Below are 57237 nucleotides of genomic sequence, written 5' to 3' on the forward strand. Positions count from 1 at the left end.
GCCGTTCGAGGAATTCCAGCGCTACAAGACGCACCCGTCGATCCGCGCGTTCCTGGAAGGCGGCAAGCGCGTGTCGTACGGCGCGCGCGCGATCACGGCCGGCGGGCTGCTGTCGCTGCCGAAGACGGTGTTCCCGGGCGGCGCGCTGATCGGCGACGACGCGGGCTTCCTGAACGCCTCGCGGATCAAGGGCAGCCACGCGGCGATCAAGACCGGCATGCTGGCGGCCGACGCCGCGTTCGACGCGGTGCAGGCCGGCCGCCAGGGCGACGAGCTCAACGCGTATCCGGACGCCTTCAAGCAGTCGTGGCTGTACACGGAGTTGTACCGCGCGCGCAACTTCAAGCAGTGGATGGCGAAGGGCCTGTACCTCGGCACGCTGATGGTCGGGCTCGAGCAGAAGGTGATGGGCGGCAACGTGCCGTGGACGCTGCACCACAAGCACGCGGACCACGAGATGCTGAAGCCGGCGTCGCAATGCCAGCCGATCGAGTATCCGAAGCCGGACGGCAAGCTGACGTTCGACCGGCTGTCGTCGGTGTTCATCTCGAACACGAACCACGAGGAGAACCAGCCGGCACACCTGACGCTGAAGGATGCGAACGTGCCGGTGAACGTGAACCTGCGTACCTACGCGGGGCCGGAGGGGCGCTTCTGCCCGGCGGCCGTATACGAGTTCGTGAAGAACGACGACGGCAGCGATCGCCTGGTGATCAACGCGCAGAACTGCGTGCACTGCAAGACCTGCGACATCAAGGACCCGACGCAGAACATCGTGTGGGTCACGCCGGAAGGCGGCGGCGGGCCGAATTACCCGAACATGTAATTGCCGGAACGCGCCGCCACGAACGGCGCGTTGATCAGACGCCGCAAACGAAACGGGGCGCTGCTTGAAGCAGCGCCCCGTTTTGCATGCTCCGCGCAATGGCCGGGCGAGACGTGCAGCGCCCTGCCCGCTTGCGTCAGGTCGCGCTGCCTGCGATCTTCGGCGTCGGCGTCTCGACGTCCCCGCACTGCGCGCGATGGCGCAGTGCATGGTCGATCAGCACCAGCGCGAGCATCGACTCGGCGATCGGCGTCGCGCGGATGCCGACGCACGGATCGTGACGGCCGAACGTTTCCACCGTCGCCTCGTCGCCGGCCTTCGTGATCGAACGGCGCGGCGTGCGGATGCTCGACGTCGGCTTGATCGCGATCGACACGGTGATGTCCTGCCCCGTCGAAATCCCGCCGAGCACGCCGCCCGCATGGTTGCCGACGAAACCGCCCGGCGTCAGCTCGTCGCCATGCACCGAGCCGCGCTGCGCGACGCTTTCGAAGCCCGCGCCGATCTCGACGCCCTTCACCGCGTTGATGCTCATCATCGCCTTTGCGATGTCCGCATCGAGACGGTCGAACACCGGCTCGCCCCAGCCGACCGGCACGCCAGACGCGACGACGTCGATGCGCGCGCCGATCGAATCGCCGTCCTTGCGCAGCGCATCCATGTACGCCTCGAGCTCCGGCACGACCGCCGCATTCGGCGAGAAGAACGGATTTTCGTGCACGTGCGACCAGTCGACGAACGGCACGTCGATCTCGCCGAGGCCGCTCATGTAGCCACGCACTTCGACGCCGAAGCGCTCGCGCAGCCACTTCTTCGCAACCGCACCCGCGCCGACGATCGGCGCGGTCAGGCGCGCCGACGAGCGGCCGCCGCCGCGGTAGTCGCGGATGCCGTACTTCTGCCAATAGGTGTAGTCAGCGTGGCCGGGACGGAACGTCTCGACGATGTTGCCGTAATCCTTGCTGCGCTGGTCGGTGTTGCGGATCAGCAGCGCGATCGGCGTACCGGTCGTCACGCCTTCGAACACGCCCGACAGGATCTCGACCTCGTCGGCCTCCTGCCGTTGCGTGACGTGACGTGACGTGCCGGGCTTGCGGCGATCGAGCTCGACCTGGATGTCGGCTTCGGTCAGCCCCATTCCCGGCGGGCAACCATCGATCACGCAGCCGATCGCGGGACCGTGCGATTCGCCGAAGGTCGTGACAGTGAAAAGCGTGCCGAGGGTATTGCCGGACATGATGGAACCGCCCAAAGAGAAAAGGACAAGCCAGTACGGACCTGCCGAAATATAGACAGGCCTATATCTTGCGCGTCATGAAATATAGACAGACCTATATTATGCCAGTCGTCCCGCCGGCGCGGGACCTGCACGGCATGTCGCCGGCAGGACGCACCGTGGGACGGGCAAGCCAACCTTCGCGCGGACGAAAGCAGGCAAGCCTCAATTGAATCGGCGAGTGATCGGAGCCGTACCGCACCGCTCGGGGCCGCCTGACGCCACCTGCCCGCCGCCTACTTTCGCGCGCCGCGCAGTTCGGTCACCGCGGCCTGCAGCGACTCGGGTGTCGCGACCGACGCCGGGACCGGCTCACCGACCGCCAGCGTCAGCCGGCTCATGACGCCGCGCTTGATGGGCCGAGGCATCCGCGCATCGGTATGCCGCGAAAAATAGCTACCCCACAGCCCGCGCAGCGCCATCGGAATCACCGGCGCCGGCGTGCGGGTCAGGATCTCAGTGATGCCGTGGTGGAACGTGTTGATGTCACCCGTCTTCGTCAGCTTGCCTTCCGGGAAGATGCACACGAGTTCGCCTTCCTTCAGCGCAGCCTCGCATGCGTCGTACGCGCGCGCGAGCATCGCGGGATCCTCGTGGCGCGGCGCGATCGGGATCGCCTTCGCATGCCGGAACACCCAGCTCGCGAAGCGCGTCTTGAAGATCCGGTGATCCATCACGAAACGGATCGGACGCGGGCTCGCGGCGGCCAGCACGAGCGCGTCGACGTAGCTGACGTGGTTGCACACGAGCACGGCGGCCCCTTCTGCCGGAATCCGCTCCGCATGCACGAGGCGAATCCGGTAGAAGGTGTGTACGAGCACCCACGCAACGAAGCGCAGAAGGAACTCGGGCACGAGCAGATAGATATACGTGGCGACGATCACGTTAAGCAGCGCGGTGACGAGGAACAGCCCCGGGATGTCGACGCCGGCCTTGGTCAGCCCCATCGCCATCACGGCCGACAGGATCATGAACAGCGCGTTCAGGATGTTGTTCGCGGCGATGATCCGCGCGCGGTGCGTCGGCGCGCTGCGGCTCTGGATCAGCGCGTACAGCGGCACGCTGTAGAAGCCGCCGAACATCGCGAGCAGGAACAGGTCCGCCAGGATGCGCCAGTGGCGCGCGCCGGCCAGGAATTCTCCGACCGACAGCAGATGGCCGGGCGACGGCAGCGCATGGCTCGCGAAATACAGCTCGATCGCAAATACGCTGATGCCGATCGAGCCGAGCGGCACGAGGCCGATCTCGACGCGCCGCTGTGACAGCCGTTCGCACAGCAGCGAGCCGAGGCCGATGCCGACCGAGAACGTCGCGAGCAGGATCGTGACGACGTCGGGGCTCGCGGACAGCACATCCTTCGCGAAATTGAAGAACGACGTGAGGAACGTCGCACCGACGAACCACAGCCACGAGATGCCGAGCAGGCTCAGGAACACGGTGCGGTTCTGGCGTGCGAGCCCGAGGTTGCGCCAGGTCTCGCTGACCGGATTCCAGTTGATCACGAGATCGGGCTGAGGCGCCGGCGTGGACGGCACGCGCTGCGAGACAAGTCGCCCGGCGATCGCGATGACGACGACGCTCACCGCGAGCACGCGCTCGCCGCTGCCTTCGATGCCCGCAGCCGCGCCGCCGATGATCGTGCCGATCAGGATCGCGATGAACGTACCCATCTCGACGAGACCGTTGCCGCCAACCAGCTCGTGCTCGCCGAGATGCTGCGGCAGGTACGAATACTTGACGGGCCCGAACAGCGTCGAGTGCATCCCCATCATGAACGTGCACAGGTACAGCAAGGGCGCGCTGTGCGTGACGAAGCCCGCCGCGCCGACCAGCATCAGCACGATCTCGAAGGTCTTCACGAATCGCGTGAGGGTTGCCTTGTCGTACTTGTCGGCGATCTGGCCGGACGTCGCCGAGAACAGCACGAACGGCAAAATGAAGATTGCGGAAATCAGGAAGGCGGCCGTCTTCGCATCGACGCCGGAGAACCGCGCGGTGTGATAGGTGACCAGCGACGTGAAGCCGATCTTGAAGACGTTGTCGTTCAGCGCACCGAGGAACTGGGTCGTGAAGAACGGCGCGAAACGACGCTCGCGCAGCAGGTCGAACTGCGACGCGTGGGCGCGCCGTTCGTCGCGCTGCCCGGATGTGGCTTGCGTTTGATCGCTCATGCGGAATACGCGCGCGTCGTCTTGGCGAAGCTGCGCGGGCCTTGTCGTGTTGTCGTTGAAAAAACGGCGGCGCAGGACCAACCTGCGCCGCCGCGTGCCGGATGGCGACGCCCGCGCGTCAGGGCGCAGGGCGCGGCGTGGTTCACGGCTTGTGCGCTTCGGCTTCCGATTCCGGCCAGTCGCGGATGTACGCCTTCAGCATCCGGTTCTCGAAGCTCTGCGCCTCGACGACCGTCTTCGCGACGTCGTAGAACGAAATGACGCCCATCAGCACCTTCTTGTCGAGCACCGGCATGTAGCGCGCATGGCGCTCGAGCATCATCCGGCGCACTTCGTTGACGTCCGTTTCCGGCGTGCAGGTGAGCGGCTCGTCCATCACCTTGCGCACCTGCACGTCGCCGATCGCGCCGCCATTCACGTGCAGGCGCAGGATGATCTCGCGGAACGTCAGCATCCCGACGAGATCGCCATACTCCATCACGACGAGCGAACCGATGTCGTGCTCGGCCATCGTATCGACCGCTTCGCGCAGCGGCTTATCGGGCGTCACCGTAAACAGCGTGTTGCCCTTCACTTTCAGAATATCGCTGACGCGCATCGTAGTCCCCTCATGCTTGAATGCAAAACCTCTTTCGATCCTATCGGAAAGCCTGTCAAAAGGAAAGCTCGGGGCCGCGCGGCGGGCCGCGCCCCGCTTGCGGAAGCGGTCTGCCGGCAGCACAATGGCCCTATGAACAGCGGCCAGAGGAGACGTCCATGGCGCATACGCATTCGGAGCAATTCGCCAGCTTCGCCGATTTCTACCCGTATTACCTGAACGAACACCAGAACCTGGCGTCGCGCCGGCTGCACTTCATCGGCTCGCTCGGCGTGATCGGCTGCGTCGCGATGGCAATCGCGACCGGAAACTGGCCGTGGCTGCCGGCAGCCGTCGTCTGCGGCTACGGGTTCGCGTGGATCGGACACTTCTTCTTCGAGAAGAACCGCCCGGCCACGTTCCGGCACCCGATCTACAGCCTGATGGGCGACTGGGTGATGTTCAAGGATATCTGCACCGGCAAGATCCCGCTGTAGCGGCCGAGCGCCCCGCTCACGCCGGCCGCGGCGGCCGCGCATGCGGGTCGGACACGGTGCCCGGCGCCTGCCCCGGGATCGCCGCCGGCTGCGCGCCCGCGAGCCGGTGCGCGGCGATCAGCGATGCGAGCGACACGTCGAACCGGTCGCTCGACAGCACCGCGAGCAGCGCAGCGCCATCCACGTGGCTGCGGCGCCGCTGCAGCTGGTAGGTGAGCTCCGTGCGGTCGATCACCAGCACGTCGAACAGCTGCGCAAGCGTCAGCTGCTCGGGGTTCGCGAGCAGGATGTAGCGCGGCGTGGTCTCACCGCCGCCGTCGAGCCGCGCAATCCATTCGCGCTCCTCCATCGTCGTCAGCAAGCGCTGCGCGGTTTCCATGTCGCAGCGCAGCAGGGTCGCGAGCCGCATCGCCGTGTAGCCGCGCTTGCCGGCCGTGCGCGCGTCGGCCAGCCGCGCGAGCATTTCCAGCGCGTCAAGCAGATCGCTGCCCGGATAGTGGATACGGTGGAACTGGCCGACGCGGATCGCCGGCAGCGCAGAGGCCACCATCGCGCCGAGCAGCGCGATGAACCAGCTCAGGTACACCCATAACAGGAACACCGGCAACGCCGCGAACGCGCCATAGACGGCCGTATAGGTCGGAATGCGCCGCACGTAGTAGCCGAAGCCGCGCTTCGCGAGCTCGAACGCGACGGCCGCGAACAGCCCGCCGATCACCGCGTCGCGCCATGCAACCGTGCAGTTCGGCAGGTACACGTACAGCAGCGTGAACGCGAGCACCGTCAGCGGTAGCGACACGAGCGCGAGCAGCCATTCGACGATCGACGTCGACGGCGCCGCCCCCGTAAACGCCAGCGACTGCGTGAACAGGTACGACGAGATCGACAGGCTCACGCCGAACAGCAGCGGGCCGAGCGTAATCAGCGCCCAGTACGCGAGCACGCGCTGTGCGAACGGCCGCGGCTTGCGCACCCGCCAGATCAGGTTGAAGGCCGACTCGATCGTCATCATCGTCATCACCGACGTGACGACGAGCACGATCAGGCCGGCCGTCGTCAGCCCCTTCGCCTTCGACGCGAACTGGTTCAGGTACTTGAAGATCTGGATGTTGAACTGCGCAGGCATCAGGTGATCCGCGAGGAACCCCTGCAGCGAGATCTGGAACGACGCGAACATCGGGAAAGCGGTGAACAGCGCGAACGCGACCGTCACGAGCGGCACGAGCGCCAGCATCGTCGTAAACGTCAGACTGCCCGCCACTTGCGGGATGCGATCCTCGGCGCTGCGCCGGGCCGCGAACTGCGCCAGGCGCTTGATGGTGTCGAGATCGACGCTCAACTTCGGCAAACGGTTTCTCCTTCCTGATTCCGCGCGCCCGACGGCGCGCCGCCGCCGCGCTGCGCGACGGCTTCAGCCCCTATAATAGCCGCTCGATTCCAGCAGGGGCCGACTGCACCGGGCGCGCGCGCGGCCGCACGCGGCTCCGTCGCCCATGAAAGACATTCTCGTCCTCTATTACAGCCGTCACGGCGCCACGCGCGATCTCGCGCTCGCGATCGCGAACGGCATCGACAGCGTGCCGGGCATGCAGGCCCGCATCCGCACCGTGCCGCCCGTGTCGGCCGTCTGCGAAGCCACTGCCCCCGACATCCCCGCCGACGGCCCGCCATACGCGGAACTGCGGGATCTCGAGGAATGCGCGGGCCTCGCGCTCGGTTCGCCGACCCGTTTCGGCAACATGGCCGCCTCGCTCAAGTATTTCCTCGACGGCACCACACCGCAATGGCTGTCGGGCGCACTGTCCGGCAAGCCGGCCAGCGTGTTCACGTCGACGGGCAGCCTGCACGGCGGCCAGGAATCGACGTTGCTGTCGATGATGCTGCCGCTGCTCCATCACGGGATGATGATCGTCGGCATCCCGTACACGGAATCCGCGCTCACCACGACGCGCACCGGCGGCACGCCGTACGGCGCGTCGCATGTCGCGCAGCACGATCGCTCGGCAGCCGCCGGGCTGTCGGCGGACGAAAAGGCGCTCGCGGCCGCGCTCGGCGTGCGGCTCGCGCGCGCGGCGGCCGCCCTCTCCAGCGCCCAGGCCGCCGACGCCGCATGAATGCCCCCGCCCGCCCCGCCGTCGCGGCCCGGCCGCGCTACGCGCGGGTCGCCACCGCGTGCCTCGTCGCGCTGATCGCGCTGTCGCTCGCGTGGGAGCTGTGGCTCGCACCGCTGCGCCCGGGCGGCTCCGCGCTGATGCTCAAGGCCATCCCGCTCGCGCTCGCGCTGCCGGGCGTCTGGCGGCGTAACATCTATACGATGCAGTGGGCGAGCATGCTGATACTCGTCTATTTCGCCGAAGGCGTCGTGCGCGGCATGTCCGATCGCGGACTGTCCGCGACGCTCGGCTGGTGCGAGACCACGCTTGCCGTCGCCTTCTTCGCGGCGGCGCTGGCGTACGTCGCGCCGTTCAAGCGCGCGGCGAAAAAGTCGCGCGCTGCGTCCTGACCCTTACGCGACAAGGTGAAGATGTCCTCCGAAGCTTTCGTTTCCGCGTGCCGCGACGCGATCGGCGCCGATCATGTGCTGACCGACCCGCACGATACCGAACCGTTCCTGACCGACTGGCGCCGCCGCTACAAGGGTGCCGCATGCGCGGTGCTGAAGCCCGCGAACACCGCCGAAGTCGCCGCGCTCGTCAAGCTGGCCAATGCACACGGCATCGCACTCGTGCCGCAAGGCGGCAATACGGGCCTGGCCGGCGGCGCCACGCCCGACGCGAGCGGCAGCCAGGCCGTGCTGAGCATCGCGCGGCTGAACCGCGTGCGTGCGCTCGATCCGCACAACAACACGATCACCGTCGAAGCCGGCGTGATCCTCGCCGACGTGCAGGCGCGCGCCCGCGAAGGCGGCCGGCTGTTCGCGCTGAGCCTCGCGGCGGAAGGCAGCTGCACGATCGGCGGCAACCTGTCGACCAATGCGGGCGGCACCGCCGTGCTGCGCTACGGCAATGCGCGCGAGCTGTGTCTGGGGCTCGAGGTCGTGACGCCCCAGGGTGAAATCTGGGACGGCCTGCGCGGACTGCGCAAGGACAACACCGGCTACGACCTGCGCGACCTGTTCATCGGCGCGGAAGGCACGCTCGGGATCATCACGGCGGCCGTGATGAAGCTGCATCCGCTGCCGGCCGCGCAGGTCACGGCACTCGCCGCGCTCGAGTCGCCGCACGCGGCGCTCGATTTCCTCGCGCTCGCGCAGCGCGCGGCCGGGCCGCTGCTGACCGGCTTCGAGCTGATGTCGGACTTCTGCATGCAGCTCGTGGGCAAGCACTACCCGCAACTGCGCTACCCGTTTGCGCAGACGCATGCGCAGACCGTGCTGCTCGAACTGTCCGACAACGAAAGCGAAGCGCATGCGCGCGCGCTGTTCGAGAAACTGATGGAGGAGGCGTTCGAGGCCGGGCTCGTGGTCGACGCGGTGGTCGCGGAGAATCTCGCGCAGTCGCGTGCGTTCTGGGACCTGCGCGAACACATCCCGCTCGCGCAGGCCGACGAGGGGCTCAACATCAAGCACGACATCGCGGTGCCGATTTCGTCGATCGCGCGCTTCATCGACGAGACCGACGCGGCGATCCAGCAAGCCGCGCCGGGCGCGCGGATGGTCACGTTCGGCCACCTCGGCGACGGCAACCTCCACTACAACGTGCAGATGCCCGAAGGCGGCGATCCGAAAGCGTTCCTGGCCGCGTTCCAGGCGCCGATCAACCGGATCGTCTACGACAACGTGCACCGCCACCACGGCACGATCAGCGCGGAGCACGGCATCGGCCAGTTGAAGATCGACGACGCGCAGCGTTACAAGTCACCGGTCGAAACGACGCTGATGCGCACGCTGAAGACCGCGCTCGATCCGCGCGGCCTGATGAATCCCGGCAAGGTCCTGCGCTGAAGCCACCCACTCCGGAGCCACGTCCGTGAAAGTCCGCGTCCTGTCCGACCTGCATCTCGAAAGCAACCTGCCCGACGCGATCCCGCATGCCGATGCGGATCTCGTCGTGCTGGCCGGCGACATCCACAATCACGCGGAAGGCCTGCGCTGGGCCGCCGAAACGTTCGATCCCGCGGTGCCGGTGATCTACGTGCCGGGCAACCACGAGTACTACGACGGGGAATTCGGCGCGCTGGAGACGGCGATGCGCGATGCGGCGCAGGCGCTCGACAATGTGCATTACCTGAACAACGACGTCTACGTCGATCCCGGGCAGCGTTTTCGCGTGCTCGGCACGACGCTCTGGGCCGATTTTTCACTGTTCGGCGCCGACGAAGCCAGCGTTGCCGGGTCGATCGAGGCCGGGCTGCGCGTGATGCTCGATTTCAAGGGATTGATCCAGGTGACCTGGCCGCACGACGCGGCGCTGCATGCGGTACCGGGCACGCCGGAACGGGATTTCTCGCCGGCCGACGCCATCGCGCTGCATCGACGCAGCCGCGCGTGGCTCGAAGCGCAGCTCGCGACGCCGTTCGCGGGCCAAACGATCGTCGTGACCCACCACGCGCCGCACCGGCGCTCGCTGGCGGAGCGCTATGCGGAAGACCTTGCGTCGGCGGGATTCGTGACGGACATGGCGGCACTCGTGCGGCCGCCGGTCAATCTGTGGCTCCACGGCCACACGCATACGTCATTCGACTATGTGGCGGATGGCGGCACACGCGTGGTGTGCAACCCGCGCGGCTACATCCACCGGCGCACCGGCGAACTGGAAAACACCGCGTTCGCGTGGGACAAGGTCGTCGAGCTCGGCTGAACGCCGGCCCGCCCGGCCGCGTTGCGCGGCCTTGTTCGACCCGGAGCGTGACAGCGGGATCAGCGGCCGGGGCGGCGTTGCTCGCGCACCCGCACCGGCACCGGCTTCATCTGCGCCTTCGCCTTCATCGCGCGCAGCAGGTCGCGGGTCGCCGCGGCGGCCGCGGCCGCGCCCAGCAAGACTCCAAGGCCGATCATCAGGTGCGTATCCATTGCTGCTCCGGGGTTGCGTATCTCGTTAATTCCCACAGTATCAAACTGTCTGACACGCGTTCGTAAAAAAATGTTGCGTGAAGGACAAATCTCGTCAGATTGCAGTCAACCGCGCTGTCATGCCGCACGCGTGTACTGCTCGAGCGCGGCTTCGTCGGCTGCGAGCGTGGCCGGCAGTTCGTCGCGCAGGAAATCGACCCAGGTGCGAATTTTCGCGTCGAGGTACTGGCGCGACGGATACAGCGCATAGATGTTCATCACGTGCGACCGGTATTCGGGCATCACGCGCACGATGTGGCCGCTGCGCAACCAGCCGATCGCCGAATAGAGCGGCAGCCCGCCGATCCCCATCCCTTCCCGCACGGCCACCGCGAGCGCCTCGGCGACGTTGACGCGAAACGGCGGCGCCGTGATCGGGACGACCTCGTCGCCGTTCGGCCCCGCCAGCGCCCATTCGTCGAACTGGAAGCCCGGCGCGACCATCCCGAGGCATATGTGCTGCGCGAGATCCGCCGGCCGCTGCGGCACGCCATGGGCCTCGACATAGCCGCGCGACGCGCACACCACGCTGTAGCTCTCGCCGAGCCGCTGCGACACGAGCCCCGAATCCGGCAGGTCGCGGCCGACGACGATCGCGACGTCATAGCCCTCGTCGAGCAGGTCGGGCATCCGCTGCGCAAGTGTCAGCTCGACGTGCACGTCCGGGTAGCGCTCGCGATAGCGCGCGACGGCCGGCACCAGGTAGTGCTGGCCGAGGCTCGTGAAGCAATGAACCTTCAGCTTGCCCGACGGGCGCGCATGCGCGTCGCCCGCCTCGGCTTCGGCCTGGTCGACATACGCGAGGATCTGCTCGCAGCGCTGCAGGTAGCGCTCGCCGGCTTCGGTCAGCGCGATCCGGCGCGTCGTGCGGTTCAGCAGGCGCGTGCGCAGGTGCGCCTCGAGATCGGAAACCGCGCGCGACGCGTAGGCGGTGGTCGAATTCATCTGCTGGGCGGCCGCGGTAAAGCTTCCCGCGTCGACCACGCGGACGAATACCCGCATGTTTTGTAACGTATCCATCCCATTGCCCATTTGAATCCGGACGGATTGTTGCACAGAGGCGAACAAGTATTGTCTCAGGATTCGTAAAAATGACTTGCACCCTTGTCCATTTATTCAGGAATCACTGAAAAATATAATCGCATCCGACTCATCTATATCCGAAAGGGAGAAAATCGTGCAGTCTCCGGCGACAAAAGGGACGCTCGCACTGGCGGTTCTTGCAGTCTCATTAATAATGGCCGGATGCGCGAGCATGGGCGACAACAAGCCGCAGTCGGCCCGCATCGAGGCGAACGCACTCGACGCCGGCGCCGCGATCCGTGCGGCCGACCGTGACGCGGGCTGGCCCGCGGCCGACTGGTGGCGCGCCTACCGCGATCCGCAGCTCGACGCCTGGATTGCTGCCGCCCAGGCCGGCAACCCGACGCTCGCGGCCGCCGAGGCCCGAGTGCGCGAAGCGCAGGCGATGGCGCGCGTGGCCCGCTCGGCCGAATTGCCGCAGATCAACGGCAACCTCTCGCTGATGCGCGAGCACTGGCCGGACAACGTGTACTACGGCCCGGGGCCGCTCGCGAACGCCGATACCTGGAACAACACCGGCACGCTCGGCCTGTCGTACCACCTCGACCTGTGGGGCAAGGACAAGAACGCGACCGAGCGCGCGCTCGACACGGCGCATGCGACCGTCGCCGATGCGCGCGCGGCCAAGCTCGAGCTCGAGGTCAACGTCGTGCGCGCGTATGTCCAGATGTCGATGAACTATGCGTTGCTCGATCTCGCGCACCAGACGTTCGAACGCCAGCATTCGCTCGCCGATCTCGCGCGCAAGCGGCTGCAGGCGGGCCTCGGCACGCAGCTCGAGGTGAGCCAGGCGGAATCGACACTGCCCGACTATGAGCGCCAGATCGACAGCTACGAGGAAGCGATCCAGCTCGCGCGGCACCAGCTTGCCGCGCTGGCCGGCAAGGGTCCGGGCGCGGGCGACGCGATCAAGCGGCCGCAGCTGTCGCTCGACGCGCCTGCCGGCCTGCCGTCGGCGATGCCGGCCGACCTCCTCGGCCGCCGCCCCGACGTCGTCGCGGCGCGCTGGACGGTCGACGCGCAGGCGCGCGGCATCGATGTCGCAAAGGCGTCTTTCTACCCGAACATCGACCTGCTCGCGACGGTCGGCGGCTTCGGCGTGACCGCGCCCTTCACCGACTTCCTGCGCGCGATGAACGGCGGCTGGACGGCCGGCCCCGCGCTGTCGCTGCCGATCTTCGAAGGCGGCCGGCTGCGCGCGCAGCTCGGCGCGGCCAATGCCGGCTACGACCAGGCGGTCGAGCGCTACAACCAGACGATCGTCGGCGCGCTCAAGGACATCGCCGACCAGGTCGTGCGGATCCGTTCGCTCGATACGCAGAAGAAGGACGCCGCACGCTCGGTGGCCGCCAACGACCGCAGCTACCAGCTGTCGCGCGAAGGGTTCCGCCGCGGGCTGACCGACTACGTGAACGTGCTGGTCGCGCAGCAGCAGTTGCTGCGCGCGCAGGAGACGGCCGCCCGCATCGATGCGGAACGCCTCGCCGCACACGCTCAGTTGATGGCCGCGCTCGGCGGCGGCGTCGAGACGGGCACGGACCTGCAGGGCGATCACTCGCCGAGCAGCCATCCGTCGCACGACGAATCCGCCGCGGGCGCAGCCGCGCCTGCCGCCGCGCCGGGTGCCAAGCCCGTGGCGGCAGTCGCCCGGCCCGCGCAGGTGGCCGCCGCCGGTGCGTCCGGCGTGCCGGCCGCACGGTAACGCGGAGCGACGCCATGTCAGCCTTCCCCCCCGCTTCCACGCCCGCCGGCGGTCCGTTCTCTGCCTGGAGCGCCGCGTTCGGCGACTGGGCCCGCACCGACGGCGCCGCGTGGCTCTACCTGTTCAAGGCGCTGCTCGCGACCTTCATCGCGCTCGGCGTGTCGATGCGGCTCGACCTGCCGGCACCGAAGACGGCGATGACGACCGTCTTCATCGTGATGCAGCCGCAAAGCGGCGCCGTGCTCGCGAAAAGCTTCTACCGGGTCGCCGGCACGATCTTCGGGCTCGTCGCGACGCTCACGTTCGTCGGGCTGTTCCCGCAGCAGCCGCAGCTGTTCCTGCTGGCCATCGCGCTGTGGATCGCGCTGTGCACCGCCGGCGCCGCGCGCAACCGCAACTTCCGCAGCTACGGCTTCCTGCTCGCCGGCTATACGACCGCGTTGATCGGCCTGCCCGCGTCGCAACACCCTGACGGTGCATTCATGAGCGCGATGACGCGCGTCTCGGAAGTCATCATCGGGATCGTGTCGGCCGGCGTCGTCAGCGCGCTCGTGTTTCCGCAGTACACAGGCGAGCAGATGCGCACGACGGTGCGCAAGCGCTTCGGCAGCTTCGTCGACTACGTCGCGTCGGCGCTGTCGGGCCAGCTCGACCGCGCGCACATCGAGACCATCCACACGCGCTTCGTCGCCGACGTAGTCGGCTTCGAGGCCGCGCGCAGCATGGCCGTGTTCGAGAACCCGGACACGCGCATGCGCAGCGGCCGCCTCGCGCGACTGAACAGCGAGTTCATGAGCGCGTCGAGCCGCTTTCACGCGCTGCATCAGTTGATGAACCGGCTGCACGCAGCCGGTGCGCAGGCCGCGATCGATGCGATCGAACCGTATTTCCGCGAAATCGCGCCGCTGCTCACGCGCGATGGCGAACCCGTGCACACGTCGGTCGACGCCGCGCACTCGGCCGAGCAACTGCTCGCGTGGCGCGACGCGCTGCCGCGCCGCATCCGCGCGACGCGCGCGGAACTCGAAACGCAGCCCGACTTCCCGCTGCTCGACTTCGACACGGCCGCCGAACTGCTGTACCGCTTCATCACCGACCTGCAGGAATACGCGGCGACCTATGCGTCGCTCGCGACCGCGACGCACGAGCGCGAACGCTGGATCGAACGCTACGAGCCGCGTACGAACCGGACGGCCGCCACGATCGCGGGGATTCGCACCGCGACGGTGATTCTCGCGCTGGGCTGGTTCTGGATCGAGACCGCGTGGCCGAGCGGCGTGATGCTGGTGCTGAACGCCGCGGCGACCTGCGCGCTCGCGTCGTCGGCGCCGCGCCCGACCGCGATGGCCGCGCAGATGGGGATGGGCACGGCGCTGGCCGTTTGCACCGGCTTCCTGCTGATGTTCGGCATCTACCCGCGGATCGACGGCTTCGTCCTGCTGTGCGCGGCGCTCGCGCCGTTACTCGCGATCGGCATCTACATGACGCTGAAGCCGAAGCTCGCGGGCTACGGAATGGGCTACCTGATCTTCTTCTGCTTCCTGGCCGGCCCCGACAGCATCACGCACTACGATCCCACCAGCTTCATGAACGACGCGCTCGCGCTGCTGCTGTCGATGCTGGTATCGGCGATCGCGTTCGCCGTGCTGTTCCCGCCGACCGCGCCGTGGCTCAAGAAGCGGCTGTTCGCCGACCTGCGTCACCAGGCTGTCGCGGCCTGCCATGCGCGGCTCGCCGGATTGCGCACGCGCTTCGAGAGCGGCGCGCGCGACCTGATGTACCAGGCGCACACGCTGTCGGCCGACCAACCCGACGTGCAGCGCGACGCGCTGCGCTGGATGTTCGCGGTGCTCGAAACCGGCAATGCGGCCATCGACCTGCGCCACGAGCTGGCGACGCTGCCGCCGGACCCGCGCTACGCGCCGGCAACGCCGTGGCGACGCGCGATCGAGACGATGCGCGCCGCGCTGGCGTCGCTGTTCACCCGGCCGGACGCCGGACGCTTCGACGCCACGCTCGCCGCGGTCAACGATGCGATCGACGCGACCCGGCAGACGCTCGACGCGTTCACGCCGACGCGCGAGGAACGTCACCGGCTGCAGCGCATCCTGAGCCACCTGCATTTCGTGCGCACGGCACTGCTCGATCCCGAATCGCCGCTCGCCGCGCTCAACCGCAACCGCCCCGTGCGTCCCCAACCAGGAGCCTCGTCATGATGCCGCGTGAAATCGCCATTCTCGATGCCTACATGCCCACGGTGGTGCTGATGTTCGTCCTCGGCGCGCTCGCGACCTGGGCCGTCGACCGCCTGCTCGCCTATACGGGCCTCTACCGTCTCGTCTGGCACCCGTCGCTGTTCCGGGCCTGCCTTCTCGTCTGCATTTGCGGCGGACTGAGTCTTGCCGTTTACCGTTGATTCCGAACCATCATGATTCTCAGAAAACTCTTCGGCTTCGTCGCGACCGCCGTCATTCTTCTCGTCGCGATCCTGATCGGGCGCTCGCTGTGGGTGCACTACATGGACGATCCGTGGACGCGCGACGGGCGCGTGCGCGCCGAGATCGTCAACGTCGCGCCGGACGTGTCGGGCGCGATCGTCGAATTGCCCGTGCATGACAACCAGCTCGTGAAAAAGGGCGACCTGATCATGCAGATCGACCCGTCGCACTACCAGATCGCGGTCGAGCAGGCGCAAGCGGCCGTCGCCGCCCGTCGCGCGGAACTGCAGATGCGCCGTGACGACGCGGCCCGCCGCGCGGATCTCGACGCGCTCGTCGTGTCGAAGGAAAACCGCGAGAACGCCGCGCATAGCGCGTCGAGCGCCGACGCGCAGTACCAGCAGGCGATCGCCGCGCTCGACGCCGCGAAGCTCAACCTCGAGCGCACACGCGTCGTCGCACCGGTCGACGGCTACATCACGAACCTGCAGACGTTCAAGGGCAACTACGCGGTGGCCGGCCAGGCGAAGCTCGCGATCGTCGACAGCCATTCGTTCTGGGTCTACGGCTACTTCGAGGAAACCAAGCTGCCGCGCGTGAAGATCGGCGCGCCTGCCGAGATGCGGCTGATGAGCGGTGGCGTGATGAAGGGCCACGTCGAAAGCATCTCGCGCGGCATCTACGATCGCGACAACCCGCAGAGCCGCGACCTCGTCGCGGACGTGAACCCGACCTTCAACTGGGTGCGCCTCGCGCAGCGCGTGCCGGTGCGCATCAAGATCGACGACGTGCCGGCCGACGTGGTGTTGTCGGCAGGCACGACCTGCACGGTCATCATCGATCCCGACAAGCAGAAGAAGTCGTAAGCGCGGAACAGCCGGCAACCCGCCGGATGCGCGCGTCACAGCCAGCCGGCCCGCTGCCGGGCGCGCTCAGGCCGCGATGCGAAAGCGCCCGACCAGCGACTTCAACGCCTGCGCCTGCTCGTCGAGCGCGTTCGCCGCGGCGGCCGCCTGCTCGACGAGTGCCGCGTTCTGCTGGGTGCCGGCGTCCATCTGCGTGACCGCGCGGCCGATCTCGTCGATCCCGGCGCTCTGCTCGTCCGAAGCGGCAGAAATTTCACCGATGATGTCGGTCACGCGCTTGACCGCGCGCACGACGTCACCCATCGTGCGGCCCGCATCGTGCGCGAGCGCCGCACCGTTCGCGACACGCTCGACCGACGCGCCGATCAACGCGCGGATCTCCTTCGCCGCGGTGGCCGAGCGCTGCGCGAGCAGGCGAACCTCGCCCGCAACCACCGAGAAGCCGCGCCCCTGCTCACCAGCGCGGGCGGCCTCGACCGCCGCGTTCAACGCGAGAATATTGGTCTGGAACGCGATCCCCTCGATCGTGCCGATGATGTCGCGAATGTTCTTCGCGCTGTCGTCGATCTCGCTCATCGTCGCCACCACCCGCCCGACGACTTCCCCACCCGTCTCCGCGACGGCCGACGCGTTGGCCGCGAGCGCGCTCGCCTGCCGCGCGTTCTCCGCGTTCTGCCGTACGGTCGACGTGAGCTGCTCCATGCTGGCCGCGGTGCGTTCGAGCGCGACAGCCTGCTGCTCGGTGCGCTTCGACAGATCGAGATTGCCGGTGGAGATCTCGCCCGACGCGGCCGCGATCGCCTCGGCGCTGACGGCGATTTCGCCGACAGTCGCCGCGAGCCCCGTCTGCATCTCGGCCAGTGCACGCACCATGCTGTCGCGGTCGTGCCGGCCCAGCTCGATGGGTCGCGTCAGGTCGCCGCGCGCGATGTCCGCGGCGATCGCCTTCGCGTGCGCGGGCTCGCCGCCGAGCTGCGACGCGAGACGGCGCACGACGCGCTCGGCGATCACGACCGCAAGCACGATCAGCGCAACCGTCATCGCCGCGATCATCGCGAACGACGACGAGAAAATGGTGGCGGACGCATCGAGCGTCGCCTTCGACTTCGCACCGCGCGTCTTCACGAGTTCGGCGACGAGTTTCTCGAGCTTGCCGGTTTCGACCAGCAGCGACACGTCCTGCGTGCCGACCTGCCAGTTCATCTGCGACAGGTCGAGCGGCTGCGCGCGCACGAGTTCGACGAAATCGCGCAGGTGCGCGCGCCATGTGCCGACCGCCGTCGAGAATGCGCGCAGCCGCGCCGAATCGTCGGCATCGGCCGGATCCGCGTAGCGCTGCAGCGTGCCGAGCGCCTGGCCGATCGACGCGAGCCCCGCGCTCACGTCGGCGCCCAGTTCGTCGCGCTCCTTCGCGGTGGTCGCGGTCAGCAGCATCTTCTGGGCACGGCTCGCGCGCAGCATTTCGGCCCGGACCTCCTCGGCCGCGCGGCTCGCGACGTGCCCCTGCTCGTAGACCGACGCGATCGACGCATTCAGCCGGCTGATCTGCCACAGCGAAAACATGCCGATCACCAGCGTGCCGACGAGCAGGATTGCGAATGCGGCGCGCAACGTCGCCTTGACGGTCCACGGCCGGCGCTCGCGACGCGCCGCCCGCAGGCGCCGGGCGGCGCGACCGGCGGCAACGTCGGGGGCGGCGGGTGCCGCACCTGGCTGTGGATGCAAAGATGCTGCTTTCATCGAACTATCCCCGTATTGATCACGCAGCCGGAAAGGTCGGTCCCGGCATTCCCGCGATGGCTGGCCATGCCGCGCGTCCTGCGCCCGCACCGGCGGATAGCCGGCGCCGGGCGCGGCGCGCCTGTTGTCATTGGGTCGTTCTACGGCCGCCACCGCCGTTTCTTGAGTCCGGGAAACCACGCACCGGCCCCGGGCGCGGCTCCGCTGACGGGCAGGCGCGCCGCCAGCGTTATACCCGGCCAAAAAAGCGGGCACCGGCCGATCCGTCAGATGGATGTCCGATTCGCGATAAAACTTGTCCGGACATTCTCGATGCGCCACATTACACTTCTTTGACGCAGCAACGATTCAAGACGCGCCCATCCCCAGCAGAGCGCGCCCGCCACCTCAACTCGTTCAGCTCTCACATGGAAACCCGCTTCGACACCGGCTCCGCCGGCGCAGCCGCCACCCGGCCGTCCGCGCCCCCCGTCTCCCGCACCGTGTACCCGGTGCTCGGCGCGATCAGCTTCTCGCACATGCTCAACGACATGATCCAGTCGTTGATCCTCGCGATCTATCCGATGCTCAAGAGCCAGTTCGCGCTGTCGTTCGCGCAGATCGGCCTGATCACGCTCACCTACCAGATCACCGCATCGCTGCTGCAGCCGCTCATCGGCCTCTATACCGACAAGCGTCCGAAACCGTATTCGCTGCCGGTCGGCATGGGCTTTACGCTCGCGGGGCTGCTGCTGATGTCGGTCGCGCCGAATTTCCCGATGCTGCTGGTCGCCGCGGCGCTCGTCGGCTGCGGCTCGTCGGTGTTCCATCCCGAATCGTCGCGCGTCGCGCGGATGGCGTCGGGCGGCCAGCACGGGCTCGCGCAGTCGGTGTTCCAGGTCGGCGGCAATGCGGGTTCCGCGCTCGGGCCGCTGCTTGCCGCACTCGTGATCATCCCGCACGGCCAGCACAGCATCGCGTGGTTCTCGGCGGCCGCGCTCGTCGCGATGATCGTGCTTACGCAGATCGGCCACTGGTACAAAAAGCATCCGTCGATGAAGAAGAAGGCCGCGGCGGCCGGCCACCCGACGCTGTCACGCGGCCGCGTGATGGGCGCGATCGGCGTGCTGGTGCTGCTCGTGTTCTCGAAGTACTTCTACCTCGCGAGCATCAACAGCTATTTCACGTTCTACCTGATCGACAAGTTCCACCTGTCGGTGCAGGCCGCGCAGATCCACCTGTTCGTGTTCCTCGCGGCCGTGGCGGCCGGCACGCTGATCGGCGGGCCAGTGGGCGACCGGATCGGCCGCAAGTACGTGATCTGGGTATCGATCCTCGGCGTCGCGCCGTTCACGCTGCTGCTGCCGTACGCGAACCTGTTCTGGACGAGCGTGCTGACCGTGATCATCGGCATCGTGCTCGCATCGGCGTTCGCCGCGATCCTCGTCTACGCGACGGAACTGATGCCCGGCAAGGTCGGGATGGTCGCGGGCCTGTTCTTCGGCTTCGCGTTCGGCCTTGGCGGGGTCGGCGCGGCCGTGCTCGGCCAGCTCGCCGACGCGACGAGCATCGCGTTCGTCTACAAGGTGTGCTCGTTCCTGCCACTGATCGGCGTGCTGACGGTGTTCCTGCCGAACCTCGAAAGCAGCCGGCGCAAGAAGGCGTGACGAGGCGGCCGTGGCGTGCGCGCCGCGGCCGGTCGATTGGCTTGAAGGAAGAAGTGAAGCAAACGACGGCGGCCTCAGGCCGCCGTCGTCGCATGCAGCGTCAGGAAACGCTTGAGGATGCCGGACGAATAGCTGCTCGCGATCGCCGACAGGAAGTGCGAGAACGACTGCGTCGCATGATCGTCGGCCGTGTCGGAGATCGTACGTACGAGCGCGAACGGCACGTCGTGCTCCGCACACACCTGCGCGATCGCGGCCCCTTCCATTTCGACCGCAAGCGCATCCGGCAATGCGTCACGCAGCGCGACGACCTCGCGCTCGCTCGACACGAAGCGGTCGCCGCTGATGATGAGCCCCGTATGCTGCGTCGCACCGGCCAGGCCGAAGCGCGCGGCGAACTGCGCGCCCTCTTCCTCGACGAATTGCGCGCACGCGGCCCGCAGGCTCGCCGTCAGCGCCGCGTCGGTCGCGAAACGCGTGATGCCGAGCAGCGGCACCTCGTAGCGGGGAAAGAGCGGCGACGCATCGAGATCGTGCTGCAGCAGCGTATCGGCCACGACGACATCGCCGACGCGCACGGTGCGCGACACGCCACCCGCGACGCCGGTGAACACGACGCCCGCCACGCCGAACACGTGGATCAGCGCGCTGACCGTCGCGGCGGCCGCGACCTTGCCGACCCGTGCGAGCGTCACGACGCAGGTCGCGCCATGCACGGTGCCGACGTGATAATCGCGACGGCCGAGCGTGACCGTCTTCATCGCGCCGTCGGCGCGCATCGCGGCGATCAGGTCGCCGAGTTCCTCGGGCAGCGCGGCCAGAATGCCGAGCGGACGAGCCACCGGCGTCGCAAAGTTGTCGATGCCCATCATTCCACCGCCTGCAGTTTCGCGACCGCGAGCGCGAGCCACTTCTCGCCGTGCCGCTTGAATTTCACCTGCGCCTTCGCATCGGTGCCGTTGCCCTCGAGCGCGGTGACCGTGCCTTCGCCGAACTTGGTGTGGAACACCTGCTGGCCGACCCGGAAACCGGCATCGGCCGCGCGCTGCTTGTCCGCGAACGCGGGCAGCGGTGCGGACACGGCCGGGTCGACGATCTGCTCGCGACTGCCGCCGCCCGGCCGCGCGAACCAGTCGCGCCCGTACCCGGCGTTGTCCGATCGACCACCCCAGCGCGAACCGGCCTCGACCTTCGGCGTCAGCCACTTGAGCACGTGTTCGGGCAGCTCGTCGAAGAAGCGCGAGCGCACGTTGTAGCGCGTCTGGCCGTGCAGCATCCGGCTCTGTGCGAACGACAGGTAGAGCCGCTCCTTCGCGCGCGTGATCGCAACGTACATCAGCCGGCGCTCTTCCTCGAGGCCATCCGATTCGAGCACGCTGTTCTCGTGCGGGAACAGCCCTTCCTCGAGCCCCGTGATGAACACGGCCGAGAATTCGAGCCCCTTCGCCGCGTGCACCGTCATCAGCTGCACCGCGTCCTGCCCGGCCTGGGCCTGGTTGTCGCCAGCCTCCAGTGACGCATGCGACAGGAAGCCGGCGAGCGGCGTCATCGTGTCGGGGTTCTGTGCCGGGTCGGCGGGCGATACCGGATCGAGCACGTCGAGCGCCGGATCGTCCGTCGCGGTGCCGAGCGCCGGCGCCGCGATCGCACCTGCGCGCAGCGGGATCGAGCGGGCCGGCGTGTCGAGCCCGTAGCCTTCCTCGGCAATGAACGCGGTGGCCGCGTTCACCAGTTCCTGCAAGTTCTCGAGACGGTCCTGGCCTTCGCGCTCGCCCTGGTAGAAATCGGCAAGACCGCTGGCGCGCACGATGTGCTCGACGGTATCGGGCAGGTTCATGTGCTGCGTATCGGCGCGCATCTTCGCGACCAGGTTTGCGAACCCGCCGAGGCTCGTGCCGGCCTTGCCCGTCACGTACGGAATCGCGGCAGCCATCGAGCAGCCGTACAGGCGCGCGGCGTCGGCCAGTTGCTCGATCGAGCGCGCACCGATGCCGCGGGTCGGGAAATTCACGACGCGCACGAACGCGGTGTCGTCGTTCGGGTTGTCGATCAGGCGCAGGTACGCGAGCGCATGCTTCACTTCCTGGCGCTCGAAGAAGCGCAGGCCGCCGTACACGCGGTACGGGATGCCCGACGACATCAGCGTGTGCTCGATCGAACGCGATTGCGCGTTGCTGCGGTACAGGACGGCCACTTCGCTGCGCGCCATCCCGGTGTTGATCAGCGAGCGGATCTCCTCGACGATCCAGCCGGCTTCCTGCGAATCGGTGCTCGCCTCGTACACGCGCACGGGCTCGCCGTGGCCCGCATCGGTGCGCAGGTTCTTGCCGAGGCGGTGCGCGTTGTTCGAGATCAGCTGGTTCGCCGCGTCGAGGATGTTGCCGTGCGACCGGTAGTTCTGCTCGAGCTTGATCAGGTTGCGCACGCGGAATTCGTTTTCGAAGTCGCGCATGTTGCCGACGTTCGCGCCGCGGAATGCGTAGATCGACTGGTCGTCGTCGCCGACCGCGAAGATCGCGTTCTGGCCGCCCGCGAGCATCTTGAGCCACGCGTACTGCAGCTTGTTGGTGTCCTGGAACTCGTCGACGAGGATGTGCTTGAAGCGCGCCTGGTAGTGCGCGCGCAGCGGCGCGTTGTACGCGAGCAGTTCGTAGCAGCGCAGCAGCAGCTCGGGGAAATCGACGACGCCCTCGCGCTGGCACTGCTGGTCGTAAGCCTGGTACAGCTCGACGAACTTGCGGTTGAAGTTGTCGGACGCGTCGACCTTGTCGGGACGCAGCCCCTGCTCCTTCGCGTTGTTGATGAAGTACTGCACGTTCTTCGGCGGGTACTTCTCGTCGTCGACGTTCGCCGCCTTCATCAGCCGCTTGATCGCGGACAGCTGGTCGGCCGTATCGAGGATCTGGAAGGTCTGCGGCAGGCCGGCGTCGCGCCAGTGCGTGCGCAGCATCCGGTTGCACAGGCCGTGGAACGTGCCGATCCACATTCCGCGCGTGTCGATCGGCATCATCGCCGACAGGCGCGCCATCATCTCGCGCGCGGCCTTGTTCGTGAAGGTCACGGCGAGCACGGTGGGCGGCGATGCGTAGCCCTGCTGGATCAGCCACGCGATGCGGGTAATCAGCACGCGGGTCTTGCCGCTGCCCGCCCCTGCGAGGATCAGCGCCGGTTCGTTCGGCAACGTGACGGCGGCGAGTTGTTCGGGGTTCAGATTGGCGAGCAGATCGGGCATGGAGCGGCAGCGAACGGGCGAGAAAAATGCGGACCCGACATTATAAGTCGGCCGCGCGATGCTGTTCCCGATCCGTTCGACAGCAAGTTGCAAGCGCGTCGCAGGCACGCTGCGGCCGCGTCGCGACGGGCCCGCGCCGGCAACGCGATGGCTGGTGGATGTGCATCCATTTATAATCGTCGGATTCGGCATCCAATTCACGCATTTTTCGGCAGATTTCCAACATGAGCGACAACACGCTTGCGAAGAGCTTCGAGCCCCACACCATCGAGTCCCAATGGGGGCCGGAGTGGGAAAAGCGCGGCTATGCGGCCCCGGCCTTCGATCCGGCCCGCCCCGATTTCTCGATCCAGTTGCCGCCGCCGAACGTGACGGGCACGTTGCACATGGGCCACGCGTTCAACCAGACGATCATGGACGGCCTCACCCGCTACCACCGGATGCTCGGCGAGAACACCCTGTGGGTGCCCGGCACCGACCACGCGGGGATCGCAACCCAGATCGTCGTCGAGCGCCAGCTCGACGCACAGGGCGTGTCGCGCCACGACCTCGGCCGCGAGAAGTTCGTCGAGCGCGTGTGGGAATGGAAGGAAAAATCCGGTTCGACGATCACCGGCCAGGTGCGCCGCCTCGGCGCGTCGCCCGACTGGTCGCGCGAATACTTCACGATGGACGACAAGATGTCGGCCGCCGTGCGCGACGTGTTCGTCACGCTCTATGAACAGGGCCTGATCTATCGCGGCAAGCGCCTCGTCAACTGGGATCCGGTGCTGCTGACCGCCGTGTCGGACCTCGAAGTCGTGAGCGAAGAGGAAAACGGCCACCTGTGGCACATCCGCTACCCGCTCGTCGATGGCTCGGGTTCGCTGACCGTTGCAACGACGCGCCCGGAAACGATGCTCGGCGACGTCGCGCTGATGGTCCACCCGGAAGACGAGCGCTACGCACACCTGATCGGCAAGCTCGTCACGCTGCCGCTGACGGGCCGCGAGATCCCGGTGATCGCGGACGACTACGTCGACCGCGAGTTCGGCACGGGCGTCGTGAAGGTCACGCCGGCGCACGACTTCAACGACTACCAGGTCGGCCAGCGCCACAAGCTCGCACCGATCGAGATCCTGACGCTCGACGCGAAGATCAACGACAACGGCCCCGAGCAGTATCGCGGCCTCGACCGCTTCGACGCGCGCAAGGCGATCGTCGCCGACCTCGATGCGCAGGGCTTCCTCGACTCGGTGAAGCCGCACAAGCTGATGGTGCCGCGCGGCGACCGCACGGGCGTCGTGATCGAGCCGATGCTGACCGACCAGTGGTTCGTGGCGATGACGAAGCCGGCGCCGGAAGGCACGTTCAATCCCGGCAAGTCGATCACGGAAACGTCGCTCGACGTCGTGCGCAGCGGCCAGATCAAGTTCGTCCCGGAAAACTGGACGACCACCTATTACCAATGGCTCGAGAACATCCAGGACTGGTGCATCTCGCGCCAGCTGTGGTGGGGCCACCAGATTCCCGCATGGTACGGCGAGAACGGCGAGGTGTTCGTCGCGCGCCACGAGGAAGAAGCGCGCGCGCAGGCTGCCGCGAAGGGTTACACGGGTGCGCTGAAGCGCGACGAAGACGTGCTCGACACGTGGTTCTCGTCGGCGCTCGTGCCGTTCTCGTCGCTCGGCTGGCCGAACGAAACGCCTGAGCTGAAGCACTTCCTGCCGTCGTCGGTGCTCGTCACGGGCTTCGACATCATCTTCTTCTGGGTCGCCCGGATGGTGATGATGACCACGCACTTCACGGGCAAGGTGCCGTTCCACACCGTCTACGTGCACGGCCTCGTGCGCGACGCGGAAGGCCAGAAGATGTCGAAGAGCAAGGGCAACACGCTCGACCCGATCGACATCGTCGACGGCATCGACCTCGACACGCTGGTCGCGAAGCGCACGACGGGCCTGATGAATCCGAAGCAGGCCGCGACGATCGAGAAGAAGACGCGCAAGGAATTCCCGGACGGCATCGCCGCGTTCGGCACCGACGCGCTGCGCTTCACGATGGCGTCGATGGCGACGCTCGGTCGCAACGTGAACTTCGACCTCGCGCGCTGCGAAGGCTATCGTAACTTCTGCAACAAGCTGTGGAACGCCACGCGCTTCGTGCTGATGAACTGCGAAGGTCACGACTGCGGCAGCGACAAGCCGGAAGTCTGCGGCGCGGGCGATTGCGGCCCGGGCGGCTACCTCGACTTCTCGGCGGCCGACCGCTGGATCGTGTCGCTGCTGCAGCGCACGGAGGCCGACATCGCGAAGGGCTTCGCCGATTACCGCTTCGACAACATCGCAAGCAGCATCTACAAGTTCGTGTGGGACGAGTACTGCGACTGGTATCTCGAACTCGCGAAGGTGCAGATCCAGAACGGCACGCCGGAACAACAGCGCGCGACGCGCCGCACGCTGCTGCGCGTGCTCGAAACGGTGCTGCGCCTCGCGCACCCGGTCATCCCGTTCATCACCGAAGCACTCTGGCAGAAGGTCGCGCCGCTCGCGGGCCGCTATCCGCAGGGCAAGGCCGACGGCGAAGCGTCGCTGATGACGCAGGCGTACCCGATCGCGAACCTGCAGAAGATCGACGAAGCGTCGGAGCAATGGGTGGCCGACCTGAAGGCGATCGTCGACGCGTGCCGCAACCTGCGCGGCGAGATGAACCTGTCGCCGGCCACCAAGGTGCCGCTGCTCGCAGCCGGCGATGCCGAGCGCCTGCGCTCTTTCGCACCGTACGTTCAGGCCCTCGCGCGCCTGTCGGAAGTGCAGATCCTCGCGGACGAAGCGACGCTCGACAAGGAAGCGCACGGTGCGCCGATTGCGATCGTCGGGCCGAACAAGCTGGTGCTGAAGGTCGAGATCGACGTCGCGGCCGAACGCGAGCGCCTGTCGAAGGAGATCACGCGCCTGACGGGCGAGATCGCGAAGTGCAATGCGAAGCTCGGCAACGAGGCATTCGTCGCGAAAGCGCCGCCAGCCGTGGTCGAACAGGAACAAAGGCGCGTGGCGGAATTCCAGAGCACGCTCGAGAAACTGCGCGCGCAGCTCGATCGGTTGCCTGCGTAACAAACCGTAAGGTCGTTTGCGTTCACTATAATGCAGACGTGAACATAGACCGTCTGACAAGTCGATTACAGGAATAAAGGTTCGATCATGCTGAAAGTTACCAAGGCGGTGTTCCCCGTTGCTGGTCTTGGCACGCGGTTCCTGCCGGCAACGAAAGCGAGCCCGAAGGAAATGCTGCCGGTCGTCGACAAGCCGCTGATCCAGTACGCCGTAGAGGAAGCGATCGCCGCCGGCATCACCGAGATGATCTTCGTCACCGGGCGCAGCAAGCGCGCGATCGAGGACCACTTCGACAAGTCGTACGAGATCGAGGCCGAACTCGAGGCCCGCGGCAAGGCAAAGCTGCTCGAGCTCGTGCGCAGCATCAAGCCGAGCCATGTCGACTGCTTCTACGTGCGCCAGCCGGAAGCGCTCGGCCTCGGTCATGCGGTGCTGTGCGCGGAAAAGCTCGTGGCCGACAACCCGTTCGCGGTGATCCTCGCCGACGACCTGCTCGACGGCAACCCGCCCGTGATGAAGCAGATGGTCGACGTGTTCGACCACTATCACAGCTCGGTGATCGGCGTCGAAGAGATCCCGCCGTCGGAGACGAAGTCGTACGGGATCGTCGACGGCAAGGAGTGGGAAGAGTCGATCGTCAAGATGTCGGCGATCGTCGAGAAGCCGGCACCGGAAGTCGCGCCGTCGAACCTCGGCGTGGTCGGCCGCTACATCCTGAAGCCGCGGATCTTCGAGCACCTGCGCGCGCTGAAGCCCGGCGCGGGCGGCGAGCTGCAGCTCACCGACGCGATCCAGGCGCTGCTCGCCGATGAGCAAGTGCTGGCCTACAAGTACCAGGGCACGCGCTACGACTGCGGCAGCAAGCTCGGCTACCTGAAGGCGACGGTCGAATTCGCGCTGCGGCACGCGGAAGTCGGTGTGGAGTTCGACGCGTACCTGCGCGCACGCGGCGGCGCACACCCGGCCGACTGACCGCGGCAAGGGTACGAGGGCTCACTCCGGCGAGCCCGCCCTCACCTCATCGGCCGCCGACGCTCAGCGCGCGTCGGCCGGCTTCACCGAGACGACGCCCGGCATCGCGCCCGCGTCGTCTTTTTTCGTCTTGACGAGCCAGCCGCCGCCGCCGAACGGCACCTTCGCGAGCGCGCTCTTCACGAGCGCCGGCGCGGCCTGCTGCGTGCCGGGATCGCGATCGCGCAGCGCGGCCGATACGCGGTAGACGTCGACACCCGATTTCGCGTCGACGAAGCGCAGCGTCAGCACATGGCGATACACGCGGCCCATGAACGGCAGCGCAAATGGCGCCGGCCCGTCGACCGTCACGCATGCGCTGCTCGCGGCACCGCACCCGTCGGCGCTCGCCGCGACCGAGGCCGGCTGCGTCGCATACGCGATCGACAACCGGTAGCGCGCGGCCGCGAGCGGCCTCGCATCGAAGCCGCGGTGCGCGAGTTCGTCGCGCACAAGCGTCTCGATCTGCCGGTATTCGGCATCATTGGCCTGCGCGGCCGTTCGCACGAAATCGTAGCTGTGCGCATCGGATGCGAACGCGTTCGGCTGCCCGAGCGCGCTCACGCCGCTCGTCACGCCGGCGCAACCCGTCAACAGCGACGCCGCCAGCGCGGTCGCTGCCCATTCCTTTCTCATGGCTTTCCCCAAATGCCTGCCGTCGCGCCCGGCCCTGTCAGGCGGACGGCTCGTCGATCGCGGGCAGCGACACCGTCACCGCGGTGCCGACACCCACCACGCTGTCGACCGACACGCTGCCCCCATGGCGCGTGACGACCGTCTTCACGAATGCCATGCCGAGCCCGGAACCCGGGATTTCGGGCCGCTCGCCGGCATGGAATCGCTTGAAACGCTCGAACAGATGCCGCTGATCTTCCGGCGCAATGCCGTATCCCTGATCGCGAATCGTACAGAACATCCGTTTCGACGCGTGCTCGACCGCTAGCGTACACGTGATCACGGTAGCAGACGGGCTGTATTTGACTGCGTTGTTCAGCAGGTTCACGAACGCGCGCGTGATCAGCGAGCGGTCCGCGCGCACCCAGCACATGTCGGTGCCAACCTCGGTGTCGATGCGGATGTGCTTCGCTTGCGCCTGCGGCCACACCTCGTCGCTCGCATCGATCAGCACGTCGACGAGGCTCGTCACCTCGAGCTGGTACGCCTGCGACTCCGCGCGCGCCAACTGCACGAACTCGTCGGCGAGCGACAGTGCACGGTGCGCGTAGCGCTCGATCCGCGCAAGCAGCTCGCGCATCGCGTCGGTCTCGCAGCGATCGCGCTCGATCTCGACGAGCGCGAGGATCGACGACTGCGGCGAGCGCATGTCGTGCGACAGCAGGTGCAGCGCTTCCTCGCGATGCCGCTCGGCCGCGTGCAGCTCGGTGACGTCGACGAGGCCGGCAATCCAGCCCGTCACGCGGCCCTGTGCGTTCGTGCATGCGGCGTAGCGTAACAGATGGTCGAGCCCGTCTCGGTCGCGCACCTCGATGCCGCGCGCCATCGCGTCGTGCTCGGCCTCGAGCGTCGGGTCGAGCACGGCCGGCCAGTGCTCGCGGATCGCCGCATCGTGTTCGGCGTTGCCGTCGACGGTCTTCATGAACGTCAGCTCGCCGAGCGCGGTGCGCAGCGGCCGCCCTTCCGGCAGCGGCAGCGCGAGCCGCGACCCGTAGCGCTTCGCCGCATGGTTCGCGATCAGCACGGTACCGGCCAGGTCGGTCACGAAGATCGGCTCGGGCATGCTGTCGAGGCTGTCCCACACGAAGCGCTTCATGTCCTGCACGCGCTGCGCGGCTTGCGCCATCAGCGCCATCTGCCGCTCGAGCACGTCGCCGCCGACGTCGCGCGTGCGCGGCGCCTCGGGCAGCAGGTGCGGCTCGTCGGCGAGCCGCTGCAGTTCGCGGCGCAGGTACGACATCGTCATTTCCAGGCGCCGCCAGTTCCAGATCGGGTAGACGGCGATCAGCCCGAAGATCGCGGGCGCCGGCGACAGCCAGACGCGCGCCTCGAACAGCAGCGCCATGCTCGCGACGACCGAGAGCGCGGCAAGGCTCAGCGTCAGCAGCAGCGAGCGCCACGGCGACAGCATCAGGAAGCCGCCCAGCAGCGCGGCGAGCGGCAGCAGTGACGCGGCGAACAACCCCGCGCGCGACGCCGGCGAGATCGCACTGCCGGTCGCCAGCATGTCGAGCACGTTGGCATGGATATACACGCCGGCGAGCGGCCCGAATTCGCCGGACACGGGCGTGGCGAACCGGTCGTACAGCCCCGAAGCCGTCACGCCGACGACGACGATCTTGCCGCGCAGCGCATCGGGTTTCACGCGCCCTTCGAGCACGTCGTCGAACGACAGTGTCGGATACGCGGGCGTATTGCGGCTGAACGGGATCAGGTAGCGCCCTTCGTCGGCCGCGTCGCGCGACAGGTCGTGCGCGTTCGCGCCCGGCGCGCCGCCGACCGGATGCAGCCGGCCGGCCTGGATCGCGCGGTAGACGGGCACCATCAGTTGCGGCCAGCGCACCCGGCCGTCGCTTTCGAACAGCGCGACGCTGCGTACGATGCCGTCGGGATCGACTTCGAGGTTGATGTGACCGAGCCCCGTCGCGCGCGCGGCGAGCGCGGCCACCGGCGGCTCGACGGTCCGCGAGCCGTCGGCCTGCTCGGGGCTCAGCAGCACCGGCAGGAAGGTCGGCACGCGGCTCATCGCGTCCGCGAACGCGCGATCTTCCGGCGACGGTTCGGTGAACAGCACGTCGTAGACGACGGCGGCCGGTTGCGCGCGCGCCAGCGTGTCGAGCAGCCGCGCATGCACGTCGCGCGACCACGGCCAGCGGCCGAGCGCGGACACGCTCTGGTTGTCGATGTCGACGACGACCACGTCGGGTGACAACGGCAGGCTGCGCAGCATCAGCAGCCGGTCGTAGAGCAGCCCGTCGACGCTGGCCGACAGCCTGCCGAGCGCGCACGCGAGGATCACCGCGATCCCGAGGCAGCCGATCGCGATCCATTCGATCAGGAAGCGGCGGCCGAGGTGCCGCCGCGGGGAAACGGAATCGGGTTTCATGCGCCGCAGATCAGCGCGACAGCGTGAACGCGCCGACCGGACTCGTCTTCTCGTAGAACTTGCCGCCTTCGAACTCCTCGACGGTCACGGCCCAGAAATAGTCGCCCGGGGGCAGGTGCGCGACGGTGATCTGGCGCGTATGCAGGCCGACCTGGTCGACGACCGGCGCGCTCAGGTCCTTCGAGCGCGACAGCACGAACCGGTAGCGCGCCCCCTTGCCCGAACCGTTCGGCGACCAGCGGAACTCGTAGCCGCCGGCGCCGGGCGACGCGCTCGCGTCGAGCCCCATCACGCGGCGTTCGAACGCGTACGTATGCGCCCGGCCCTCAAGGCCGTTCGCATCGATCGCGGCGACCCGCACGAAGTAGTTCCCGTTCGGCACGTCGCGAAAGACCGCGCGCGCCGAATCGGTGCGCGTTTCGCGGAACAGGTCGAGCAGCCCGGCGTCGTGCGCGAGCTGGACGCGATATGCATGCGCCTGGGCGAGCGGCGCGACGTCGAATGCGACGTCGGTCTCGTCCTGCACCTTGTCGGGATGCGCGAGTTCCGGCGCGGGCAGCAGCTCGACGGGCGCGCCGACCGCGCCGGACGATGTCGCAACGCTGCCGAAATTCGCATGCACGAGCGTCGGATCGGCCAACCGGCGGTCGCCCGCCACGCCGACGGTGCCGTCGAGCACTTCGACGCGCGTCGACGCATTGCCGGCCGCGTCGTAGTTCACGCGAAAGTGCGTGCCGCGCACGCCTGCCACGACCGACGGCGACCGGATCTGGAAGCGGTCGTCGCGTTTCTTCAGATGGGTGACCTCGCTGTCGACCGAGCCACGCGTCAGTTCGAACTCACGATCGAGCGTGCCGGTCAGCACCGTGCGGCGCAGCGTCTTCAGGGCGAGCTGGCTGTCGGGCGGCAGGCTCATGTGCGTGCCGTCGGCGAGCTCGAGCGTCACGAAGCCGTTCGCTCCCGTACGCACGCGATCGCCTTCGGCGAGCGTCGCGTCGTTCGCGAGCGGCGCATAAGCGTCGCCGGACGCACGTTCGGCCGAGCCCTGCACCGCGACGACGCGCGCGGTCAGCTTTTCCTTGCGCAGGCGCGCCACCGGCAGCTTCAGCGCGATGCCGGGCTGCAGATGCTTCGGCGCGGGCATGCCGTTGATCCGCTGAAGCAGCTGCCAGTCATCCGCGCCCTGCAGGTAGCGCGCGGCGACGTCGGACAGCGTGTCGCCCGCCTGCGTGCGGTAGACGGCCATCTTGCCCGCCGCCTCGGGCGGCTGGGCAGCCGCATGCTGCGCGGCGAACGCAAACGCGACCGCGCACGCTGCGCGCAACGCTACCGTGCGCGGGTTCGCCGTGCGCTGCATGATTCCCGTGGTCACTCCGGTTCTCCCTGGCCGACCCGCTCGAGCCGATAGCCGTAGCCGTAGATCGGCGCGAGGCGATAGCCGTTTTCGGGCCGCAGGCCGAGCTTGGTGCGCAGCATCGAGATGTGCGTATCCATCGTGCGCGACGGGATGTCGGTCGCCTGCTTCCACACGAGATCGAGAATGTGCGCGCGCGACAGCGGCCGGTCGAGGTGCTGGAACAGCAGCAGCGCGAGCTCGAATTCCTTCTGCGTGAGGCTCACGGCCTTGTCGCCGACGTAGGCCTGCTTCAGGTTCACGTCGAAACGGAATTGATCGAATTCGCGAACGGTTGCCTCGGCGTTGACCGGATACGCGCGACGCAGCAGCGAGCCGATGCGTGCGCGCAGGATCGGCCCCGACACGGGCTTGACCACGTAGTCGTCGGCGCCGGCGTTGAGGATCTGCGTGATCCCCGCCTCGTCGTCACGGCTCGTCATGAAGATGATCGGCAGGCTGTGCTCGGTCTGATTGGCGCGCACCCACTTCAGCACTTCCTCGCCGGACATGTCGGGCACGTTCCAGTCGAGCACCAGCAGATCGAAGGTCTCGCGCTGCAGGCGCTTCTTCAGGGCCTTGCCTTCCTTGAACGCATAGCACGTATGGCCAATGGCCGTCAGCGTTTGACTGACGAAATCCGTCTGGGCCGGATCGTCATCCAGTACAGCAATTCTCATAGCACCCCGCAAATCGAAATCGATTCGTCCAGTTCAGCTCCCCGCCCCCACCCGGCCGCGCAGCATGCGCGCGGCTTCCGGATACCTGCCGGCGAGCCGTCGTTCGCCGCTCGCGCCACCTGCGCAAACCGGCGACCCCGGCTAAATATCTCAAAAACGGGGCACGGACGAACCGGCGATTTCATCATAGTAGTATGAAATTCGCCAATAAATTGCGCGGACTGCCGTCTTTTCTTCGAATAATCCTTCCCGCCGTGCAATCGAGCGCCTAATCGATGCCTGCCACCTGCTCGGCAACATCATCGTCCGGCACGCGATGCGACTGCGGCTCCGGACGCGCCGCCTGTGCCAGCATCCGCTGCAGCTGGCCGCGCACGCGCTCCCACGCGGTGGCCGCGTAGTCCGGCTGGCTCGCCGCCCACGCCTGCGCCAGATCGAACACGCGCTCGATCGTCGCACCGCAGTAGGTCAGGCCCGCGCCGTCGTCCTGCGCGGCATCGCGCAGCCGTTCGTCGAGCCACTCGGCCAGCCACGGCATCTCGGCCGCGGCCGAATCCGCGTAGGCCTCCAACGCGGCACGCGCGTGGCGATCCTGTTGCGGGTCAAGCTCGATACGGCTCAGTCCCGATGCGCTGCGTTCCGCTCCGGACGGACTTCGAATGGTCCCTGGTCTGAAGGACATGTCCTCTCCCCGTTGTACGACGGTAGCGTCAGGCATGGCCCCCGTGCCTGCCATACGACGTACCGTGGCCGGCGCATCCGCTGGGAGCGGACGACCGGCCGGGTCAGTATACGCAGCCGGTCACGAAGCGAGGTTTAAGAATTGTCAGAGAAGCGTGGCCGGCGCCAGGCGTGGCCGGCACCGTGATGCGTGCCGTCAGCGGCGGCGCATCAGGAACACGAAGGTCTTGTCCTGCGTCGTCGATTCGACGATCTCGTTGCCCGTCTGCTTCGCGAACGCGGCGAAATCGCGCTGCGAACCGGGATCGGTCGCGAGCACCTTGAGGATTTGCCCGCTTTCCATATCGGCGAGCGCTTTCTTGGCACGCAGGATCGGCAACGGGCAATTGAGCCCGCGCGCGTCCACTTCCTTGTGAATCTGCATCGGCTGTCGACCTTCGAATGTCGCGCCATCCAAGGCGCGGAAAGAAGCCTGGATTTTACCGCAGCGCCGCCGTGCCCGCCCGGGCCGCCGGCAGCCGGGCGCCCACGACCACCGGGCTCAGGCGCCCGAAAAGCCGCCCGCGAGCCGCTCGCGCAGGTGCCGAACGAGCGCGCGCACCGCGCTCGGCACGACCGGGCTGTACGGGCGGATCGCGAAGATGTGGTCGCCGAACGCGCCCGACGGCCGCCAGCCGTCGAGCAGCGCGACCAGCCGGCCGGCGTCGAGATCGCGCTGCGCGCTGAAATCCGGCAGCAGCGCGATGCCGAGTCCGCCGAGCGCGGCCTCGCGCATCGCTTCGCTGTTGTTCGCCGCGAAGCTGCCGCGCACCGGCACGCTCACGCGCTCGCGCCGCCGGCCGTGCGGTTCGAAGCTCCATGCGGCCGGCTCGTTGTCGCGCAGGTAGCACAGGCAGCTGTGCTCGACGAGTTCGCCCGGGTGTCGCGGCGACCCGCGCGCGTCGAGGTAGTCGCGGCTCGCGACGAGCAGCGAACGCGTGTCGCACAGCTTCCATGCGACGTGGGTCTGCGGCGCCGTGGTCGTATGGCGGATCGCGAGGTCGAAACCCTCCTGCGTCAGCGAATGCAGCCGGTCCGACAGGTCGAGCTCGATCTGCACGCCCGAATGCTGCCGCAGGAAATCGGGCAGGTGCGGCACGACCTGCTGGCGCCCGAGCGCGACCGGCACCGTCAAGCGCAACAGGCCGCGCGGTTCCCCGGCCAGGTCCTTCACGCGCGCGAAGTGCTGCCCGATCGATTCGAACGCGTCGCGCGTGCTGTCGACGAGCGTCTGGCCCGCGTCGGTGAGCCGCACGCTGCGCGTCGTGCGACGCACGAGCGGCACGCCGGCGGCTTTTTCGAGATCGGCGATGCGCTGGCTCATCGCGGCCTTGCTGATGCCGAGCCGCTGCGCGGCGGCCGTGAAACTGCCGGCCGCAGCCAGTACCGTCAGCGAATGGATGTGCGGCCAGAGCGCCTGGACATTTTGCTGATTCATCCAGTGATTATTCAGAATTCTGAACAGTGAATCAAGCTGCGCGGCCTTCTCCGGCCCTGCGCGTTTGCCTAGACTTGGGGCTGTCCACCCCACCCGATCCCCCAGGAGACACGATGAATCCGGTTCCCGCGTACACCTCCGACGCCGACGTCGGCCACTACATCGACGGCGCGCCCGTCGCCGGCCGCAGCGGCCGCTTCCAGGACGTCCTCAATCCCGCGCTCGGCCGCGCGGTGCGCCGCGTGGCGCTCGCCGACGCCAGCGAAGTGCAGCAGGCCGTCGCGTCCGCCCATGCCGCGTTTCCGGCCTGGGCCGAGACGCCGCCGATCCGCCGTGCGCGCATCCTGCACCGCTTCCTGCAACTGATGAACGAGCACCGCGACACGCTCGCGGCGATCATTACGGCCGAGCACGGCAAGGTGTTCTCCGACGCGCAGGGCGAAGTCGCCCGCGGGATCGACATCATCGAATTCGCATGCGGCGTGCCGCAGCTCCTGAAGGGCGACTTCACCGACCAGGTCAGCACCGGCATCGACAACTGGACGATGCGCCAGCCGCTCGGCGTCGTCGCGGGCATCACGCCGTTCAACTTCCCGTGCATGGTGCCGTGCTGGATGTTCCCGGTCGCGCTCGCGACGGGCAACACGTTCGTGCTGAAGCCGAGCGAGCGAGACCCGTCGGCGGCCCTGTTCATCGCCGACCTGCTCACGCAGGCCGGGCTGCCGGCCGGCGTGTTCAACGTCGTGCAGGGCGACAAGGGCGCAGTCGACGCGCTGCTCGACCACCCCGACGTGCAGGCCGTCAGCTTCGTCGGCTCGACGCCGATCGCGGCCTACGTGCAGCAGCGCGCGGTGCAATCCGGCAAGCGTGTGCAGGCACTCGGCGGCGCGAAGAATCACCTCGTCGTGATGCCCGACGCGAACCTCGAGCAGGCAGTCGATGCCCTGATCGGCGCCGCGTACGGCTCGGCCGGCGAACGCTGCATGGCGATCAGCGTCGCGGTGCTGGTTGGCGACATTGCGGACAAGATCGTGCCGCTGGTAGCCGAGCGCGCGCGCAAGCTGGTGATCGGCGACGGCATGTCGCCGGAAGTCGAGATGGGGCCGATCGTCACCGGCGACGCACTCAAGCGCATCGAAGGCTATATCGAGCAAGGCGTGAACGAAGGCGCGCAACTGGTGGTCGACGGCCGCGGGCTGCGCGTGCCGGGCCGCGAAGCGGGCTTCTTCACCGGCGGCACGCTGTTCGACCACGTGACGCCCGAGATGCGCATCTACAAGGAAGAAATCTTCGGGCCCGTGCTCGGCTGCGTGCGCGTGAAGGATTTCGGCGAAGCGGTCGACCTGATCAACGCGCACGAATTCGGCAACGGCGTGTCGTGCTTCACGAGCGATGGCGGCATCGCGCGCGAGTTCTCGCGGCGCATCCAGGTCGGGATGGTCGGCATCAACGTGCCGATTCCGGTGCCGATGGCGTGGCATGGCTTCGGCGGCTGGAAGAAGAGCCTGTTCGGCGACATGCACGCCTACGGCGAGGAAGGCGTGCGCTTCTATACGCGCCAGAAGTCGGTGATGCAGCGCTGGTCGTCGAGCATCGGCAAGGGTGCCGAATTCGCGATGCCGACCGCGAAGTAACCGCCCGACGGCACGCCGCCCGCGGATCAGTCGAGCGGGCGGCGCGGCGGCGGGATGCGTCAGCCGGCCTTCGTGCCGTGGGCGCCGTCGGCGGTCGGCAGGTACGACAGCTCGAGCCGGTACGCGAGCGCGACGAACAGGCTCTGCGCGAGGCCCATCGTGGCGGTCAGCGCGCGAAAACCGAACGTCGCGCTGTCCTGCACCATCAGCGTCACCTCGGCCTCCCGCGCGAGCGGGCTCATCCGGCTGTCGGTGATCGCGATCAGCCGCGCGCCGCGCTGCACGGCCTGCTGCGCGACCTGCACGGTTTCCTCCGCATACGGCATGAACGAGATCACGATCATCACGTCGCCCTCGCGCACCGAGCGGATCTGCCCGAGATGCATGCTGCCGAGCGCGCTGAACAGCCCGATGCGCTTGTCGGTGTGCTGCAGCGCATAGTCGAGGTACACGGCAATCGGAAACGCGCGCCGCGAGCCCGCGATCCAGATCGCCTGCGTGTCGGCGAGCAGGTCGACGGCCTGCGCGAGCGCCTGCGAATCGAGCGTCTGCCGCAGTTGCTGCATCCCGGCGATGCTGCCCTTGATGAATTCGTCGGCGATCTGCTCGGGCTGCAGGCTCGACGAGCCCGCCTCGATCACGTCGCGCAGCCGCAGGTTGTACGCGCGCCCCGGCGCGATCTGCTGCGCGAGCCCCTCGCGGAACAGCCGCTGCATCTCGGAGAAGCCGGAAAAGCCGAAGTGCTTCGCGAAACGCACGACGGCCGACGGCTGAACGCCGCACGCCTCCGCGAGCGACTGGATGCCTTCCAGGCCCAGCTGGTCCCGATGCGTTTCCACGTGGCGTGCGATCACCTTCAGACGATTGCTGAGGCCGTCGTACTCCTGCGTCAGGTGCCGCAGGAACTGCTCGACGGTGGCGGGAGGTTTCTCGGATGAACTCATCGGATAGCGCGAAGTTGACGGCCCCGATGCGCGCGCGATGCGGGCGGGCGCGGCCCGGGGCTCACCTGGATACATGCATGAAGGGCGAATTTAATCACGTTTGCGGCCCGGCCCGCGCCGCACGCTCGCTCCCACGCGCTCGATCATCACTTGCCTACGCTCCACGGCGATACTGGAAGCGATTGTCCGACGCTCTCGCGGCGTCGTAAAGATCAGGGTGTCTACCAAGGCCGGCCGCCACGGCAGCGCGTGGCGCAACCGGCCTGCCCTGCTCAGCGATAGTCGACCCACACGCCGCCCGCATCGGCGGAACGCACGCAGTGCTCGACCCAGCGCACGCCCTCCACGCCCGCATGGACGTCCGGATAGCGGATGTTCTTCAACGCGGCGGCGTCGCCGCGATCGGCCGCATCCATCGCGAGCGCGAAGCGCGCGTAGAGATTCGACCACGCCTCGAACAGCCCTTCCGGATGCCCGGCGCCGATCCGATCCTCGCGCAACGCGTGCGGATGCAGATAACCCATCCCGCGATCGAGCACCTGTGCGGGCTGCCCCTGCACCTCGTAGCGCAGCTGGTTCGGATGCTCGTCCCACCATTCGACGCTCGCCTTCGAGCCGATCACGCGCACCTTCTGGCTGTGCATCGAGCCCGCGTTCACCGCGCTCGACCACACGTAGCCGACCGCACCCGTGTCGTATTCCATGATCGTGAACGCGTTGTCTTCCAGCGGCGCGCGGCTCTTCACGAAGCTCTGCCGCGAACACATCAGCCGCCGGATCTTCAGCTCGGGCACCATCACTTCGGAGAGGTACAGCGGGTGCGTGCCGATGTCGCCGAGCACATAGCTCGGGCCCGCGAACTTCGGATCGACGCGCCAGCGCGCGGCCGCGCTCGCGGCCTCGACCCCTTCGCTGTGGAACCCGTGCGCGAACTGCATCTGCACGATGCGGATCTCGCCGAGATCGCCGCGCGCGATCATCTCTCGCGCCTGCTCGATCATCTGGTATCCGGAATAACCGTACGCGACGCCGACGATCCGGTTCTTCTCGACCGACAGCCGCTCCAGTGCTTCGGCCTCCTCCGTCGTGAAGCACAGCGGCTTCTCGCAGACCACGTGCAGCCCCGCGTTCAGCGCGGCGCGGCAGATCTCGAAGTGCGTATTGTTCGGCGTCGCGATCGACACCGCGCGGATGCCGTCCGGGCGGCGCGCCTCGGCGTCGAACATCGCCGCGTAGTCGGGGTAGCAGCGCTCCGCGGCGACGCCGAGCTTCACGCCGAACTGGCGGCCGCGTTCGGGATCGATGTCGAACGCGCCGGCGACCAGCTGGAAGCTGCCGTCGCGCAACGCGGCCGACCGGTGGCTGTAGCCGATCTGGCTGCCGAGCCCGCCGCCGACCATGCCCCAGCGAATCGAATGTCCAAGCAGAATCTGTCCGTCAATCATGATGGTGGTGTTCCTGGTGCGTGTTCAGTTCAAGGTACGCGTGGTGCGCAGGATCATGCGAAGCCGGCCAACCCGAGAAACGCGGCTCGCGGCGACGTCGCGCAGGCTCGTGCCGGCATTGCGCGGGTCGCGCTCCGCTCGAACGGGATGTAGCCGGACGGCCCGCGCGCGATACCCGAGCAGCCGGCGCCGGCAGCTTCGGCGAGCACCTGCCGCCACGGCGGCAGGTGCGGGTTTTGCACGTCGTCGACAGCCCGGCAGCAAGGTGCGCAACCCGTCTTCATCGTCATGTCGGTCAATCCGGCACGCGGGCGGCCACGGTTCAGCCGCGATAGAACGCTGGGCGTTCGGCCATCGCGATCGGTTCGACCGCCCCGCTCTTTTGCGCACGCACACATGCGTCGGCCGCGACCGCCGCCGCGTAGCCGTCCCAGGCCGACGGCCCGGTGAGCGCATGCGCCCGCACGCCGTCGATGAACGCCTGCAGCTCGACGTCGTACGACGCGATGAAGCGCTCCTTCCAGTCGGTCATGATCTCGACCGACTGCCGGGCCGCGTGCTTGAGCCCCACGGCCGGCGGATCGGGCAGCTTCGCGATGCCCTGCTCGCCCACCACCTCGCACTGGATGTCATAGCCGTACTGGCAGTTCACGAAGATCTCGACGTCGATGCGCACGCCGCTCGCGGTTTCCAGCAGCACGATCTGCGGATCGGCGAGATGCGAGGACGCATGGCGCGTCTTCTTCGGATAGACGACCTGCGTGCTCACGTAGTCCTCGCCGAGCAGCCAGCGCAGCACGTCGAGTTCGTGGATCAGCGTGTCGGTGATCGCCATGTCGGTCGTGTAGCGCTCGCCGACGGACTGATTGCGGTGCGCGCAGTGCAGCATCAGCGGCGCGCCGATCTCGCCGCTGTCGATCACGCGCTTCAGCGCGCGATAGCCTTCGTCGTACGGACGCATGAAGCCGACCTGCACGAGCCGCTTGCCGTGCGCGACTTCGGCTTCGACGATCCGCATGCAGCCGTCGGCCGTGACGGCGAGCGGCTTCTCGCAGAACACGGGCTTGCCGTGCGCGATCGCGTCGAGCACGAACGCCTCGTGCGTCGGCCCCCACGACGTGACGAGCACGGCCTGCACGTCGGCAGCCGCGACCACCTCGTGGCCGTCACCGTAAATCTCCGCTTCGAGCCCATACTTCGTCACCGCGTCACGCGCCTGCTGCGGATCGATGTCGTTGACGGCCACGACGCGCGCGCCGGACAGCGTGCGGGTCAGTCTGCGAATATGGTCCTGGCCGATCGCGCCGCAGCCGATCACGCCGATTTGCAAGGTCATCCGGTTATCTCCAGTCTGTCGTTTGTCGGTGGCGCGGCCCGTGCCGTGCCGGTCGTCAGGGTTTCATGGTGTCAGCGCGCCACCGTGCGATCGAAACGGCGATCGCCATCGCGCCCGGATCCGGTCGTTGCCGAGCGCGGCCACCACATGCGGCAGGCGGTCGAGCGGCAGGTGGCGAATCATGTGTCGGTCCAGCGCGATCTTCATCGAATGTCCTCGACGGTGGCGGGTTCCGGACGCAGGCGGCGGCACGTGCCGCCCTCGTCCGGCGATGCACGAAGGGTCAGCGACGCTTCTTCTTGTTGCGATACTGGTCGGCGATCACGGCCGCGACGATGATCGCGCCCTTGACCATCTCCTGGTAATACGCGTCGATGCGGATGAACGTGAAACCCGACGTCATCACGCCGAGGATCAGCACGCCGATCACGGTACCCGTCACGCGGCCGAGGCCGCCCGACAGCGACGTGCCGCCGATCACGACCGCCGCGATCGCGTCGAGCTCGTACATCACCCCCATGCCCGACTGGCCCGAGATCGCACGCGCGGCCGTCACGGTGCCGGCGATCCCGCTCAGGAGGCCCGCGATCGCGTAGACGAAGATCAGGTGGCGCGTGACGTTGATGCCCGACACGACGGCCGCGTGACGGTTCGCGCCGATCGCATAGGTGTACTTGCCGAAACGCGTGTAGCGCAGCACGACGTGGAAAATCGCGGCGATCACGAGAAAGATGATCACCGGGTTGGCACCCGCGCCGATGGCCGCGAACTGGTCGGTCAGCATCGACACCGGCATCCCGTTGGTGAACCACTTCGCGAAGCCGCGCGCGGCCACCATGGTGCCGAGCGTCGCGATGAACGGCGGAATGCCCGTCATCGCGATCAGCGAGCCGTTCAGCAGGCCGACCAGCAGCCCGACGCATACGCCGGCCAGCACCGGCCAGATGATCGGCAGGTCGGTCAGGTGCGGAAACACCGCGCGCGGGAAGTCGGACACCTGTGCGAGACTCGCCGAAACGACCGCCGCGGCGGCGACGACCGAGCCCGACGACAGGTCGATCCCGCTGGTGATGATCACGAGGTTCACGCCGACCGCGATAATGCCGATCACGGCCATCTGCAGCACGATGATCTCGAGCCGCTCGGCGTTGAACAGGAAGCTCTGGCCGACGACGATCCAGCCGACGATCTCGAAGAACAGGCTGATGCCGACGAGCACCAGGAAGATGCTCAGCTCGGGCGGCCACTTCGTGTGCCGCGCCTTGACGGTCATGGTCTGCGCATCCGCGACCGGGTTCAGGTTGCCCATTGCTATGTCTCCAATCTTGTTTCGGCTCAGCGCGACGCGAGATCCATGATGCGGACCTGGTCGGCGTCCTTGCGATCGACGATGCCGGTCATGCGCCCTTCATGCATCACCATCACGCGATCGCTCATTCCCAGCACCTCCGGCATCTCCGACGAGATCATCAGCACCGCGACGCCCTTGCCGGCAAGCGCGCTGACGAGCCGGTGAATCTCGGCCTTCGCGCCGACGTCGATGCCGCGCGTCGGTTCGTCGAGGATCAGGATGCGCGGCTGCGTGAGCAGCCACCGGCCGATCAGCACCTTCTGCTGGTTGCCGCCCGACAGGTTCTGGATTTCCTCGTGCAGCCCGGGCGACTTCACGCGCAGCATCCGGCTCATTTCCTCGCAGTCGCGCTTCAATTGCGCCTGCTGCACGAAATTGAACTTCACGTAGCGGTGGCTGAGCACCGCGGCTTCCATGTTCGCGAGCAGGTCGAGATTCAGGAAGCAGCCGGTGTCCTTGCGGTCTTCGGTGAGGAAGGCCATCCCGTGCTTCATCGCCTGCGCGGGCGTCGCGATGCGCACCGGCTTGCCGTCGATCCGGATCTCGCCCGACGTGGCCGGCACGACGCCGAACAGCGCCTCCGCGACGTTCGAGCGCCCCGAGCCGACGAGGCCGGCCACGCCGAGGATCTCGCCCGCGCGCAGCTCGAAACTCACGTCGCGGAACACGCCTTCGACGCCGAGGTTCTTCACCGACAGCACGACGTCGCCGATCGGCACCGTCTCCTTCGGGAACATCTGCGTGATCTCGCGTCCGACCATCATGCGGATGATGTCGTCGCGCGTGACGTCGCTCGATGCATGCGTGCCGATGTACTTGCCGTCGCGGAACACCGAGAACTCGTCGGCGATCTCGAACAGCTCGTTCATCTTGTGCGTGATGTAGACGATGCCCTTGCCCTGCTCGCGCAGCTGGCGAATGATCCGGAACAGATGCGTGACTTCCTTGTCGGTCAGCGCGGAGGTCGGCTCGTCCATGATCAGCACGTCGGAGTCGAACGATACGGCCTTCGCGATCTCGACCATCTGGCGGCTCGCGACCGTCAGCGTGCGCACGTCGGTTTCCGGATCGATGTCGATCGACAGCCGTTCGAACAGCTCGGCCGTCTGGCGGCGCAGCGCGGCGTGATCGATCAGGCCGACGCGGTTCTTCGGTTCGCGACGGATCCAGATGTTCTCCGCGACCGTCATGTACGGCATCAGGTTGAGTTCCTGGTGAATCATCGCGATGCCGCGGTCGAGCGCATCGAGCGGGCCGTTCAGCACGACGGGCTCGCCGTTGATCAGGATCTCGCCCTGGTCGGGCGTGTAGACGCCGGCGATGATCTTCATCAGCGTCGACTTGCCCGCGCCGTTTTCGCCCATCAGCGCATGGACGGTGCCGCGACGCACGCGGAACTGCACGCCGTCGAGCGCAACGACGCCGGGAAAAGCCTTGCCGACGCCGCGCACTTCGAGCACGCAGTCGGCCGCGGAAGAAGCCGGCGGGGCCGACGAACCGGTCGAACCGGTCGAGCCGGACAAGCCCGACGAAGCGGCCGGCGCATCGTCGCCGGCCATCGGGCGCGCGACTCTGGCTGTAAACATGGACGTTCCTCGACAAGTCGCGCGCGAACCCGGCCATGCCGGGCCCGCGCAGTTCAACGGATCACCGGTCAGTGCTTCGCGTACTGGTTCATGTTCTCGGGCGTCACGAGCTCGAACGGCACGTTCACGTAACGGTCGACGGGCTGCTTCTTCGCGAGCTTGAGCGCGGCCGCGACGGCCTGCTGCCCCTGCCCGGCCGCGTTCTGGTACACCGACACCTTCAGCTCGCCGCTCTTCATCGACGCGAGGCCGTCCGGCGTCGCATCGATGCCGGCGACGATCGTCTTCGGCGTCCACTTGCGCGCGGCCTTCAGCGCGTTGATCGCGCCGATCGCCATCTCGTCGTTGTTGGAGATGATCGCGTCGTACTTCGTGCCGGAGCTCAGCCAGTTCATCGTGATGTCCTGGCCCTGCGTGCGGCTCCACTTGCCTTCGCGCTTGTCGACGATCTTCATGCCCGCGCAATCCTTCGTCGCGATCACGTCCTCGATGTCTTTCGTGCGGGCGCGCGCCGATTCGTTGGACAGCTCGCCCATCAGCACGAGGAGGTCGCCCTTGCCGCCGAGCAGCTTGCACACCTGGCGCGCCTGCAGCGTGCCCGACTGCTTCTCGTCGGACGCGACGACCGCGACGCCGGCCGGCAGCTTGTCGAAATCGACCGGCTTGCGGTTCACGTACACGAGCGGGATCTTCGCGGCCGTCACCATCTTGGTGATCTTCGGCGTCGCGTCGGTATCGACCGCGTTCACGATGATCGCGTCGACCTTCTGCGCGATCATGTTCTGGACCTGGCTCAACTGCTTGCCGACGTCGTTGCCGCCGTCCTCGATCTGCACCGTCGCGCCGTCCTTCTTCGCCGAATCGGCGATGCTGTTGCGCAGGATGGTCAGGAACGTGTCGTCGAACGACGCCATCGTCACGCCGATCTTCTCGGCATGCGCGAGCGGCGCAGCCAGGATCGCGGCGGCCGCGACGGCCATCAGCTTGGTCTTCATGATCAATCTGTCTCCTCATCTCCGGGGGCGGAAGACGGCGCGTTGCGCGCCGCCGGGCCGAGTCCGATCTGGTCCGATCGGGACTGAAGCATCCGGATGAAACTGTAGATCACTTCCTCGAAAATTTGGAAATTTATTTCTACGTGATTTCACCTAGGGAACTGGATTTCCAAAAAGTCTAGACTCCGTTCCGTAGCCCGATTCCTTGCGGCAGGCAGTCCCGCGTCGTGCAGTACACGGTGCGGATCGTCGCCGGAAGATCGGTCCCCTAATCCGCCGGCATCGCCGACCGCCGGCTGCGAGCGTGACACGTGATATGAGCCTGCTGAACTTTCCGAGTGACCGCCCCATCGATCTCGCCTGCCTCGGCCGCGTGGCCGTGGATCTCTATGCGCAGCAGTACGGCAGCCGCCTGGAGGACGCGCGCAGCTTCCAGATGTATCTGGGCGGCTCGTCCGGCAACGTCGCGTTCGGCGTGGCCCGTCTGGGGCTGAAGACCGCGATGATCTCGCGGGTCGGCGACGAGCAGATGGGCCGCTTCCTGCGCGAGACGCTCGAGCGCGAGGGCTGCGACACGAGCCAGCTGCAGACCGACCGCGAGCGCCTCACCGCGCTGGTGCTGCTCGGGCTGAAGGATCGCGACACGTTCCCGCTGCTGTTCATGCGCGAGAACTGCGCGGACATGGCGGTGCGCGCCGACGAGATCAGCGAGGACTTCATCGCCGGCTGCCGCGCGCTCGCGATCACCGGCACGCATCTGTCGACGCCGGGCACGCGCGAGGCGTCGCTGACCGCGCTCGGTTATGCGCGTCGCCACGGCGTCGTGCGGATTCTCGACATCGACTACCGGCCCGTGCTGTGGGGGCTGACCGCACGCGGTGCGGGCGAGAACCGCTACGTGCCGGACGCGCAGGTGACGCGGCAACTGCAGCAGGTGCTCGGCGAATTCGACCTGCTGGTCGGCACCGAGGAGGAATTCCTGATCGCGGGCGGCGTGCCGCACGACGTGATCGGCTCGTTGCAGGCGGTGCGCAAGATCACGAATGCGACGCTGGTCGTCAAGCGCGGCGCGCTCGGCTGCTGCGTGATCGAGGGCGACATTCCCGCCCGCATCGACGATGCGCCGACTTTCCTCGGCGAACGCGTCGAGGTGCTCAACGTGCTCGGCGCGGGCGACGCGTTCCTGTCGGGCCTGCTGTCGGGGCTGCTGCGCGGCCGCGACTGGGCCGAATCGACGCGCATCGCGAACGCGTGCGGCGCGATCGTCGTGTCGCGCCATGCGTGCTCCGCGGCGATGCCGACGCCGGCCGAGCTCGCGCACTGGTTCGACGGCAGCCGCAATCCGGTGGTCGACGCCGACCACGCGCTCGCGCACCTGCATCGCGTGACGGTGCCGCGCCGCGAATGGGACGACCTGTGCGTGATGGCGTTCGACCATCGCAGCCAGTTCTACGAACTCGCGGTGCAGGCCGGCGCGGACGAAGCGCGGATCAAGACGCTGAAGCGCCTGCTCGTGCGCGCGGTCGAGCAGGTCGAGCGCGATCGTCATATCGAAGGCCATGTCGGCGTGCTGATCGACGGCGGCGGCTATGGCAGCGACGCGCTTGCGTCGGCCACCGGACGCGGCTGGTGGGTCGGCCGCCCGGTCGAGTTGCCGGGCTCCCGGCCGCTGCGTTTCGACGCAACGCGCTCGATCGGCTCGTCGCTCACGCACTGGCCGACCGAACAGGTCGTGAAGTGCCTGGTTCACTATCACCCGGACGACCCGGTCGACCTGCGCGTCGAACAGGAGCAGCGCGTGCTGGAACTGTGGGAAGCCACGCGCGAGAGCGGCAACGAACTCCTGCTGGAAATGATTCCGCCGCGCGCGGTCACGCCGGCCGGCACCGAGGACGACGCGGTGCTGCGCACGATCGCGCGCTTCTACAACCTCGGCGTGATGCCGGAATGGTGGAAGCTCACGCCGCTGAGCGCCGACGGCTGGGCGCGGCTCGCCGCGCTGATCGCCGAGCGCGACCCGCATTGCCGCGGCGCGGTGATCCTCGGGCTGAACCAGCCGTTGCAATACCTCGTCGACAGCTTCCGCTCGGCGACCAACCCGATCGTCAAGGGCTTCATGGTCGGGCGCACGCTGTGGGCCGATGCATCGCTGAACTGGTTCGCCGGCCGGATCGACGACCAGGCGCTGATCGACGAAGTCGCCGGCAACTTCGCGCAGCTGGTCGACGCGTGGCTCGGCCGCCGCGCCGCGGCCGCCCGCGCCGCCGCGGCCTGACGCGACACCCGCGACGATCCACCCGATCCCTCTTCACCGACCGACATGACCTCTACCGTAAGACTGACCGTCAGCCAGGCGCTCGTGCGCTACCTGGCCGCCCTGCGCGCCGAAGTCGTCCAGCCCGACGGCCGCACCGAGATCCTGCCGTACTGCGGCGGCGTGTTCGCGATCTTCGGCCATGGCAACGTGGCCGGGCTCGGCGAGGCGCTGCACGCGGAACGCGACCGCCTGCCGACCTTCCGCGCCCACAACGAGCAAGGGATGGCCAATGCGGCCGTCGCGTTCGCGAAAGCGCATTTCCGCCAGCGGATGATGGCCGCGACGTCGAGCATCGGCCCCGGCGCGACCAACATGCTGACGTCGGCCGCGCTCGCGCACGTCGGCCGGCTGCCGCTGCTGCTGCTGCCCGGCGACGTGTTCGTGTCGCGACTGCCCGACCCCGTGCTGCAGCAGGTCGAGGATTTCGAACAGGGCGACGTCAGCGCAAACGACTGCTTCCGGCCGGTGACGCGCTACTTCGACCGGATCACGTCGCCCGAGCAGTTGCTCGTCGCGCTGCCGCGCGCAATCCAGGTGATGACCGACCCCGCGCAGTGCGGCCCGGTGTGCCTCGCACTGCCGCAGGACGTGCAGACCTTCGCGTACGACTGGCCCGAGGATTTCTTCGCGCCGCCGGTGATCCGGATGCGCCGGCCGCCGGCCGACGCGCTCGAGCTCGCCGATGCGCTCGACGTGCTGAAGGCCGCGAACAAGCCGCTGATCGTCGCGGGCGGCGGCGTGCTGTACAGCCAGGCATGGGATGCGTTGCGCGCGTTCGCCGATACGCATGGCGTGCCGGTCGCCGAATCGCAGGCCGGCAAGGGCAGCCTCGCGTGGGACCATCCGCTGAATCTCGGCTCGATCGGCGTGACGGGCTCGCCCGCCGCGAACCGCGCGGCCGCGCAGGCCGACGTGGTGTTCGCGGTCGGCACGCGGCTGCAGGACTTCACGACCGGCTCGCACGCGCTCTACGGCAATGCGACGCTCTTGAGCCTGAACGTGCAGCCGTTCGACGCGGGCAAGAAACGCGGCCATCAACTGGTGGCCGATGCGCGCACGGGCCTCGGCCAGCTGTCGGCCGCACTGGCCGGCTGGCGCGCCGATCCGGCCTGGACCGCAAGCAACCGCGACCAGGCCGCCGCATGGCAGGCGCGCGTGACCGCGCTGACGACGCGTGTGCCGACAGACACGCTCCCGTATGACGCGGAAGTGATCGGCGCGGTGCGCGACTCCGCGGCCGACGCCGGCCGCGACAGCGCGCGCGACGACCTCGTCGTGTGCGCCGCCGGCACGCTGCCTGCCGAGCTGCACAAGCTGTGGCGCAGCGGCGTGCCGGGCAACTACCACATGGACTACGCGTACTCGTGCATGGGCTACGAGGTCGCGGGCGGCCTCGGCGCGAAGCTCGCGCGGCCCGAGCGCGAAGTGATCGTGATCGTCGGCGACGGCTCGTACATGATGCTCAACGCGGAACTCGCGACGTCGGTGATGCTCGGCCGCAAGCTGATCGTCGTGATCCTCGACAACCGCGGCTACGGCTGCATCGAGCGGCTGCAGCTGAATTGCGGCGGCGCGAGCTTCAACAACATGCTCGACGACTGCGTGCCGGAAGGCGGCGAGCGCTCGACGATCGATTTCGCGATGCATGCGCGCGCGATGGGCGCCGAAGCCGTGCACGTGCGCGACATCGGCGAGCTGCGCAGCGAGATGAAGCGCGCCCGCGCGGCGAAGAAGAGCCAGGTGCTCGTGATCGACACCACGCACCGGCGCACGACCGACGACGGCGGCGCATGGTGGGAAGTCGCGGTGCCGCAGGTGTCCGAACGCGCCGGCGTCGAGACGGCGCACCGCGCGTATCTCGATGCGAAGACCCGGCAGCGGCGCTGATCGCGCGCACTGCCCACGAACCCTCCCCGCGAAAAACCCATTCGAACCAAGGAAGCACGTCATGAGCTGGAACGTCCGCATCGGTATCAATCCCCTGTCGTGGATGAACGACGACCTGCCGTCGCTCGGCGGCGAGACGCCGCTCGAAACGGCGCTGAAGGAAGGCGCCGAAATCGGCTACGCGGGCTTCGAGCTCGGCAACAAGTTTCCGAAGACGGGCCCCGAGCTGAAGGCGAAGCTCGCCGAGTTCGGCCTCGTGTGCGTGTCCGGCTGGTATTCGGGTTTCCTCGCCGAGGTCGAACCGGGCATGAGCGACGCGGAGGCGGTCGCCGCGGAAATCGAGCGCTGCCGCGCGCACATGACGAAGCTGCAGTACAACGACGTGAAGGTGGTGGTCTACGGCGAATGCGCGGGCACGATCCAGGGCAACATCGACACGCCGGTCGCGAAGCGGCCGCGCTTCGTCGACGACGAAGCCTGGCGGCGCTACGCGGCACGCCTCGACGCGTTCGGCGCGCACCTGCTCGACGCGTACGGCATCAAGCTGGCCTACCATCACCACATGGGCGCGTACGTCGAGTCGCCCGACGACGTCGACCGGCTGATGGCGCTGACCGACCCGGCCAAGGTGTTCCTGCTGTTCGATACCGGCCACGCGTATTTCGGCGGCGCGGCCGACCCGGTGACGCTGCTGAAGAAACATGTGTCGCGCGTCGTTCACGTGCATTGCAAGGACGTGCGGCCGCAGGTCGTCACGCAGGCGCGCAACGACGGCTGGAGCTTCCTGAACGGCGTGATCAACGGCACCTTCACGGTACCGGGCGACGGCGCGCTCGACTACGAGGCGACGCTGCGCACGCTGAAGGACGCCGGCTACGAAGGCTGGCTCGTCGTCGAGGCCGAGCAGGATCCGGCCGTCGCGCCGAGCTATGCGTATGCGAAGAAGGGCTACGAATCGCTGCGCGCGATCGTCGACCGGTTGAGCGCGTGAGCCCTACCCTATTGCGGAGCCCCACCCCATGACGATTTCCCCCCTGCTGGTCAAAGCCTCTGCCGAGCGCGAGATCTGCAACGTCACGCCCGAGTCGGCCGGCTGGAAGCACGTCGGTTTTCGTGCGCTGCGATTGAAGGCCGGCGACACCGAGACGCTCGACACCGGCGCGCGCGAGCTGTGCGTCGTCGTGCTCACCGGCACGGTGCGCGCGGAGGTCGACGGCACGACCTACGACGCGCTCGGCAAGCGCGACAGCGTATTCGAGGACGTGTCGCCGGACGCGCTGTACGTGCCGGGCGGCAAGACGGTCACGCTGGTCGCGACGCGCGATGCGGAAGTCGCGTTGTGCACCGCGCCGTACGCGAGCGGCGACAAGCCGGTGCAGCGCCTCGACGGCGAACGGATGCGCCGCTCGGTGCGCGGGCAAGGCACCAACACGCGCTACGTGTGCGACATCCTGATGGGCGACAACCCGGCGGCCGACCGGCTGCTCGTGGTCGAGGTCGTCACGCCGGCCAGCCATTCGAGCAGCTATCCGCCGCACAAGCACGACCGCGACGCGGCGCCCGACGAAACCTCGCTCGAGGAAACCTATTACCACCGGATCGATCCGCCGCAGGGTTTCGCCTTCCAGCGGGTGTACACGGACGACCGCAGCCTCGACGAAGCGTGCGCGGTGGAAGACCACGACGTCGTGATGGTGCCGCGCGGCTACCATCCGGTCGTCGCGCCGCACGGCTACAACCTGTACTACCTGAACGTGATGGCCGGGCCGAGCCGCGCGTGGGCGTTCAAGAACGATCCCGCGCACGAGTGGATGCTCGACGCACCGCAGCGCTGATGGAATGACGGGCCCGCGCGCGGCCCGTGACGATGCGACGCCCGGCACGCGCACCCAGAGCCGGCGACGCCACGGAGCCGCCATGGTGACAACCCGCTTTCGCCTCGAACCCCATCCCTTCGACGACGACGCGTCGAACCCGGCGCTGCCGCGCTTCGATGCGGCCATCGCGCGCCGGATCGGTGAAATTGCGGTCAACCTTGCCGCGCGCCGCGGGCTGCCGATCGCGGTGAGCATCGTCGGCGAGCAGGCGCCGCTGTTCTACTGCGCGCTCGACGGCAGCGACGCCGGCGACAGCGACGCGATCCGCCGGCGGCAGAACACGGTATTGCGCTTCGGCCTGAGTTCGCTCGCGGTCGGCGAGCGCTTTCGCCGCGCCGGCTGGTCGCTGCACTCGCAGGGGCTGTCGGACGACGACTATGCGCTCGACGGCGGCGGCGTGCCGTTGCGGCTCGCCGGAACCGGCATCGTCGGCGCGATGACGATCGCGGGGCTCAACGACGCGCGCGATCATGCGCTCGTCGTCGAGTGTTTGCGGTGGCACGTCGGCGCGCACGCACTTGCGATGAGCGCGTAGCAGCCGCTGCGCCCTGAGCGGCGAGCAGCGTCGGCAGCCATTGGCTGAAGCCGAAGAAGCCGATGCTCAGGAACCCGTTGAACGCCTCGGCATCGCGGTGCGGCCGCGGCGTGCGCCGGATTTCGCCGCCCCTGCTGCCGGGGCGGCGAAATCCGGTCAGTTCAACCCGCCGCTCACGACGAGATGCTCGCCGGTCATCCAGCGCGCATCGTCCGACGCGAGGAACACGGCGACCGACGCGATGTCGTCCGGCTCGCCGAGGCGGCCGAGCGGCGTCTGGCTGCGCACCTGCTTGTCGAGATCGGAGCCGATGATGCCCGAGCTGTGCGTGCCTTCGGTCACGATCATGCCCGGGTTGATCGCGTTCACGCGGATCTTGCGCGGGCCGAGTTCGAGCGCGAGCACGCCGGTGATCGCGTCGACCGCGCCCTTGGTGCCGCTGTACACGGCGCTCGCGGGCGGCGTGATGCTGGTCACCACCGAGCTGATGTTGATGATGCTCGCGCCTTCGCCGAGATGCTTGACGGCCGCCTGCGTCACGAGCAGCACGCCGAACACGTTCGTGTCGAACTGCCGGCGGTAGTGTTCCTCGGTGATCGCTTCGATCGGCGCGAATTCGTACACGCCGGAATTGTTGACGAGCACGTCGAGACGGCCATACGTGTCGATCGCCGTATCGACGATGCGCTGCGCATCCGCCGCCTTCGACACGTCGCCGCCGACCGCGACCGCACGGCCGCCGGCTTCGACGATCGCGCTCACCACCGCGTCGGCGCCCGCCTTGCTGCTCGCGTAGTTGACGACCACCGACGCGCCTTCCGCGGCCAGTGCCTTCGCGATCGCCGCGCCGATGCCCTTCGATCCGCCCGTGACGATCGCCACCTTGTTTGCCAGCTTGCTCATGATTTCATTCCTCAGTCAGAAGACGCTTGATGGATGGCGCCGGTTGCCACGTGTTGCGTCGTTGCGCACCGGCATGACTGGCAATTTAAGGTGCCGCGCGGCGGCGATAAAGCGGCTCGACGCGAATTGTCTGGCGGAGCCAGCCGAACAATCGGAGCGACACGGTCAGCCGGCGCTCAACCATGCGTTCGCGACCTCGCCGCCCAGGCCTTCGAGTGCGCCGTCGTAGACGATCCGTCCGCGCCCCATGACCGCGACGCGCCGCGCGAGCCGCGGCGCGAACTGCAGCCGCTGCTCGATCAGCACGATCGCGACACCGTCGGCCTGCAATGCAGCAAGGCACGCGCCAACCTCATCGACCGCGAGCGGCGCGAGCCCTTCGGCCGGTTCGTCGACGATCAGCACGCGCGGGCGGGCGGCCAGCGCCCGCACCAGCGCGAGCACCTGCTGCTCGCCGCCCGACAGCCGCCCGGCCTTCACGTCCGCGCGCGCGGCCAGCAGCGGAAAACGGTCGAACAGGTGTTCGAGCGCCGCGCGTTCGGCCGCACCGCGGGCGCCGCGCAGCCCGAGCCGCAGGTTGTCACGCACCGTCAGCAGCGGAAACACGTCGCGGCTTTCTGCGACGTAAGCGACGCCGCGCCGCGCGATCTCGAACGTGCGCGCGCCCACGCATTCGGCGCCGGCGATGCGCACCGAGCCGGCCGTGCGCACGAGCCCCATCACGGCCTTCGCGAACGTCGAGCGCCCCGAGCCGTTGCGGCCGAGCAGCGCGAGCGTCTCGCCGGGCGCCAGCGCGAGATCGACGCCGTCGAGCACCGGCTGCATCCCGTACCACGCGCGCAGGTCGCGAATGTCGAGCAGCGCGCTCGTCATACGCCACCCTCCCCGAGATACGCGGCACGCACGGCCGGATCGGCGCGGATCGCATCGGGCGCGCCGGTCGCGACCACCGTGCCGCGCACGAGCACCGTGATGCGTTCGGCGAAGCCGAATACCGTATCCATGTCGTGTTCGATCAGCAGTACCGTGCGCCCCTGCGTCGTCGCACGAATCAGCGCGATCATCCGCGCCGCCTGCGCGCGGCTCATGCCGGCCGTCGGCTCGTCGAGCAGCAGCGTGCGTGCGCCGCTCGCGAGTGCGATCCCGAGATCGAGCGCGCGCTGTTCCGCGTAGCTCAGCTCGGCTGCCGGCGTAGCGCGGTGCGCATCGAGGCCGACGTCGTGCAGCACGCGCTCGGCCGCGAGATCGACCGACGCCGATTCGCGCAGCCGGTTCCACCAGCGCCGCCGCTCGGCCGGCGCATGCAGCGCCGCGCAGCGCAGGTTGTCGAACACGGTCAGCCGCGCGAACGCGCTCGTCTGCTGGAAACTGCGGCCGATGCCGAGCCGGCTCGCCACGACCGGGCCGCGCCCGCGCAGCTCGACGCCGTGCAGCACGACGCGCCCGCGCGTGGGCCGCACCGCACCGGCGATCACGCCGAACAGCGTCGACTTGCCCGCGCCGTTCGGCCCGATCAGCGCATGACGCTCGCCGGCCGCGATGCTCAGCTCGACCCCATCGAGCACCGTCTGCGCGCCAAAGCGCTGCACCACACCGTGGAGCGCGATCGCGTTGCCGTTCATCGCCCGTCCTCCCGCTTGCCGGCCGGCACGAGCCGCGCGCGCCAGCCCCACAGCAGCGTGCCGATGCCGAACGCGGAGCACGCGACGGCCCAGCCGGCCGGCGTATCGGCGTCGATGCGCCAGGCGCCGAACGCGAAGCCCGCGCCGTCGTCCTGCGCGAAGCGCCACGCATAGCCGAGCTCGGCCGCGCAGACGATCGCGACGCCCCAGAACACGCACGCGCCGATCGCGCACAGCATGCGCCACCGTTCGGCCGCCGGCGCGCCGCGCCGCAAGGCCTGCGCGAGCGCTGGCACGATCCCGGCGATACCGCGCGGCGCGGCCATGACGATCACGACGAACAGCACGCCGAGATACAGCGCCCACGCGCGCGACACGCCGGCGACGACGACGCTCAGCGCGGTCAGCACCGCCGCCCCGGCCGCCGGCCCGAAGAACGAACCGGTGCCGCCGATCACCGTGGCGATCAGCACGGTCGCCGAGCGCGCCATCGATACGCTGTCGGGCGTCGCGATTTCGACGTCGATCAACGTCAGCGTGCCGGCGACGCCGGCGAAGAACGACGCGCAGGTGACCATCGCAAGACGTACGCGGCGCGGATCGGTGCCGAGCGCGGCGACGCGCACGGGGTTGTCGCGCACCGCATTCGCGAGCCGCGCGAGCGGCGTGCGCGTCAGCGCGTGCATCGCCCACGCCGACGCGAGGCACCAGGTCGCGATCACCGCATACGCCTGGACGGGTGCGCCGAAATGCCAGCCGCCCAACGGCGTACCGCTCGCGCGGTCGATCGGCACGCCGCCGATCCCGCCGAACCAGGCAGGCACGCTCCACGCGGCGGCGGCGACACATTCGCCGAGCCCGAGCGTGATCATCGCGAACGCGGTGCCCGCACGGCGCGTCGCGAGCAGCCCGGCGGCGAAGCCGAAACCGGCGCCGGCCACGCCGCCGACGAGCGGCAACAGCGGCAGCGGGCCGCCGAAATGGTTGAACCAGTGCGCGGCCGCGAACGCACCGACGCCCGCGAACGCCGCGTGTCCGAACGACAGCAGCCCGGTCGTGCCGAGCTGCAGGTTGTACGACAGGGCGAGCACGACGAGCGCGGCCGTCTGCGCGAGATAGCCGAGCACCGCGCCATGCGGCCACAGCCACGCGGGCAGCGCGACGCATGCGGCGAACACGAGCCCGCGCGCGACGCCGGCGAGCGTACGGTTACGCATCGGCACGCTCGCCGAACAGCCCGCGCGGCCGCGCGACCAGCACCACGACGAGCAGCAGGTACGGCACCAGCGGCGCCAGCTGCGCGATCGACACCGCGGCCACGCTGTCGGGCAGCACAATGCCGGCCCATTCCGTGAGGTCGCGCAGCGACGTGTCGCTCGCAGCCGCGAAGGTCTGCGCGAAGCCGACCGCGAGCGACGCCGCGAACGCGCCGCCGAGCGAGCCGAGCCCGCCGATCACGACGACCGCGAACACGACCGACCCGACGGTTTCAGCCAGCGCCGGTTCGATGACGGCGAGCGGCGCGCCGATCACGCCGGCCAGCGCCGCGAGCGCGGTGCCCGCGCCGAACAGCGCCGTCATCACGCGCGGCACGTCATAGCCGAGCGCCTCGACGGCCGCGCGGTGCGTCAGCGCCGCGCGCACGACGAGCCCGATGCGCGACACGCGCAGCAGTGCGCCGAGCGCGACCAGCATCGCCGTGGACATCCCCATCATGAACAGCCGGTAGCGCGGCAGCGCGAGGCCGAACACGGTCACGGGCGCGCCATCGAACAGCGCCGGCACGGGTGCCGGCAGCGGCGCGAGCCCCCACACGAGTTTCGCGCCCTCGCCGATCAGGTAGGCAAGGCCGAAGGTCAGCAGCAGCTCGCTCGTATGGCCGCGCGCCTGCACGCGGCGCAACATCGTGCGCTCGCAGCCCGCACCGAGCAGCCCGACCGCAAGCGGCGCGAGCACCAGCGCGGGCCAGAAACCCGCGCTGGCCGCGATGCTGTAGCCGACATACGCGCCGAGCATGTAGAAGCTCGCGTGCGCGAAGTTGAGCACGCCCTGCACGCTGAAGATCAGCGTGAGTCCGGCCGACAGCATGAACAGCAGCAAGCCGTAGCTGAGGCCGCTGAAGGCCTGGAGCGCGAACGCGTGCACCGCGCAGTCAGGCCGCGAGCGGCTCGAGCGCGGCGCGCAGCGCGTCGGGCAGCGGCACCGGCCGGCGCGTGCCGCGATCGACGTACACGTGCACGAAGTGCCCCTGCGCGGCGGGCGCCGCATCGCCCTGCGCGAACAGCCCGACCTCGTAGCGCACGCTCGACGTGCCGAGCTTCACGACCCGCAGCCCGGCTTCGACCGATTGCGGAAACACGAGCGGCGCAAAGTAGTTGCACTGCGTCTCGACCACGAGGCCGATCGTCTGCCCGTGCTCGACATCGAGCGCGCCGGCGCGGATCAGGTATTCGTTCACGACCGTGTCGAAGTAGCTGTAGTAGACGACGTTGTTCACGTGCCCGTAGACATCGTTATCCATCCAGCGGGTCGTGATCGGCAGGAAGTGGCGATAGGCGTCGCGCGGACGCGGTTGCGGCTTGTCGGACATGGCGATGACGGTCAGGACGATGGAAGCGACGAGGACGACGCGCGGCAGCCGCGGAACACGGCGCACCGGCAAGAAGCGGAGCGCCGCGCCGCGATCGCTCGCGGCACGGCGGATGCAACCCTGCTGACGGGCCGGCCCTTCACTGCCCCGGCCGGTCGACGAACTCGAAATCGAGGCCGCGCGCACGCATCCAGTCGGCGAGCGCGACGCCCGTGCCGGCGCGCCACGGGCGCAGCAGCGGCGGATCGACCAGCTTGTATTCGAGCAGTTCCGGCGACAGCGCGACCGTGCCCGATGCACGCACGTGGTACGCGATGATCAGCTCGTTCTTGCGGATGAATTCGTAGACGCCGACGAGCGACACCTGCTCGGCCTTCAGCGCCGTTTCCTCGAACACCTCGCGCGCGATGCCGTCCTCGGGCGTCTCGCCGCTCTCGAGGAAGCCGGTGATCAGCGCGAACATGCCTTCGGGCCAGGCCGCGTTGCGCGCGAGCAGGATCTTGCCGTCGAGCTCGACGATCGCGGCGACGACGGGCAGCGGGTTGTTCCAGTGGACATAGCCGCAGCTGTCGTCGGGGCACGCCTGGCGAATGCGGCCGCCTTCATGGTCGAGATCGGCGCGCTCGGCGAGCGGGCTCGCGCAGCGCGGGCAAAAGCGGTAATCGGCGGTGGTCATCGATGGGGATCTGGCAGGCGCCGGACGGCCGCCTGCCGGCTGCCCGCGCACCCGCTCGGCGCGGGAAAGGCTTCATTCTAGCGAGTTTGCCCGTGCCGCAGACGATCCGGCCCCGCCGATATCACGGTTGCAGGCGCCCTCGTGCGGCCGTCGCCGCGAAGCCGGCGGCGCCGAGCAGCAGCACGGCCGCCGCGCCCCACAGCGCGGGGGAAAACGACCCGAAGCGCGCGGCCAGCGGCGCCGCGACGAGCGGGCCGAGAATCTGCCCGACCCCGTACGACGCGGTCGCATAGCCCATCAGCCCGGCGGCCCGCTCGCCGTGCAAGCGCCGCGCCTCGCGCATCGCAAACAGCGTGATCGCGGTGAACGGCAAGCCGAGCAGCGCACTGCCGACCGAGAAGCCGGCCGCGTTCGGCCACACGATCCCGGCGGCAATGCCGAGCGCCTGCGTCGCGCAACCGGCGGCGAGCAGCAGCCGGTTGTCCCAGTGCCCGGGCAGGCGCGCGGCGGTGATCGCGCCGACGATCAGCGCCGCGCCGAACATCGGCCAGAACAGGTCGGGCCACGGCGAACCGGCCGGCAGCGCGGCGCGCGCGATCACGGGCAGGAACGTCGCGGTGACGATGTAGCCGAAGCCCGGCATGCCGTACAGCACGACGAGCCATGCGGCGTCCGCGCGATGGCGGCGCGTATCGGCCGGCATCGCCGCGGTTGCGGCGGCCGCGTGCGGTGTGCCACCGCCCGGCGCGCCGGCTTGCGCCGGGGCCGTTGCAAACGTGCGCCAGATCACGACCGACAGCACGGCCGACAGCGCCGCGAAACCGAGCCAGCCCGCCGTCGCGTGCCGGCCGGCCAGCGCGCTGCCGATCAGCCCCGTCACCACGATGCCGACGCCGGGCCCGGCGTAGATCACCCCGCTCCACTCCGGCGCATGCAGTTCGGCCAGGCGCCGCAGCCCCCATTGCGACACGAACACGAACGTCCACGCGCTGACGACGCCCGCGACGAAGCGCACCGCGAGCCACACGGGCAGCAGGTGG

50 protein-coding genes and 1 pseudogene (1 of these 51 only partly in view) are annotated in these 57237 nt (G+C 68.3%); 19 read left to right on the forward strand and 32 right to left on the reverse strand.

The features are described 5' to 3' along the window. Positions 1-826, forward strand: an 826-nt coding sequence (locus tag HWX39_RS32655; protein ID WP_175971709.1) for an electron transfer flavoprotein-ubiquinone oxidoreductase, incomplete at its 5' end; no start/stop codon positions are given. Positions 827-962: 136 nt separating this feature from the next. On the opposite strand, the gene aroC is transcribed toward HWX39_RS32655, so the two are convergent. The 3 genes from aroC to HWX39_RS32670 form a co-directional block, all read right to left on the reverse strand. Beyond that, positions 963-2063 (reverse strand): chorismate synthase, encoded by a 1101-nt coding sequence (gene aroC / locus HWX39_RS32660; protein WP_122945138.1) that lies wholly within the window; start codon positions 2061-2063, stop codon positions 963-965. Positions 2064-2338: 275 nt separating this feature from the next. After that, positions 2339-4273, reverse strand: a complete 1935-nt coding sequence (locus tag HWX39_RS32665) for an MFS transporter (protein ID WP_175971710.1) — start codon at positions 4271-4273, stop codon at positions 2339-2341. 142 nt (positions 4274-4415) lie between these two features. Further along, positions 4416-4871 (reverse strand): CBS domain-containing protein, encoded by a 456-nt coding sequence (locus HWX39_RS32670; protein ID WP_006488504.1) that lies wholly within the window; start codon positions 4869-4871, stop codon positions 4416-4418. A gap of 158 nt (positions 4872-5029) precedes the next feature. Between HWX39_RS32670 and HWX39_RS32675 the strand changes: the two genes are divergently transcribed. Beyond that, entirely contained in the window at positions 5030-5347 is a 318-nt protein-coding gene (locus HWX39_RS32675) for an Mpo1-like protein (RefSeq protein WP_175971711.1), read from the forward strand. 16 nt (positions 5348-5363) lie between these two features. On the opposite strand, the gene HWX39_RS32680 is transcribed toward HWX39_RS32675, so the two are convergent. Then, positions 5364-6695, reverse strand: coding sequence for a YihY family inner membrane protein (locus tag HWX39_RS32680; RefSeq protein ID WP_175971712.1), 1332 nt, complete (start codon positions 6693-6695; stop codon positions 5364-5366). Positions 6696-6840: 145 nt separating this feature from the next. Here HWX39_RS32680 and wrbA point away from each other — a divergent pair, with 145 nt between their 5' ends. The 4 genes from wrbA to HWX39_RS32700 are packed head-to-tail and all read left to right on the forward strand — an operon-like array spanning position 6841 to position 10146. Continuing rightward, positions 6841-7461, forward strand: a complete 621-nt coding sequence (gene wrbA / locus HWX39_RS32685; RefSeq protein WP_175971713.1) for an NAD(P)H:quinone oxidoreductase — start codon at positions 6841-6843, stop codon at positions 7459-7461. Continuing rightward, positions 7458-7850 (forward strand): DUF2069 domain-containing protein, encoded by a 393-nt coding sequence (locus tag HWX39_RS32690; RefSeq protein WP_175971714.1) that lies wholly within the window; start codon positions 7458-7460, stop codon positions 7848-7850. The genes wrbA and HWX39_RS32690 overlap by 4 nt, the downstream gene beginning before the upstream one ends. A gap of 21 nt (positions 7851-7871) precedes the next feature. After that, positions 7872-9290, forward strand: a complete 1419-nt coding sequence (locus HWX39_RS32695) for an FAD-binding oxidoreductase (protein WP_175971715.1) — start codon at positions 7872-7874, stop codon at positions 9288-9290. Positions 9291-9315: 25 nt separating this feature from the next. Then, entirely contained in the window at positions 9316-10146 is an 831-nt protein-coding gene (locus tag HWX39_RS32700) for a metallophosphoesterase (protein ID WP_175971716.1), read from the forward strand. Between the two features lie 59 nt (positions 10147-10205). Here the strand turns inward: HWX39_RS32700 and HWX39_RS32705 are convergent, their stop codons facing one another. Together HWX39_RS32705 and HWX39_RS32710 are read right to left on the reverse strand one after the other, a co-directional pair. Next, on the reverse strand, positions 10206-10358 hold the full coding sequence (locus tag HWX39_RS32705) for a hypothetical protein (protein WP_163008969.1): 153 nt from the start codon (positions 10356-10358) through the stop codon (positions 10206-10208). A gap of 117 nt (positions 10359-10475) precedes the next feature. Then, the gene (locus HWX39_RS32710) at positions 10476-11417 is read right to left on the reverse strand and encodes a LysR family transcriptional regulator (protein WP_175971717.1); all 942 of its coding nucleotides are present in this window, start codon (positions 11415-11417) and stop codon (positions 10476-10478) included. Between the two features lie 157 nt (positions 11418-11574). On the opposite strand from HWX39_RS32710, the gene HWX39_RS32715 reads away from it, so the two are divergent. The 4 genes from HWX39_RS32715 to HWX39_RS32730 are packed head-to-tail and all read left to right on the forward strand — an operon-like array spanning position 11575 to position 16486. Then, on the forward strand, positions 11575-13182 hold the full coding sequence (locus HWX39_RS32715; RefSeq protein ID WP_175971718.1) for an efflux transporter outer membrane subunit: 1608 nt from the start codon (positions 11575-11577) through the stop codon (positions 13180-13182). A 14-nt stretch (positions 13183-13196) separates the two neighbouring features. Then, positions 13197-15398: an FUSC family protein gene (locus HWX39_RS32720; protein ID WP_175971719.1), complete on the forward strand. Its 2202-nt coding sequence runs from the start codon at positions 13197-13199 to the stop codon at positions 15396-15398. Continuing rightward, complete coding sequence (locus tag HWX39_RS32725) at positions 15395-15598, forward strand: DUF1656 domain-containing protein (protein WP_011351756.1); 204 nt, start codon at positions 15395-15397, stop codon at positions 15596-15598. The genes HWX39_RS32720 and HWX39_RS32725 overlap by 4 nt, the downstream gene beginning before the upstream one ends. A 12-nt stretch (positions 15599-15610) precedes the next feature. Next, on the forward strand, positions 15611-16486 hold the full coding sequence (locus HWX39_RS32730) for an HlyD family secretion protein (RefSeq protein WP_011351755.1): 876 nt from the start codon (positions 15611-15613) through the stop codon (positions 16484-16486). A 66-nt stretch (positions 16487-16552) separates the two neighbouring features. On the opposite strand, the gene HWX39_RS32735 is transcribed toward HWX39_RS32730, so the two are convergent. After that, complete coding sequence (locus tag HWX39_RS32735) at positions 16553-18226, reverse strand: methyl-accepting chemotaxis protein (protein ID WP_175971720.1); 1674 nt, start codon at positions 18224-18226, stop codon at positions 16553-16555. Positions 18227-18633: 407 nt separating this feature from the next. Here HWX39_RS32735 and HWX39_RS32740 point away from each other — a divergent pair, with 407 nt between their 5' ends. After that, a complete protein-coding gene (locus HWX39_RS32740; RefSeq protein ID WP_175971721.1) occupies positions 18634-19872 on the forward strand; it encodes an MFS transporter in 1239 nt (412 codons plus the stop codon). A gap of 74 nt (positions 19873-19946) precedes the next feature. Here HWX39_RS32740 and HWX39_RS32745 read toward each other — a convergent pair whose 3' ends face one another. After that, positions 19947-20744, reverse strand: a complete 798-nt coding sequence (locus HWX39_RS32745; protein ID WP_175971722.1) for a 5'-methylthioadenosine/adenosylhomocysteine nucleosidase — start codon at positions 20742-20744, stop codon at positions 19947-19949. Further along, positions 20741-23104, reverse strand: coding sequence for a UvrD-helicase domain-containing protein (locus tag HWX39_RS32750; RefSeq protein ID WP_175971723.1), 2364 nt, complete (start codon positions 23102-23104; stop codon positions 20741-20743). The genes HWX39_RS32745 and HWX39_RS32750 overlap by 4 nt, the downstream gene beginning before the upstream one ends. A gap of 224 nt (positions 23105-23328) precedes the next feature. On the opposite strand from HWX39_RS32750, the gene HWX39_RS32755 reads away from it, so the two are divergent. After that, positions 23329-26196: a valine--tRNA ligase gene (locus HWX39_RS32755; RefSeq protein WP_175971724.1), complete on the forward strand. Its 2868-nt coding sequence runs from the start codon at positions 23329-23331 to the stop codon at positions 26194-26196. Between the two features lie 87 nt (positions 26197-26283). After that, a complete protein-coding gene (galU, locus tag HWX39_RS32760) occupies positions 26284-27168 on the forward strand; it encodes a UTP--glucose-1-phosphate uridylyltransferase GalU (protein ID WP_175971725.1) in 885 nt (294 codons plus the stop codon). Between the two features lie 63 nt (positions 27169-27231). On the opposite strand, the gene HWX39_RS32765 is transcribed toward galU, so the two are convergent. The 7 genes from HWX39_RS32765 to HWX39_RS32795 all read right to left on the reverse strand — a co-directional run bounded on the left by HWX39_RS32765 (position 27232) and on the right by HWX39_RS32795 (position 34499). After that, on the reverse strand, positions 27232-27843 hold the full coding sequence (locus HWX39_RS32765; protein WP_175971726.1) for a DUF4136 domain-containing protein: 612 nt from the start codon (positions 27841-27843) through the stop codon (positions 27232-27234). A gap of 37 nt (positions 27844-27880) precedes the next feature. Then, complete coding sequence (locus HWX39_RS32770) at positions 27881-30268, reverse strand: CHASE2 domain-containing protein (RefSeq protein WP_175971727.1); 2388 nt, start codon at positions 30266-30268, stop codon at positions 27881-27883. A gap of 10 nt (positions 30269-30278) precedes the next feature. Beyond that, positions 30279-31640 (reverse strand): FecR domain-containing protein, encoded by a 1362-nt coding sequence (locus HWX39_RS32775; RefSeq protein WP_175971728.1) that lies wholly within the window; start codon positions 31638-31640, stop codon positions 30279-30281. After that, a complete protein-coding gene (locus tag HWX39_RS32780) occupies positions 31637-32341 on the reverse strand; it encodes a response regulator transcription factor (protein WP_027784223.1) in 705 nt (234 codons plus the stop codon). The genes HWX39_RS32775 and HWX39_RS32780 overlap by 4 nt, the downstream gene beginning before the upstream one ends. 268 nt (positions 32342-32609) lie before the next feature. Continuing rightward, a complete protein-coding gene (locus tag HWX39_RS32785; RefSeq protein ID WP_175971729.1) occupies positions 32610-33023 on the reverse strand; it encodes a peptidase in 414 nt (137 codons plus the stop codon). Between the two features lie 195 nt (positions 33024-33218). Then, on the reverse strand, positions 33219-33446 hold the full coding sequence (locus tag HWX39_RS32790) for a sulfurtransferase TusA family protein (protein ID WP_006402122.1): 228 nt from the start codon (positions 33444-33446) through the stop codon (positions 33219-33221). A 117-nt stretch (positions 33447-33563) separates the two neighbouring features. Further along, positions 33564-34499 (reverse strand): LysR family transcriptional regulator, encoded by a 936-nt coding sequence (locus HWX39_RS32795; protein WP_175971730.1) that lies wholly within the window; start codon positions 34497-34499, stop codon positions 33564-33566. Positions 34500-34612: 113 nt separating this feature from the next. Between HWX39_RS32795 and HWX39_RS32800 the strand changes: the two genes are divergently transcribed. Next, on the forward strand, positions 34613-36133 hold the full coding sequence (locus HWX39_RS32800; protein WP_175971731.1) for a CoA-acylating methylmalonate-semialdehyde dehydrogenase: 1521 nt from the start codon (positions 34613-34615) through the stop codon (positions 36131-36133). A gap of 59 nt (positions 36134-36192) precedes the next feature. Here the strand turns inward: HWX39_RS32800 and HWX39_RS32805 are convergent, their stop codons facing one another. The 8 genes and pseudogenes from HWX39_RS32805 to HWX39_RS32840 all read right to left on the reverse strand — a co-directional run bounded on the left by HWX39_RS32805 (position 36193) and on the right by HWX39_RS32840 (position 43790). Beyond that, positions 36193-37077, reverse strand: a complete 885-nt coding sequence (locus HWX39_RS32805; protein ID WP_175971732.1) for a MurR/RpiR family transcriptional regulator — start codon at positions 37075-37077, stop codon at positions 36193-36195. 272 nt (positions 37078-37349) lie between these two features. Then, positions 37350-38522: a Gfo/Idh/MocA family oxidoreductase gene (locus HWX39_RS32810; RefSeq protein ID WP_175971733.1), complete on the reverse strand. Its 1173-nt coding sequence runs from the start codon at positions 38520-38522 to the stop codon at positions 37350-37352. Between the two features lie 137 nt (positions 38523-38659). After that, positions 38660-38812 (reverse strand): annotated as a pseudogene (locus HWX39_RS32815) (AP endonuclease); the annotation flags it as partial. A gap of 32 nt (positions 38813-38844) precedes the next feature. Further along, entirely contained in the window at positions 38845-39858 is a 1014-nt protein-coding gene (locus tag HWX39_RS32820; RefSeq protein ID WP_175971734.1) for a Gfo/Idh/MocA family oxidoreductase, read from the reverse strand. A 63-nt stretch (positions 39859-39921) separates the two neighbouring features. Continuing rightward, entirely contained in the window at positions 39922-40065 is a 144-nt protein-coding gene (locus HWX39_RS32825) for a hypothetical protein (RefSeq protein ID WP_175971708.1), read from the reverse strand. A 76-nt stretch (positions 40066-40141) separates the two neighbouring features. After that, positions 40142-41167: an ABC transporter permease gene (locus HWX39_RS32830; RefSeq protein WP_175971735.1), complete on the reverse strand. Its 1026-nt coding sequence runs from the start codon at positions 41165-41167 to the stop codon at positions 40142-40144. A gap of 26 nt (positions 41168-41193) precedes the next feature. Then, a complete protein-coding gene (locus HWX39_RS32835; RefSeq protein ID WP_175971736.1) occupies positions 41194-42795 on the reverse strand; it encodes a sugar ABC transporter ATP-binding protein in 1602 nt (533 codons plus the stop codon). 68 nt (positions 42796-42863) lie between these two features. Further along, entirely contained in the window at positions 42864-43790 is a 927-nt protein-coding gene (locus HWX39_RS32840) for a sugar ABC transporter substrate-binding protein (protein WP_175953003.1), read from the reverse strand. Positions 43791-44106: 316 nt separating this feature from the next. Here HWX39_RS32840 and iolC point away from each other — a divergent pair, with 316 nt between their 5' ends. The 5 genes from iolC (at position 44107) to HWX39_RS32865 (ending at position 50406) form a co-directional block, all read left to right on the forward strand. Next, positions 44107-46065, forward strand: a complete 1959-nt coding sequence (iolC, locus tag HWX39_RS32845) for a 5-dehydro-2-deoxygluconokinase (protein WP_175971737.1) — start codon at positions 44107-44109, stop codon at positions 46063-46065. 45 nt (positions 46066-46110) lie between these two features. Beyond that, positions 46111-47994, forward strand: coding sequence for a 3D-(3,5/4)-trihydroxycyclohexane-1,2-dione acylhydrolase (decyclizing) (gene iolD, locus HWX39_RS32850; RefSeq protein WP_175971738.1), 1884 nt, complete (start codon positions 46111-46113; stop codon positions 47992-47994). A 61-nt stretch (positions 47995-48055) separates the two neighbouring features. Beyond that, positions 48056-48985 (forward strand): myo-inosose-2 dehydratase, encoded by a 930-nt coding sequence (gene iolE, locus HWX39_RS32855; protein ID WP_175971739.1) that lies wholly within the window; start codon positions 48056-48058, stop codon positions 48983-48985. Positions 48986-49013: 28 nt separating this feature from the next. Beyond that, complete coding sequence (gene iolB / locus HWX39_RS32860) at positions 49014-49829, forward strand: 5-deoxy-glucuronate isomerase (RefSeq protein ID WP_175971740.1); 816 nt, start codon at positions 49014-49016, stop codon at positions 49827-49829. An 82-nt stretch (positions 49830-49911) separates the two neighbouring features. After that, on the forward strand, positions 49912-50406 hold the full coding sequence (locus tag HWX39_RS32865) for a heme-degrading domain-containing protein (protein WP_175971741.1): 495 nt from the start codon (positions 49912-49914) through the stop codon (positions 50404-50406). A 156-nt stretch (positions 50407-50562) separates the two neighbouring features. Here HWX39_RS32865 and HWX39_RS32870 read toward each other — a convergent pair whose 3' ends face one another. The 8 genes from HWX39_RS32870 to HWX39_RS32905 form a co-directional block, all read right to left on the reverse strand. Further along, the gene (locus tag HWX39_RS32870) at positions 50563-51309 is read right to left on the reverse strand and encodes a glucose 1-dehydrogenase (RefSeq protein ID WP_175971742.1); all 747 of its coding nucleotides are present in this window, start codon (positions 51307-51309) and stop codon (positions 50563-50565) included. Between the two features lie 165 nt (positions 51310-51474). Further along, positions 51475-52182, reverse strand: a complete 708-nt coding sequence (locus tag HWX39_RS32875; RefSeq protein ID WP_175971743.1) for an ABC transporter ATP-binding protein — start codon at positions 52180-52182, stop codon at positions 51475-51477. Then, a complete protein-coding gene (locus HWX39_RS32880) occupies positions 52179-52931 on the reverse strand; it encodes an ABC transporter ATP-binding protein (protein WP_175971744.1) in 753 nt (250 codons plus the stop codon). The genes HWX39_RS32875 and HWX39_RS32880 overlap by 4 nt, the downstream gene beginning before the upstream one ends. Then, positions 52928-54148 (reverse strand): branched-chain amino acid ABC transporter permease, encoded by a 1221-nt coding sequence (locus HWX39_RS32885; protein WP_175971745.1) that lies wholly within the window; start codon positions 54146-54148, stop codon positions 52928-52930. The genes HWX39_RS32880 and HWX39_RS32885 overlap by 4 nt, the downstream gene beginning before the upstream one ends. Then, the gene (locus tag HWX39_RS32890; RefSeq protein WP_175971746.1) at positions 54141-55076 is read right to left on the reverse strand and encodes a branched-chain amino acid ABC transporter permease; all 936 of its coding nucleotides are present in this window, start codon (positions 55074-55076) and stop codon (positions 54141-54143) included. The genes HWX39_RS32885 and HWX39_RS32890 overlap by 8 nt, the downstream gene beginning before the upstream one ends. A 7-nt stretch (positions 55077-55083) precedes the next feature. Beyond that, positions 55084-55521 (reverse strand): thioesterase family protein, encoded by a 438-nt coding sequence (locus tag HWX39_RS32895; protein ID WP_175971747.1) that lies wholly within the window; start codon positions 55519-55521, stop codon positions 55084-55086. Positions 55522-55660: 139 nt separating this feature from the next. After that, positions 55661-56197 (reverse strand): NUDIX domain-containing protein, encoded by a 537-nt coding sequence (locus tag HWX39_RS32900; protein ID WP_175971748.1) that lies wholly within the window; start codon positions 56195-56197, stop codon positions 55661-55663. Between the two features lie 121 nt (positions 56198-56318). After that, positions 56319-57237, reverse strand: partial view of a YbfB/YjiJ family MFS transporter gene (locus tag HWX39_RS32905; RefSeq protein ID WP_175971749.1) — the 3' portion only. Its footprint extends 326 nt past the window's final position; 919 of the gene's 1245 nt are visible here — the last part of the coding sequence; its start codon lies off the right edge, out of view; its stop codon occupies positions 56319-56321.

It is taken from the genome of Burkholderia sp. BCC0322, assembly GCF_902833045.1.
Classification (GTDB): domain Bacteria; phylum Pseudomonadota; class Gammaproteobacteria; order Burkholderiales; family Burkholderiaceae; genus Burkholderia.

Excerpts from the sequence above, each read along its gene's own strand:
- HWX39_RS32765 (WP_175971726.1), bottom strand. The coding sequence starts at position 27,843 with ATGAGAAAGGAATGGGCAGCGACCGCGCTGGCGGCGTCGCTGTTGACG.
- HWX39_RS32785 (WP_175971729.1), bottom strand. The coding sequence starts at position 33,023 with ATGTCCTTCAGACCAGGGACCATTCGAAGTCCGTCCGGAGCGGAACGC.
- HWX39_RS32870 (WP_175971742.1), bottom strand. The coding sequence starts at position 51,309 with ATGAGCAAGCTGGCAAACAAGGTGGCGATCGTCACGGGCGGATCGAAG.
- HWX39_RS32825 (WP_175971708.1), bottom strand. The coding sequence starts at position 40,065 with ATGAAGATCGCGCTGGACCGACACATGATTCGCCACCTGCCGCTCGAC.
- HWX39_RS32745 (WP_175971722.1), bottom strand. The coding sequence starts at position 20,744 with ATGATGGGCATCGACAACTTTGCGACGCCGGTGGCTCGTCCGCTCGGC.
- HWX39_RS32730 (WP_011351755.1), top strand. The coding sequence starts at position 15,611 with ATGATTCTCAGAAAACTCTTCGGCTTCGTCGCGACCGCCGTCATTCTT.
- HWX39_RS32810 (WP_175971733.1), bottom strand. The coding sequence starts at position 38,522 with ATGATTGACGGACAGATTCTGCTTGGACATTCGATTCGCTGGGGCATG.
- wrbA (WP_175971713.1), top strand. The coding sequence starts at position 6,841 with ATGAAAGACATTCTCGTCCTCTATTACAGCCGTCACGGCGCCACGCGC.
- HWX39_RS32900 (WP_175971748.1), bottom strand. The coding sequence starts at position 56,197 with ATGACCACCGCCGATTACCGCTTTTGCCCGCGCTGCGCGAGCCCGCTC.
- HWX39_RS32835 (WP_175971736.1), bottom strand. The coding sequence starts at position 42,795 with ATGTTTACAGCCAGAGTCGCGCGCCCGATGGCCGGCGACGATGCGCCG.
- HWX39_RS32830 (WP_175971735.1), bottom strand. The coding sequence starts at position 41,167 with ATGGGCAACCTGAACCCGGTCGCGGATGCGCAGACCATGACCGTCAAG.
- HWX39_RS32795 (WP_175971730.1), bottom strand. The coding sequence starts at position 34,499 with ATGAATCAGCAAAATGTCCAGGCGCTCTGGCCGCACATCCATTCGCTG.
- iolB (WP_175971740.1), top strand. The coding sequence starts at position 49,014 with ATGACGATTTCCCCCCTGCTGGTCAAAGCCTCTGCCGAGCGCGAGATC.
- HWX39_RS32670 (WP_006488504.1), bottom strand. The coding sequence starts at position 4,871 with ATGCGCGTCAGCGATATTCTGAAAGTGAAGGGCAACACGCTGTTTACG.
- HWX39_RS32875 (WP_175971743.1), bottom strand. The coding sequence starts at position 52,182 with ATGACGAGCGCGCTGCTCGACATTCGCGACCTGCGCGCGTGGTACGGG.
- iolC (WP_175971737.1), top strand. The coding sequence starts at position 44,107 with ATGAGCCTGCTGAACTTTCCGAGTGACCGCCCCATCGATCTCGCCTGC.
- HWX39_RS32780 (WP_027784223.1), bottom strand. The coding sequence starts at position 32,341 with ATGAGAATTGCTGTACTGGATGACGATCCGGCCCAGACGGATTTCGTC.
- HWX39_RS32665 (WP_175971710.1), bottom strand. The coding sequence starts at position 4,273 with ATGAGCGATCAAACGCAAGCCACATCCGGGCAGCGCGACGAACGGCGC.
- HWX39_RS32820 (WP_175971734.1), bottom strand. The coding sequence starts at position 39,858 with ATGACCTTGCAAATCGGCGTGATCGGCTGCGGCGCGATCGGCCAGGAC.
- HWX39_RS32705 (WP_163008969.1), bottom strand. The coding sequence starts at position 10,358 with ATGGATACGCACCTGATGATCGGCCTTGGAGTCTTGCTGGGCGCGGCC.
- HWX39_RS32800 (WP_175971731.1), top strand. The coding sequence starts at position 34,613 with ATGAATCCGGTTCCCGCGTACACCTCCGACGCCGACGTCGGCCACTAC.
- galU (WP_175971725.1), top strand. The coding sequence starts at position 26,284 with ATGCTGAAAGTTACCAAGGCGGTGTTCCCCGTTGCTGGTCTTGGCACG.
- HWX39_RS32805 (WP_175971732.1), bottom strand. The coding sequence starts at position 37,077 with ATGAGTTCATCCGAGAAACCTCCCGCCACCGTCGAGCAGTTCCTGCGG.
- HWX39_RS32865 (WP_175971741.1), top strand. The coding sequence starts at position 49,912 with ATGGTGACAACCCGCTTTCGCCTCGAACCCCATCCCTTCGACGACGAC.
- iolE (WP_175971739.1), top strand. The coding sequence starts at position 48,056 with ATGAGCTGGAACGTCCGCATCGGTATCAATCCCCTGTCGTGGATGAAC.
- HWX39_RS32895 (WP_175971747.1), bottom strand. The coding sequence starts at position 55,521 with ATGTCCGACAAGCCGCAACCGCGTCCGCGCGACGCCTATCGCCACTTC.
- HWX39_RS32735 (WP_175971720.1), bottom strand. The coding sequence starts at position 18,226 with ATGAAAGCAGCATCTTTGCATCCACAGCCAGGTGCGGCACCCGCCGCC.
- HWX39_RS32690 (WP_175971714.1), top strand. The coding sequence starts at position 7,458 with ATGAATGCCCCCGCCCGCCCCGCCGTCGCGGCCCGGCCGCGCTACGCG.
- HWX39_RS32750 (WP_175971723.1), bottom strand. The coding sequence starts at position 23,104 with ATGCCCGATCTGCTCGCCAATCTGAACCCCGAACAACTCGCCGCCGTC.
- HWX39_RS32770 (WP_175971727.1), bottom strand. The coding sequence starts at position 30,268 with ATGAAACCCGATTCCGTTTCCCCGCGGCGGCACCTCGGCCGCCGCTTC.
- HWX39_RS32695 (WP_175971715.1), top strand. The coding sequence starts at position 7,872 with ATGTCCTCCGAAGCTTTCGTTTCCGCGTGCCGCGACGCGATCGGCGCC.
- HWX39_RS32675 (WP_175971711.1), top strand. The coding sequence starts at position 5,030 with ATGGCGCATACGCATTCGGAGCAATTCGCCAGCTTCGCCGATTTCTAC.
- HWX39_RS32885 (WP_175971745.1), bottom strand. The coding sequence starts at position 54,148 with ATGCGTAACCGTACGCTCGCCGGCGTCGCGCGCGGGCTCGTGTTCGCC.
- aroC (WP_122945138.1), bottom strand. The coding sequence starts at position 2,063 with ATGTCCGGCAATACCCTCGGCACGCTTTTCACTGTCACGACCTTCGGC.
- HWX39_RS32840 (WP_175953003.1), bottom strand. The coding sequence starts at position 43,790 with ATGAAGACCAAGCTGATGGCCGTCGCGGCCGCCGCGATCCTGGCTGCG.
- HWX39_RS32725 (WP_011351756.1), top strand. The coding sequence starts at position 15,395 with ATGATGCCGCGTGAAATCGCCATTCTCGATGCCTACATGCCCACGGTG.
- HWX39_RS32740 (WP_175971721.1), top strand. The coding sequence starts at position 18,634 with ATGGAAACCCGCTTCGACACCGGCTCCGCCGGCGCAGCCGCCACCCGG.
- HWX39_RS32710 (WP_175971717.1), bottom strand. The coding sequence starts at position 11,417 with ATGGATACGTTACAAAACATGCGGGTATTCGTCCGCGTGGTCGACGCG.
- iolD (WP_175971738.1), top strand. The coding sequence starts at position 46,111 with ATGACCTCTACCGTAAGACTGACCGTCAGCCAGGCGCTCGTGCGCTAC.
- HWX39_RS32755 (WP_175971724.1), top strand. The coding sequence starts at position 23,329 with ATGAGCGACAACACGCTTGCGAAGAGCTTCGAGCCCCACACCATCGAG.
- HWX39_RS32720 (WP_175971719.1), top strand. The coding sequence starts at position 13,197 with ATGTCAGCCTTCCCCCCCGCTTCCACGCCCGCCGGCGGTCCGTTCTCT.
- HWX39_RS32880 (WP_175971744.1), bottom strand. The coding sequence starts at position 52,931 with ATGAACGGCAACGCGATCGCGCTCCACGGTGTGGTGCAGCGCTTTGGC.
- HWX39_RS32790 (WP_006402122.1), bottom strand. The coding sequence starts at position 33,446 with ATGCAGATTCACAAGGAAGTGGACGCGCGCGGGCTCAATTGCCCGTTG.